This is a genomic window from Halorubrum alkaliphilum, assembly GCF_017873815.1.
Lineage (GTDB): Archaea > Halobacteriota > Halobacteria > Halobacteriales > Haloferacaceae > Halorubrum > Halorubrum alkaliphilum.
The window spans coordinates 1-57,671 of record NZ_JAGGKQ010000005.1 but is presented as its reverse complement, the minus strand read 5'-3'; the positions used below and the strand labels follow the sequence as shown (position 1 = coordinate 57,671).

Genomic DNA, 57,671 nt, shown 5'->3' with positions numbered 1-57,671 from the left:
GGTCGAAGGACGACCGACTCGATCGCCTGCGAGGAGACGGTGTTGATCCCACGACCCCCCTTCTCGTAGGGAACCCGCGACCGACCGCGTTCCATGTCGAGTCCGTCGGCGATCCGAATGACGCCGGCCTCCAGCGTCAGCGTCTCCTCCTCGGTGTGATGACAGAGGATCGCGTGGAGCACCTCGGCTTTCACCCGCACCTGCTCGGGCACGTCGTAGAACTCGGGGAGGATCCGATCAAGGATATCGGCGGCGAGCGGGATCGAGTAGTACGGATGGTCGTCACGGTGGACGACGTGGCCGATGTCGTGGAGAGTCGCCGCCAGCACGATGATCACCGGCTCGTCCGCTTCGTCGAGCCCCTGTTGTCGCGCGCCGTTGAACTCCACCCCGCCGTCTTTAAGCAGGTCGTAGAGCTGGAGCGCCCGGTCGCGAACGATCTCGACGTGTTTCTCGCCGTGGTCGTTGTAGCCCTTCCGGGCGACCGGATTGACGTTCTGTGCCTCCAGATACGTCGTGATCTCCGGATCGGTCAGGACCCGATCGAGCACCTCGTTGAGCCGCTCGTCGGGGAACGCGTGGTCGGCTTCGGGGTCGTACTCGCGATGTTCGACGTGTTCGTCGTCCGCTGGCTTGCTCATCAGATGTCAGCAGTGGCGTTCGTCTCGTAAAAACGTGTGGCGTCCGGAGACGACGTTCACCCGTCCTGTCCCGTCCCGTCCCGTCCCGTCCCGTCCCGTTTCGCCCGTTTCGTCGGCAGAACTTGGATCGAGACACAACGTATAAGAATGAAACCGCCGTACCTCCGGCCGTGACCGCCACTGCGTCGAAACGCCGTTCGCGGACGCCGGCAGCGACGCGGCTCTTCTCGAAGAAACGCGCGTGACGCGTCCACAGGCGGGAGTGGCGACCCCGTCCCGGACGACCTCGGACTCACGTGCGACCGTTGACCATCCACCGATACCGAACCCGACACGACCCAGCCATGACGACCCCAACGACGACCACCACACCGTATACGACCGACGACGAATCGACGGGAGGAGACCGAACGTCCGAACCCTTCGAGGGGGTGTACCCAGCGATGACGACCCCCTTTACCGACTCGAACGAGATCGACCACGAACAGCTCGCCGACAACGCCCGGTTCCTCGAGCGCGCGGGCGTCGATGGCGTGGTGCCCGCCGGCTCGACCGGCGAGTCGGCGACGATGACACACGACGAGCACGTGGAGGTCATCGAGACCGTGCGTGACGCGCTAAACGACGTACCCGTCATCGCGGGCACCGGCTCGAACAACACCGCGGAGGCGCTCTCGTTGTCCCGCCGGGCCGCCGACGCGGGGGCGGACGGGCTGCTGCTCATCTCGCCGTACTACAACAAGCCCGAAGCCGCCGGCTTCCTCGAACACTACCGAACGATCGCGGACGCGGTCGACCTCCCGCAGATCGTCTACAACGTTCCCTCGCGAACGGGTCGGACGATCCCCGTCGACGTCGCCGTCGAACTCGCCGAACACCCCAACGTGCTGGGATACAAGGCGGCGTCCGGCGACCTGAACCGGATCAGCGAGATCGTCGAGCGCACCCGCGACGAGCGGTTCTCGGTGTTGTCGGGCGACGACGGGCTCACGCTCCCGACGCTTTCGGTCGGCGGAACCGGAACGATAAGCGTCGTCGCCAACGTCGAGCCGGAGCGGTCCTGTGCGATGGTCGGTGCGGCGCTCTCGGGCGACTACGACCGAGCGCGCGAGCTCCACCACGAGCTCGCGCCGCTCGTTCGCGAGCTGTTCGTCGAGACCAACCCGATCCCGGTGAAGGAGGCGATGTACGTTCGCGGTCGCGGCGGTCCGGCCGTTCGATCGCCACTCACTCGACTCTCCGAGGGGCGGCGCGAATCGCTCCGGGAACTGCTCGCCGAGTACGAGGGCGACGCGCCCGACCCCGTGGAGGCCGTCGAATGACGACCGACGGGAGAGACGCCGGCGATCTCCGTGTCCTCGTCACGGGTGCGGGCGGACGCATGGGTCGTGAAGTGATCGAGGCAGCGTCGGCCCGCGAGGACACGGCGGTCGTCGCCGCGGTCAACCGTACCGAGACGGAGCCTGTTGGGAGCGTCGAGGTCGCCGACGCGGCCCGACTCCCCGACCTGCTCTCGGAGACCGATCCGGACGTTCTGGTCGACTTCACGGGTCCGAAGTCGGCCGTGTCGTACGCGGAGGCGGCTGCGGGCGCCGGCGTCGCCGTCGTCACGGGAACGACCGGCTTCGACGACGATGGGATCGGTCGGCTCCACGCCGCGAGCTCGTCGGTTCCACTTTTAAAAGCGGCCAACTTCGCTCGGGGGGTCGCCGCACTCCGTCGGGCGGTCCGCGAGGCGGTCGCGGCGGTTCCCGGCTACGACATCGAACTCACCGAGACCCATCACAACGGGAAGCGTGACGCCCCCTCGGGCACCGCGAAGACGCTCCTCGGCGACGTCGAGAGCGTTCGCGACGGCCTCGACCGCCGCGTCCACGGACGCGAGGGCGACGCCCCACGCGAGGAGGGCGAGATCGGCGTCCATGCCCGGCGCGCGGGCGACGTGACCGGAGAACACGAGGTGTTGCTGGCGGGCAACCGCGAGACGCTCCAGTTGACTCACCGCGCGGGCGACCGCGGCGTGTTCGCGGAGGGGGCGCTCGACGCCGCGGCGTGGCTCTCCGGCCGCGACGCCGGCTGGTACGACTTCGACGACGTGCTCGACGAATGACGTTCACGTCGAACGACGCTCACGCGGAGTGATGTCCGACGAGCATACCGAGACCGACGGATAAATACCGACACTCATCCACAACACGACAAATGACGCTCGAATCCGACGTATCCGACCTCTGGCACCGCTATCAGGACGGCCTCACTGCCGACGAGACGACCGATAACGACGATGCGGTCCTCGAAGCCTTCTTGGAAGCACTCGAAGCCGGCGAGGTTCGGGCCGCGGAGAAGACCGGCGACGCGGTCACCTCGTGGGCGGCAAACGAGTGGGTCAAACGCGGAATCCTGCTCAACTTCGGCCTCCGGGAGACCAAAGCGCGCGAGTACGGCGGCGTCACCTACTACGACGTGTTACCGCTCCGTGAGACCGCCGACCTCGGCGAGCGCGGCACCCGGAACACGCCCGACGGGACCGCGATCCGCCGCGGCGCGTATCTCGGCGAGGACTGTATCATGATGAGCCCGTCGTTCGTCAACATGGGTGCGTACGTCGGCGACGGCGCGCTCGTCGACTCCTGTGACACCGTCGGCTCCTGTGCACAGATCGGCGCGGACGTAAAGCTGGGCGCGAACACCCTGATCGGCGGGGTGCTCGAACCGGTCGAGGACGCACCCGTCATCATCGAGGACGGCGTCTCGCTCGGTGCCGGCTGTCGCGTCACGAGTGGATTCCGCGTCGGGGAGAACTCGATCGTCGGCGAGAACACCCTTCTTACTCCCCGGATCCCCGTCTACGACCTCGTCGAGGAGGAGATACTCTACGGACACCTGCCCGCCGAGCGCCGCGCGTTCACGCGGATGGTCGAGTCGTCCGTCGGCGACCACGATCTGTTCGAGGGAGGCGCGTACAAACCCGCCGTCGTCGCGACGCACGTCGAGGAAGACACCCTCGAAGCGACGCGACGGGAGGACGCCCTCCGCGAATGAGCGACGACGACGCGGCGTCCTCGGCAGGTCCGCCCGTCCGCCGCGTGAGCGACTGGGAGGCCGGGGCGCTCCACGAAATCGCGGCCGAACACGGGACGCCCCTGTACGTACAGGACCTCGACCGGGTACGGGAGAACTGCGAGCGGCTCCGCAACGCCTTTCCGGACGCGGATGTCAGGTATGCGGTGAAGGCACACACCGGACGGTCGGTGCTGGAGACGGTCCGAGAGGCCGGCCTCGACGCCGAGTGCGCCTCCGCCGGGGAGGTCGACCGCGCGCTCGCCGCCGGCTTCGACGGGGAGCGACTCCACTACACCGCGGTCAACCCGCCCGCTCGCGACCTCGACTACGTCGTCGGCATCACGGCGGCAGAGCCGGCGGTCACGGTCACCGTCGGCGCGGTCGACACCCTCGATCGGCTGGCGGAGCGCGGCTACGACGGCCGGATCTGTCTCCGCGTGAACCCCGGTGTCGGCGCGGGTCACCACGAGAAGGTTCGGACAGGCGCAGCCGCGAAGTTCGGCGTTCCGTACGATCGCGCCGCGGAGGTCGCCCGATCGGCGGCCGACCGGTTCAACCTCGTCGGGATCCACGCACACGCGGGATCCGGCATCGACCCGGACCAACTGGACAGCCACCGCGAGCTGGTGACTCGAATGGGCGAGCTGGCCCGGGAGCTCGTGGAACCGCGAGCGGAGACGGGGTCGGCCGGCGGCGACGCTCGACCCCTCGATCTCGACTACGTCGACGTCGGCGGCGGGTTCGGCGTCCCGTACGAGGAGGACGCCCCGCCGCTCGATCTCCATGCGGTCGCGGATGCGACCCGTGAGGCCGTCGGACCGCTCCCGGCCGGCGTCGACCTCGCGATCGAGCCCGGCCGATACGTCGTCGCCGACGCGGGCGTCCTGTTGGCACGAGTGAACACCGTCAAGCCGACTCCGGACGGGACGGTCGTCGGCGTCGACGCCGGGATGACGGACCTACTCCGTCCGGCGATGTACGACGCATACCACCCGATCCGGAACCTCGGCGGGGCGGCGGGCGCGACCGCCCCCGACGAACGCCCGGCAACCCCTGTCACGGTCGCCGGACCTATCTGTGAGACCGGCGATACGCTCTGTAAGAACCGATCGCTCGCGGATCCGATCCGAGGAGACTTCCTCGCGGTCGGGATCACGGGCGCGTACGGATACGAGATGGCAAACCAATACAACTCACGACCGCGGCCGGCGGAAGTCACGCTCGATGACGGCATGGCTACGATCGCTCGCCGACGGGAGACCCTGACCGATCTGACGACGGTCGAACGGACCGAAAACGACTCCACGGGGGAGAGCCGATGAGCACTCACGCAGTTCCGGTCGAGAAGTACCACGGGACCGGAAACGACTTCCTCGTCGTCGACGCCGACGTCCGGAGCGTCCGTGATCGGGCAGCGTTCGCGCGCACCCACTGCGACCGCGAGACGGGCGTCGACCCCGAGTCGTTCGGCGGCGAATCCGGATCCCACCGTCGAGGCGCGGACGGCGTCCTGTTCGTAAGCGTCGAGGACCGATATCGGCCGACCCGCGTCGTGATGACGCTCGTCCAGCCCGACGGATCGACGGCCGCGATGTGCGGGAACGGCGCGCGCGTCGTCGCCCGCTGGGCACACGATCGAACCGGCGACCACGAGTTCATGATCGACACGCAGGCGGGGACCCGCCGGGCGACCGTGAGTACGGACGGGACCGAGGCGACCATCGAGATGGGAACGCCGGCGTTCGCGCCGCGTGCGGTTCCGGTCGCGCGCGACGACCCGCTGATCGAGGAGTCGATCGAGGGACTGACCGTCAGTGCCGTGAACACGGGCGTCCCTCACGCGGTTGCGTTCGTTAATGGGGGCCGCGACGCGGCAACGGGAGTCGGTTCGGCCGACGGGATCGACGCGGTCGACCTCGAAACGGTCGCACCGCCGGTTCGTCACGCCGACGTCTTCCCCGAGGGCGGGAACGTGAACCTCGCAGCGGTCGTCGACCGCGGATCGAGCGGCGATGAAGCGACCGGGAGGGAACTCCCGGTCATCGACCAGCGGACGTACGAGCGCGGCGTCGAAGGGGAGACCCGATCCTGTGGAACCGGTGCGGTCGCCATCGCGGCCGTCGCCGCCCGTCTCGGACTTATCGACGGCGACACCGTGGTGGTCAGACCGCCGGGCGGCGAGTTGACCATCACGGTCCCGGACGGGGAGCAGGCGACGCTGACCGGCCCGGTCGCCCACGAGTTCTCCGGGCGCGTCACGGCCGACCCGCGATGAGGAGGATCTCTGATGGCGACGAGGTCCGGATGACGACGAGGTCCGGATGACGACGAACCACGAACGATGACGACTCTCGAACCATGACGAGCACGGAGCCGGGTGGAGTCGGGCCGCCACGGCTCGATGCCGCTTCTTTCGACCCGATCGGATTCTTGGAGGACGCTGTCGCGACGCCCTCCCACGAGGACGTGGGCGAGATGCGGGAGCTACTCGTGTCGACCCTCGAACGATTCGACGTCGACGTCAGGACCGACGACGACGGCTGTGTCCTCGCCCGCTCGGTCTCGACGTCGCCGGACGAGGGGCCACACCTCGTGTTGAACACCCACATCGACACCGTCACTCCCAACGTCCCCTTCGAACGCGGCTCCGACGGGTCGAGTTCCGACGTCATCCGAGGTCGCGGATCCTGTGACGCCAAGGGGCCGCTCGCCGCGCTCCTGTACGGGTTCCTCGCCGCCGAGCCGACTCGTGGCCGAGTCACGTTGGCGGTGACGCCGGACGAGGAGGCACTCTCGCTCGGCGCGGCGTCGCTCACCGGTCGGCTTCCTGGGACGGCCGATCGGCTCGACGGCGATCTGTTTCTCGTCGGCGAGCCAACCGGCCTCGACGTCTGTACGGCCGCGAAGGGTCGGTTTCAGGGCCGCGTCAAACTCTCCGGAGTCGCGGCGCACGCGGCGGAGTTCGCGGGAGCCAACGCCGTCGCCGCCGCGGAGGGCGCGCTCGCCGCGATCCGAACGTTCGACGCCGACGCCGACGATCACCCACAGTTGGGGTCACCGAAGCTCACCCCAACCGTCATCGAAGGGGGATCGGCGACGAATCAGGTGCCAGCCGACTGTGCGATCACGGTCGACCGCCGAAGCGTTCCGCCCGAAACGGCCGAGGAGTTCAGGGCGAAACTCGCGGCCGCGGTACGGTCGGAGACTCCCGACGACGTCGACGTCCGGTTCGATCTCACGGAGCGGGCGTCCCCGTTCCTGGAGGCGTTCTCGACCGATCCGGACCACGCGTTCGTCGACGCGGTTACGGGTGCCGTTCGGCAGGCGACGGAAACGGCCGGGCTGCCCGAAGGTCGGGGCGGCGGCGTCCGCCCGTTCGGTGCGGCGACGGAGGCCTCGTACTTCGCGCCCGCCCCGACGGTCGTGTTCGGTCCTGGAGACCTCGCCGACGACGACGGCGCGGTGGCCCACGCCGAGCGGGAGTACGTTCGCGTTCGGGAGGTCGAGGTGGCGGCCGCGACGGTCGCAGACGTCATCGAGACGGTGTTGTGAGGGTAGTCGTCGACTACTTATAAGAGATATCGGTCCTCACGCTCCGAGAGGTCGACGAACTCGTCGGCCGCGTTGACGAGCTCGTCGGCAGTCGAGTTCGCGAAGCCCATCGCCTCGACGCGGACGCCCGCGTGACGGAGATGGGAGCAGAGACGTGCGAAGTCGCCGTCGCCGGTGACGAGCACCATCGTGTCGATGTGGTTCGCGAGCGTGACCGCGTCGAGGCTCATCCCGACGTCCCAGTCGGCTTTTTTCGAACCGTCCGCAAACGTCTTGATGTCCTTGATCTTGGTCTCGAAGCCGATGTCGCGGAGCGCCTCGAAGAAACTCTCCTCCTCGGGGGAGTCCGCACGGATCACGTACGCGATCGCGCGAACCAGCGAGCGATCACGGACCGCTTCCTCCAGAAGCGCGGAGTAGTCGATGTTCCGTGAATAGAGGCTCTGTGCAGTGTGATACAGGTTCTGGGAATCGGCGAGCACGCCGACCCGCTGGGCCGAATGAACGTCGGTCATACGGACAGGTTCACCGGCAACAAGTAGGGTTTTGGGATCCACGCCGACGACCGCCTCCCACGGAATCGCGACCGCTCCCGCCTCCGTGAACCGCAGCATGCCTGACGCTACTATCCGATCGACGATGTCGAGACCGTCTCACCGTGAGAAGGGCCGAACGAAGTCGATACACGACCCCATCCGTCCGGAGTAGCGGCGATCGATCAGTGTATCTGAACTTTTTTGTGTATGTGTTTACTGCGATTTGGTATGTCACAGCGACACAATGGCGGCGCTGATAACCCGCGCCACCTCGGTCGACGCGAATGGCTTTCCGCGCTCGGCATCGGCGGTATCGCAACGCTCTCCGGCTGTGTTGGTGGGGAAGACGAGGAAGACGAAGCGGGTGGAGACGAGGATCGGGACACGTACGACACCGCGGCCGCAGCGAGCTTCGAGACGCTCAACCCGATATACAACACCGAGAACGGTGCCGGTAACGCGATTGCGCGTGCTCTTGATCAGGGATACACCTTCAACGAGGACAACGAAGTCGTGCCGCTGCTCTACGACCTCTCGACCGAGGACGGAGCGGTGTGGACGTTCGAGGTGCGCGACAACCTGGAGTTCAGCGATCCCTACGGACAGGTGACCGCGGAGGACTTCGTCTACCTCATTCAGGAGGTCCACCAGAGCGACTGGGCAAACTCGGCGGCCACGATCAACTGGGGCGGCGTCGACGTCGAGCAGACGGGAGAACTCGAGTTCCAAGCGACCCTCGAGAGTCCCAATCTGCTCTGGCCGGAGACGTTCGACCCGCTACTGTATCCGATCCCCCGCGATCTGATCGAACCGTACGTCGAGGACGAGGACGTGGAGGGGATGCAACAGGACGAGGAGCTGCTCGAACTCACGTTCAGCGGCAATCTCGGCCCGTACGTGATGGACGAGTGGAACCGTGGGAGCGGAACCCAGTACAGTCGAAACGACGACTACTACCTACAGGAGGCGGACGATCTCCCGGACGAGTTCGACGACGCGCCGTACTTCGAGGGCGGATCGATCACGTACCTCGAGGAACAGTCCTCGCGGCTCGGCGCGCTCGAAACCGGCGAAGTCGACAGCGCCGCCATCCCGCCCGAACGATACGAGGAGTACGACAACCGCGACGACGTCTACGTCAATCAGGTCCCGACGCCGTACAACACGATCCTCTCGGTCAACATGCGTGACAACGGCTGGAACACGGGACCGGGGAACCTCTTCCGGTACAAGGAGTTCCGGCAGGCGGTCAACGCATCAATCAGCAAGCAGGAACTGATAGACGGAGTGTACCGTGGCCTCGCGCAGCCACACTACACGTGGCAGCCGCGTTTCACCGACTTCTACCCCGGCGACGACGACCTCCCGCAGTTCGGCATGGGTGACGAGTACGGCCGGGAGTTCGCCCGGGATCTGGCACAGGAAGCCATCGACCAGTCGGAGTACGACTACGAGTTCGACGGGGACGAGCTAGTCGATCCCGACGGCAACCAGGTCGAACTCGACATCTACCACAGCGCCGGCCAAGAGACCTCCCAGCTCACCGCGGAGTTCATCTCCGAGGAGATGGGAGAGAACCTCGGCATCGACGTGAACGTCGAGGCGATCGACGGTACCCGGTTCGGCGAGGAGTTCTGGACCGCGGACCCCGCGGAAGACGGTCTGACCGACGAGGTCAACGGCGAGGAGGTCTCGTGGGACACGGACGTCAGTCCGGGGCCCAACAATCCCGGTCCGCGCTCCGCGACGAGCAACGAGGACTGGGATATGTCCATCGTCTACGGGCTCAACACGTACCCACGCAACCCGCTTACCAATCAGGTGTTCTTCGACGGCGCGAACGCGCAGTACAACCCGGTCGGTTACTATCCTGAGTTCGACGCGGAATCGCTGTTCGCCGACATGCGGCAGGCGACGGACCGCGACGAACTCATCTCGATCCTCGAGGAGCTGTTCATCAACCTCGCGGAGGAGCAGCCGTACATCATGCTTCTGTTCAGCGATGACCTCATCGGCTACCGTGAGGGACTGGAAGGACCGATCGAGAACTTCTCGAACGGTTGGGACCTTCCGGTCTGGACCTACGAGTAACTCCCCGATATCCTAATCCGGTTTATACTTAGACACAACGATTCAAATGGGACTTGGAAGGTACATTACTGCTCGCGTCGCGTGGGCCGCAGTAGTTTCGCTTATCATCGTCACGATCACGTTCGTCCTGCTCGCAGCCGCACCGAACCCGTCGATCCGCGAGGCGGCGACGCAGGCGGCGCTACAGGGCGGTGACCCGGCGGCCGCGGCCGAACGCGAACGGGAGCTTCGAGGGCTAAACGAGCCGCTCCACGTTCGGTATCTGGACTTCCTCCAGAGCGTCTATACGCTCGACTGGGGCTGGTCACAGCACCGGAGTCAGCCGGTGACCGAGGCACTGTGGGAGGGTCTGTACTACACCGCACAGTACTCGATCCCGTGGACGATCCTGACCGTGATACTCGGTCCGATCGTCGGGGTCTACTCGGCGGCGAACATGTACAGTTGGAAGGACCACGCAGCGACCGGCTTCGCGTTCTTCGGCTACGCGATCCCGAACTTCTTTTTCGGGATCATTCTGCTGCTGATCTTCGGCGTGTGGCTCGACGTGATCCCCGTCGTCTACGACACGAGCGTTCCGCTGTTTAGCCTCGATAACGTGATCCAGCTGATCATCCCCGTGTTCGTGCTGGTCACGGGTTCGATCGGCGCGACGATGCGCGTCTCACGTAACGAGTCGGCGGAGTTCCAGAACTCCGACTTCATGAAGACCGCGAAGGCCAAGGGCGTCTCACCGCTTCGGGCGTACGCGTATCACGTGATGCGTCCGACGCTCGTGCCGCTCTCGACGACTCTCGTGGGACAGCTACTAGCGCTGTTCCTCGGGTCGTCGCTCCTCGTGGAGGTCGTGTTCGGCATCCCCGGGCTCGGTCGCTTGACGTTCGACGCATTGGTTGCACAGGACACGAACCTCGTGTTGGGCGCGACGCTGGTGTTCACGTTCATCGCCGTCGTCGGGAACCTCGTCGAGGACCTCGTATTCACAATACTCGACCCGCGGATCAGCTACGATGACAGATAATCGGAGGCAATAGATATGGCAACGAAGAAACCGGAACGCTTCGATCAGGTCGACTGGAGCGAGCTCTCGGAGTCCGGACGACTCGACCTGTCGATCAACTCGATCGGCATGGTGATCACGTCGCTCCCGGTCGTCCTGTTGGGGCTCTACGATTGGCGGTTCATCGGCGATAGAACGGACACCTTCGAGTTCATCGGCCTGAGCCGGAACCTTGAGTCGTTAGACTACTTCTTCATCTTCACGCTACTGCTGTTCTTCTTCTATTTGATCCTGCCGCTCGCCCAGAATCCGCGGATGACGAAATACTACTGGAAGGAGTTCAAACGGAACCGGCCCGCGGTCGTCAGTCTTGGCTGGCTCCTGATCGTGTTCGCGGGCGGACTGCTCGGTCCGCTCGTCATAAGTGCTCCCGAACAGGACATCCTCATCGGACACCAGCCGCCGGTGTTCCTCTCGGTCGACGCGGCAAACGTCGCCAACTGCGTCGGTGACATCGTTGGCGGGCAGTGTCAGGGAACTTGGGAATACCCGCTCGGGACGACTCGGGGTGGAAAGAGCGTCTTCACCAGCATCATCTACGGGATGACGATCAGCATGCAGATCGCGTTTATTACGACGACGATCGTTGCGGCCATCGGGATCTCCTTCGGAACGGTGAGCGCGTACGCCGGCGGGTGGGTCGACGAGGTCCTCATGCGGTTCGTCGACATCATCCTCTCGTTCCCGACGCTCCTGATGTTCCTGCTCATCCTGTACATCTACGGTGCGGGACTGGGAATGTTCATCCTCGTGTTCTCGCTGTTCGCATGGGGTGGGACGGCGAGATACGTTCGCAGTAAGTCGCTGTCCGTCTCCGAGGAAGAGTACATCAAGGCGAGTCGGATAAGCGGTGCGAGCACGTACCGGGTCGTCCGTAAACACGTCGTCCCGAACACGGCAAGCAGTATCATCACCCAACTCACCCTGCTGATTCCCGGGTTCCTGCTGGCGGAGGCCCAGCTGGCGTTCCTCGGGCTCGGGGACTCCAACATCCCCTCGTGGGGGCAGTTGATCTCCGCGGGACGCAGCGACCTCGCGTTCGCCCCGTGGATCGTGTTGGCACCCGGGATCGTCCTGTTCCTGACCATCCTCGCGTTCAACTTCCTCGGTGACGCGCTATTGGACGCGTTGAACCCCGAAGCGGAGGCCGAGAGCGAATAATGTCCACCGCAGAACCACTACTCGAGGTCGAAGACCTCACGACGACGTTCAGCACAGACGACGGAGAGCTCATGGCGGTCGACGGGATCGACTTCAGCGTCGACAGCGGCGAGACCGTGTGTATCGTCGGCGAGTCCGGGTCCGGAAAGACGGTCGCAACGGAGTCGATCACTCGGATCGTCAAATCTCCCCCGGGTCACGTCGAGGGGTCGGTCCGGTTCAAGGGGCAGGACCTGCTCGAAATGAGCGAACCGGAACTTCGCGACATCCGGGGATACGAGATCGCACACATCTTCCAGAACCCCCAAGAGGCGATGAACCACTGTTACACCGTCGGCTGGCAGATCATGGAGGCGCTCCAGATCCACCGTGACGTCTCCAACGAGGAGGCGAGAGCGAAGGCGGTCGATCTGCTCGACAAGGTGGGGATCGCGAACGCGAGCTCGCGTTTCGACGATCACCCACACGAGTTCTCGGGAGGGCAGAAACAGCGAGTGATGATCGCGATGGCACTCGTCGGCGACCCGGATCTGTTGATCGCCGACGAGCCGACGACCGCGCTCGACGTCACGGTACAGGCACAGATCCTCCGCCTACTCGACGACCTACAGGAGGAGTTCGACATGGGGATCCTGTTCGTTACCCACGATCTCGGCGTCGTTGCCGAGATCGCGGACCGGATAATCGTGATGTACGCGGGCAAGGTAATGGAGCGTGGTGGCGTGTTGGACATCTTCGATCACCCGGCACACCCGTACACACAACAGCTGTTGAACTGTCTCCCGGATATCGGCGGTAACACGGGTGGAATACCGGGGAAACTCCCTGATCCACATGATCCTCCGGACGGGTGCCGGTTCGCCGCGAGGTGTGACCACACGATCGACGCGTGTCGGACCGGGCAACAGCCGGAGGAGGTCGAGGTGAATCCGGGACAGAAGGCTTCCTGTGTCTACTATCGACCGGCCCATGACGACTCCGTGATCCGTGACGGCATTCAGAACACGGAGCCGGACACGACGGAGGTCGGTTCGGCCGATGACTGAGGAGCCGTTGTTGTCCGTTCGCGACCTGAAAAAACACTATCCGATCAAGAAAGGGCTGTTCAACCGACAGGTCGGTGCGGCCAAGGCCGTCGACGGCATCAGCTTCGACATCGGCCGGGGAGAAACGCTCGGACTCGTCGGCGAGTCGGGGTGTGGGAAGTCAACGGCTGCGACCTCGATCATTCGTTTGGAGGAACCGACCTCCGGTGAAGTGATCTTCAACGGCCGTGATCGATCCAAGGGGAGTACGAATGCCGACGGAGTCCACTCGAACGATATCACGAACTTCAGCGACAGAGAATTGAAGGCGTTCCGTCGGGACGCACAGATGATCTTCCAAGACCCCTCATCGAGTTTCGATCCGCGAGTGAAAGTCGGTAGCTCGGTCGCCGAGATGCTACAAGTACACGGCATGTCAGATCGGCGTCGTCGACGGAAGATAGTCGAAAACCTGCTCGAACGAGTCGGCCTCTCGGCATCGGATTACGATCGGTATCCACACGAGTTCTCCGGCGGACAGAAACAACGGATCGCGCTGGCCAGAGCCCTCGTGTTGAACCCGGATCTCATCGTCGCGGACGAGCCGGTGTCGGCACTCGATGTCTCGATCCAGGCGGAGATCCTAACGCTCATCAAGGACTTACAGGCGGAGTTCGACCTCTCGTTGCTGTTCATCAGCCACGATATGTCGGTTATAAAAAAGGTGTGTGACCGGGTCGCCGTCATGTACCTCGGCGAGATCGTCGAAATAGGGCCGACGGATCGAGTGTTCGCCGATCCACAGCATCCCTACACCGAGGCGTTGCTCTCGGCGATACCGACCCCGGATCCTCGCTCGACCGCCAAGGGGATAGAGCTGAAGGGAACCGTTCCGAGCCCGACGGATCCGCCGAGCGGCTGCCGGTTCCACACGCGCTGTCACCGGGTTATCCAGCCTGAAGGACTCGATATCGATCAATCGAACTGGCGCGGGCTTCTCACCCTTCGTGATCGACTCGTTGCCGGAGCGATAGACGTCGAATCGATGCGGGAAAACCTCGGAGTCGCCGAGGATTCCGACGGGACCGGGATCAGGTCACAGCTCCGGACGGAGTTCGATCTGGAGGACCAGTTATCGGACGCGAAAGCGGAAACGGCGCTGAAGAACGCGCTCGACCGCGTGGTCGACGGCGATAGTGAGGGCGCAGGAGAGGTGCTCACGAGCGAGTTCACTACCCCCTGTGAGGAAACGGTGCCCGATCGGACTCGCCACGCCGACGACCACGAATCAGCGTGTCTGCTTCACGATCGCGAGGGCGTCGTCACGCCGGCCGCCGCGGACGACTGATCCTTACGTAAGTCAAGGAGAAAGCCCCGTGCTTTAGCGCGGGGATGAATCCGACAAACCCTACACAACCGACATTATCAAGAATCTCGGCATAGAACATAGTAGCAAGCCAATCGCGTAAAGTATCAATCGGAAGATCCGGGGTCGCTTCCCGCCGACACGGACGGTTCCACGCCCACCATCTCGGTTCACAACGAGGTGGGGAGTACGTGGTTGAGATTCGTTCGCCGTCCTCACAGAACCCATAACCCCGCTGGGACGGGTGGTAACGCTCGTGTACGGGAGGGGGTGACGGCTTAACCAAAGCACACCCTGTTCGCGGTTGCACTTCGCCACGAAGCGGTGTGGCGGAGTATGGTCGATGGCACGACCCGTGTCAGGCTCCTCGAAACGAGGTGCGTGAATCCTCGCGTTCGCACAGTCCGTTTGGGACTGGGCGCAGGGAGCGCCACAAGCGGGGGAACTCGCAACGAGTCAGCGTCACCATGCGCTCATCGCCCTGACGTGGAGCGCACGAACCCGGTACTCCCTTCGTGGGAGGAAAGTTGCCCTCGGGGGCTTGGGAACGGCCCGATGCCCCACGCGGGAATCCTCGCCCTTCACAGTAGTTGCCGAACCTAACTGAGATTCATTTTGATTCGCTCCTGAGTTTGAGTATGGTTGAGACAGCCGAGGCAAAACAGGTTTGTAACGCTGCTTCGACGTTGCTGTTCCCCAAGCTGGATTTTGGGGTCAAACAGTGCGGCAAGTACACGAGAGAGGATTTTCTCGAAATCCTCTCTCGGATCGCATTCGATCAGGAGTTTGCAAACACGGGTGGGAAGACGCTCCAACTGGATCGGGAACAACAGGTCGACATCACATCCACTGCTCGGAATTCCCTCGCCAAATCGCTGCTGTACCACCTGCGAAACCTCTCGACGGACGCCATCGACGACCAGTTCGATGGCGTCCGGGATCGACTATTCGAAGTCCTCCGAGCACAGCGGCGACTTCCCGCGTTCGTCGATGTCGCCATCGATCTCCATGAGTGGCGGTTCTACGGCTCAGCCGACACTGACCACGTGATAACGACCTATCCTGATCTGGGAACGAACAGAGCGTTTTGCTTCGCAACGCTCTGTATCGTTGCTCCCCGTACTCGGTTTACACTTGCTGTGCTCCCGATGGATGCGAACGGCTTTCGCGCCAAGCGCGAAGCCGTTCGTTCCCTCGTCGAAACGGCTCGTGAATACGTCTCGATTCGACAGGTCTACCTTGACCGTGGATTCTATCAAGTTCACGTCGTCTCGGAGCTGGAACAACTAGGCGTGGATTACATCGTTCGTGCACGCCCGAGCAGTGGGATGAAAGGCCGTCTCAGCGCCGGCGCTGAGACGGTCGTCGATGACTACACGATGCAGCGAAAGCGTCCACCGACAGCGTCGGTCGATGTGACGGTTTTCGCGGTTCCGCACCGTTCGGACGATGACGAACACGTTTGGTTTGTCACGAGCTTGGACGTAGATTCTTCAACAGCGAAAGCGTACGCGGCGGCGTTCCGCCGCCGCTGGGGAATAGAAACGTCCTATCGACAGATCGGTGACTTCCTCCCGAGAACGTCGTCGCCGACGTTCTCGGTTCGGTTATTCTACTTTCTGTTCGCTGTCGCGCTGTACAACCTGTGGGTGCTCGCAAACATCCTTGTTGCTGGGAAGATCCAACCGGAGAAACCGCCGATTTCGACGCGGATCTTTCGGCGACTCATCTTGACAGACTACGGCTAAGCTAGCCTTTCATTCCGACCGGGAAACCGGTTAGTGAGCGGTTTCTTGAGAGGTATTGCTCGGGAACGCCGCCTGACGGCGTTCCCTCGCATCCTTCGATCATCCAGCACTGGGAGAAAAGTTACACTCGCTGTGATCCCGGAGCCAACTCCGTCGTAGCTGCCTCGACGAAAGTCTGGTTCGGCAACTACTGTTCAGGGCGGGGAGGATGTCAACACCCGTTTCGAGTGGCGAGCGTTCTCAAAGCGTCGCGAGATCGACCCGCCGAGGTTCCGGAACGTTTCGATTCGAGTCCCGTACGACGCCGATATCGCCGTTCTCGCGACCTGACGATCGGTCGAGAACGACCGTTGCCCCACAGGAGAGCGGGGCGATGACGCCGGCGGCGACCGCGTGTGGCTCCGCGAACGACACACGGAGAACCACTCCAGTTCCCTCTGTCATCCCGTAGTCATCCGCGATTCCCGTCGCGAGCGCGAGAAGCGTTCGATGCGATACGTCGCCGTCGCCGCCCCGGATGACGATGTCGGCGGGATCGACCTCGCTCGGAGGGGTACCGGGGTTCTCGCTCCAGAGTTCGCCTTCCCAGTGGGTCGTCTCCGGACGGTCCGGTGCGCCGCCGAAGACGGTCAGGTTCGTGCCCGGATCGGGGTCGAAGTCCGATTCGTCGGCAACCGGTGCCACCACGACGCGGTCGCCGGCAGCGATCCCCGCGTGAGGGTCGAACCGGACGGCTGCGCCGAGTCGCGCCGCTCCGAGAAACGCGACCGTCGTGTGAAATCCGGGTTGCGGGTCGACCGCAACGGTCGATCCTTCGCGCGCCCCGAGATACCGCAACACGTTCGCAGCCTTGTACGCGTTCGTGATCAGGTCGTGATACGTCCGCTCGCTTCCGTTCGGCGTGACGAGCGCGGTAGTCCGTGTCCGGCGGTCGCGGCCGAGCAGGTCGCCGACGACCGCCATCTCAGGGCGCGCCGGCGATCACCATTCGGGAGTCGTCCGCGCCGAACGTGAGCGTCCGGGTCGACCCCGGATCCACGCGTACGGCGTCGCCGCCGTCCATCTCGACCGTCTCGCCGTCAACCGTGATCGACGCGGTTCCCGCCAACAGGAGATACACCTCCTCGTGATCACCGTCCGCGTGATCGTGTTCCATACCCTCCCAGCCGTCGTCGGCCTCGACGACGGTCACACCCAGTGCCTCCGAATCGAGCGCGTCACGAAGGAAGTACATTCCCGGTGCGCGCGGCTCGACATCCGTGTAACTCGCTCGGTCGTAGCCCATACTCGCGATACGTGATGAAGCACCGAAAACCTGCCGTCGATGCCCATGCGGTGACGCGGCGTCCCGATGGGTCAGAACGAACCCTTGAGCTTCTCGAAGAAGCCGCGGTCGACGTCGATGTCCTCGCCGCCCGCCTCGGCGAACGCCTCCAGCGCCTCCCGCTGCTCCTCGTTGATCGAATCGGGGACGACGACGCCGACCTGTACGTACAGGTCTCCTCGCCCCCGCCGTCGGAGGTGTGGCATTCCTTTCCCCTTCAGTCGGAACGTCTCCCCGCTCTGTGTTCCGGCGGGGACGTCCATCTCCACGGTGCCGTCGACCGTCTCGACGTCGACGGTGTCGCCGAACACGGCCTGCGGGAACGAGATCGCCTCCTCGACGCGGAGGTCGTCGCCGTCGCGTTCGAACCGCTCGCCGACGTCCACGTCGATCTCGATCAAGAGGTCACCGCTCGGTCCGCCGTTCTCACCGGGAGCCCCCTCGCGCTCCATCCGGAGGCTCTGCCCCGACTGAATGCCCGCAGGGATCTCGACGGAGAGCGTCGCCTCCTCACGGACGACGCCGTCGCCGCCACAGTCCGCACAGTCCTCGCTGTACGTCTCGCCGGTGCCCTCACACCGTGGACACGTCGACGTCTGTTGGACCCGGCCGAGCGGCGTCTGCTGGACCTGTCGGACCTGTCCCTGCCCGTTACACTGCCGGCACGTGCTCACGTCGGCGTCGGGCGGATGTCCCGCGCCGTCACAGGTGTCACAGGTCGTCGGTCGTTCAAGCGTGAACTCCTTCGTCGTTCCCTCGAACGCCTCGTCGAGGTCGATCGTGAGCCCGGTCCGAAGGTCGCTCCCCTGTCGAGGCCGGTCGTCCCGACGACCGCGGCCGCCTCCGCCCCCGCCGAAGAACTGATTGAAGATGTCCTCGAAGCCGCCGGCACCGCCGGCACCGCCGCCGAAGGGCCCGCGGCCACCGCCGGGCCCCCCGCCACCGGTCGCGCCCCGCTTGTCGGCTTCGGTGAACCGATCGTGGCCGAGTTGGTCGTACTGCTGGCGCTTCTCGTCGTCGGTGAGCACCTCCTTGGCCTTCTGTATCTTCTTGAACCGCTCCTCGGCGTCGTCGTCGTCGCTGACGTCCGGGTGGTGTTCGGCGGCCTTCTTGCGGTACGCCCGTTTGATCTCGTCTTCGTCGGCGTCCCGCGACACGCCCAAGACGTCGTAGAAGTTCTCGCTCATGCGTTACGTTCGTTGTTGAGTCGTTCGTGGCTGCGTCGTGTTAAGCGGCGCGTCCGAAGGCCGAGCGGTCGGCGCGACGGTTCGTGGTCTTGGCGCTACTCCTCGTCGTCTTCGTCGTCCACGTCCTCGAAGTCGGCATCGACGTACTCCTCGTCGTCGGCGTCCGCGTCGCCGGGTCCGGCTCCGCCCATGCCGCCGGGGCCCGCACCGCCGCCCATGCCACCCATGCCGCCGGGACCGCCCGGTCCCGCAGCGCCGCCGGCACCGCCGGGACCGGCCTGTGCGGCCTGTCCCTCGTACATCTGCTTGCCGATCTCCTGAAGCGCCTCGGAGAGCGCCTCGGTGACGGACTCGATCTCCTCGGTCTCGGCGTCCTCGTTCTCCAAGGTCTCCTCGACGTCCTCGACGGCCGCCTCGATGTCGTCGATGAGCTCCTGATCGAGTTCCTCCTCGTTCTCCTCTAAGAGCGTCTCCGCGCGCTGGATCGACGTTTCGGCCTCGTTACGGGCCTCGATCCGTTCGCGGCGGGCCTCGTCCTCCTCCTTGTGTTTCTCCGCTTCCTCCTGCATCTCCTCGATCTCCTCGTCGGAGAGGCCGACGCCGCCCTCGATGGTGATCGACTCGGCGTTGCCCGAGCCCTGGTCCTCGGCTTCCACGTTGACGATGCCGTTCTCGTCGATATTGAAGGAGACCTCGATCTGCGGGGTTCCCGCGGGAGCCGGCGGAATGCCAGAGAGCTGGAACGCGCCGAGCAGCTCGTTCTCATCGGCGATCTCGCGTTCGCCCTGGAAGACGCGGACGTTGACGGACGTCTGGTTGTCCGCGGCCGTGGTGAACACCTTCGACTCCTCGGTCGGAATGGTTGTGTTCTTCTCGATGAGCCGCTCGAACAGTCCACCCTTCACCTCGATGCCGAGCGAGAGGGGCGTCACGTCGAGCAGCACGATGTCGTCGACGTCGCCGGAGAGCACGCCACCCTGGACCGCCGCGCCGAGCGCGACCGCCTCGTCCGGATTGACGTTCTTTTTCGGTTCCTGACCGACGAGCTCCTCGACTTCGTCGACCACCTGCGGCATCCGTGTCGAGCCGCCGACGAGAATGACCTCGTCGATGTCGGACTTCGCGTAGTCGGCGTCGGAAAGCGCCTGTTCGGTCGGCGCAATGGTGCGCTCGATCAGGTCGGACGTGAGGTTCTCGAACGTCGCTCGCGTGATCGACTGTTCGAGGTGGACCGGACCGCTGTCGGTCGCGGTGATGAAGGGGAGGTTGACGGTCGTCTCCTTCTTGTTCGACAGCTCGATCTTCGCCTCCTCGGCGGCGTCCTTCAGCCGCTGGAGCGCCTGCCGGTCCTCGCGGAGGTCGATCCCGTGATTGTTCTTGAACTCGTCGGCGAGGTGGTCGATGAGCGCCTCGTCCCAGTCGTCACCGCCGAGGTCGTTGTCCCCATTCGTGGCGACGACCTCGTAGACGCCGCCGCCCAGATCGAGGACGCTCACGTCGAACGTGCCGCCGCCCAAGTCGTACACGAGAACGGTCTGGTCGGACTCGTCGTCGAGGCCGTACGCCATGGAGGCCGCGGTCGGCTCGTTGACGATGCGCTCGACATCGAAGCCGGCTATCTCGCCGGCGTCCTTGGTTGCTTGACGCTGTTTGTCGTTGAAGTACGCCGGGACCGTGATCACGGCCTTCTCGACGTCGTCGCCGAGGTACTCCTCGGCGTCGCGTTTGATCTTCTGGAGGATCATCGCCGAGATCTGCTCGGGCGTGTACTCCTCGTCCCCGACCTCGACGGTGTAGCCGTCCTCGCCCATGTGACGCTTGATCGACTGTATCGTGCGATCGGGGTTCTGAACCGCCTGGTTCTTCGCCGGCTTCCCGACGAGCCGCTCGTCGTCGTCCGAAAAGGCGACGACGGACGGGGTCGTCCGGTCTCCCTCGGCGTTCGAGATGATCTCGGGCTCGTCACCCTCCATCACCGCGAACGCGGAGTTGGTGGTACCGAGGTCGATACCGAGGATCTTGTTGGTCGCCATCTTGTCCGAATATACCGGCTTGTGTCGGTTAAAGGTTACTAGACGAGCCGATATCGTCGATCGAGTGATACCGCCTACGTCCTGCGGTTTTCCCGATCATGGTAGCCACTAACATCGATGTCTTTATACTGACCCGCAAGCGCAGTTGCCGACTCATCGGGTGGTTCCGAGTCGGCGGAAACCGTCGAGTTATATTTCGGAGACGAGGTCCTCAAGAACAGCTGCGGGGTCGTCCGCCTTGGCGACACCGGACGCGAGAAGGACGCCCGACGCGCCGAGGTCCGCGGCCGCCGCGACGTCCTCGCCGGTGGAGACGCCCGCGCCACAGAACACGTCGACGGCGTCGTCGACCGCGGCCGCGGCCGCGACCGCGTCCTCGACGATACCAGGGTCGGCCGTCGCAACGGAGACATCGCCACCGATGAGCTCCGGCGGCTCGACCGCGACCGCGTCCGGGGAGAGTGCGGTGGCCGCGCCGATCTGTGCCGGGTTGTTCGCGCAGACGACGGTTTCGAGGTCGGCCCGTTCCGCCGCGCCGACCGACCCGTCGATATCGGCGAGTTTGAGGCGGTTCTCCGAGTGATTGATGAGGGTTCCCTCGGCACCGTTGTCTGCGACGGCCTCCGCGAGTGTCGACCCCGTATGCGAGCCGTGTGCGTTCGGCGACACGTGTTGAGCCCACGTCTCGACGCCCGTCTCGGCGACGCGAGCGAGATCCGCTGCCTGTGGCGATACGGCGATCCGAACGCCGGAAGAGTCGGCCACGTCGCGGGCGGCGGTCGCGACCTCGATCGGATCACACGGATACGCCTTGAGGTTCACCAGAATGAACATGATCGGTATACGTGACTGCGGGCGCAAATAGCTTCATACTGCGGCGTCGCTCGCCGAACGGACCCCAATGCCGTGTATCGCCCTACCTTATATATACCCGGGCGGATAACGCGACGAACGACCCCGTTCGGGGCCGAAACTGGACATGTCCCTCATCGAACTCATCGCCGGCGTGGAGGCACGTGAGGCCACACTGACCGTGTTCGATCCGCGCGCCGACACCGCGGACACCCTCGCGGGACACTTCGCCGACCGGAACGTCCGAGTCGTCGACGGGTCCGCGGACGAAGGACCGGAGGGGTACGCGGTGCTCTCACGTGACGGGGAGTTCGTGACGGCAGTAGCAGTCGAAGACCTGCTACCGGGCTATGACGGGGGGACCACTGATGGCGATTCGGAGCCCGATATCTCGGGAGACCCGGGTCCGAGCCGTGTCGGCGAACCCGTCCTCGACCACCTCGACGAAACGATGTTCACCTCGTACTCGCGGGCGGACATGGTCGCGGCCTCCCGCGAGATCGAGGATCGCGCATGGCGCGTCGGGACCGGCGAGCTTCACGCCGGATTCCAGACGCTCGAAGTACTGACCGGGGAGGCGAACACGTACGACAGGCTGGGCGAGAAGGATGATCTCGACGTTCACGCGTACGCGACCGCCGAGGGGGACTCGCCCGACGCGGACCACTACACCGTACATATCGGCCGGACCGCGGAGATCCGCGAGACGTGGTTCGTCGCGTACGACGGCGGCGGATACGACGACGCGAAGTGTGCGCTGCTCGCCGAGGAGCGGGCTCCCGGAGAGTTCTACGGCTTCTGGAGCTACGATCCGGAGACGGTCGACACCATCATCGAGTACCTCAGGGAACGATACCAGTCGTCGGAAGCAACGGACGGCGACGACGGTGCGACGGCGTGAGCGCCTCTCACGGCCGGTTCGCTAGTCCTTCCGTTTGACGACGTCGCCGAGCGTCATGCTTCCGGCGTCGGTCGTCTCCCACTCCTCGTCGACGTCCTTTCCTTCGACGAGCGAGACGTCGAGCGCGCGCTCCAGTTTCCGCTGGACATCGTCGGTCGGGAGAGTGTCGCCGCGCTCCAGCTTTCGGATCAGACTCGCCTTTTCGTTGAGATCGTCCGCGAGCTCCTCCTGGCTCAGTCCTCTGGACTCCCGGGCACTACGGATCCGGTCGTCGTAGTCCGTCGCGATCTCGTCCATGTCGTCGAACATGTCGCGTGGACGCTGCGAACTCCCGGACGAGCCGCCGGATCCGGACGAAGAGGAGGATGACGACGACGACGAGGTCCCGGAGCTGGAACTCGTCGAGTACTTGCTCCCGGCGGAGCTGCTGGACTCCTCGCGGACCTCGGTGCCGAAGTCCGTACAGGAGCTACACAGCTCCAACTCGGCGCCTTCGACCTTCGTCGTCGTCAGCGAGGCCTGCTCGGCACCACACATTTCACACTGGGGCATACGCGACGCTAACATAGCCTGCTGTATAAAGGGTGCGCTGGGACCGGCCGTCACCGATCGTGGTACGCCGTAACAGCCTTAAGAACCCGTGCGCTAAGGATCGGTAGTGGCATCCCGACAGGGCGGACCGGGACCCGACGAGGGGTCCGGTACCGGATCGACGGAGCGCCGGACCGCACCGCACGCGGCGACACCCGACGCCGGGTCCCGTCGCGAGCCGACCACGCCGCCGAGCCGGTTCGGACCGGACGACTCCAGAGCACGGTCAGCCCATCGCCCCGATGCCGGCGGTTCCGAGCCGACCGCGAGACGACGGACCCCGGAGGACCCGCCGGTCCGCGACCCGAGCCTGTACGCGCTCACCGACCACTTCCGCGAACGCCTCGAACAGCCCGGTAGATACGTCTCGACACGGGCCGTGAGCGACGCCATCCGACGCGGACAGCTCCGCTGGAACCGTACCGACGGCTGGCGGTTCGCACTCGTCGAGGACGGGATCCGGTTCGTCGTCGTCGTGGGCGACACCGAGACGAACTCCCCCGTGGTCGTCACCGGCTGGACGGAGATCGCGGACCGCGACCGCGCGCTCGAAGCAGGCCGGTTTGACCCCGTCGACATCGACACCATCGACGTGCGAACCGGACTAAGCGAGGCGTCCGCCGAGCCGATCCCGGACCGGATCCGCCCGCGGGCGATCACCCGCCCCTTCGTTGTGGGCGAGCACCGCCTCGAAACCGAGCCCGGTCAGCCCTACGTTTGCTGTGCCGACTGCGGCTGCCGGTTCCGGTCGAAAGACGCGATCACCGGCCGCGGCTGTCACGGCCCGTCCGGGCGGTAGCGTCGCTATCGAGGGGTCATTTAAACCACGATCGTCGTTTCCGGTAGCAGTATATAAGCGGTCGAGTCCCCGGCGGAACCATCGGTTAGAGGACTCACGGAAACGTCCGTAGTATGAGACGTTCTCATCGATCATACGGGGAGTAGATCGCTCAGATCGATAGCAACGAGATCGTATATAAAAGGTATTTGAGCGGCAGCGACGACCCTTTATAAATGAACGATGCGGTGGCGTCACCGGCGGCTTTGCCGCCGGTTGCTAGCGAGAGCTCCGCTCTCGCCCCGCGCCCCGGTGAGCGGCTCGGAGAGCCGCGAACCGCGAGGGACCGAAGGTCCCTCTGGCAGCCGGCGGCTCCGCCGCCTGCCAGAGAATCTCCGATTCTCGCTGAGTCAGGGACGGTCGCCGAGCGGTTCCGGCGACCGTCCCTGACGAGGCTGGGGAGGCGTGAGGTGCGGGGCGGTTGCGGGGCGGGACTCAAAGAGGCAGGGAGCGGGGCCGACCGGAGGGAGGCCCCGACAGCGAACGGGCCGGAGGCCCGTGAGCCACGAGGGCTCACACGCTGTAGCAAGCACCGCAGGAACGAGCAGTGAGGGACCGAAGGTCCCTCTGGCAGCCGGCGGCAGAGCCGCCGGCGACAACGCGAGTGACGAGGAGCGCAGCAAAGCGCGCGAGTCCTCGCGACTGGAGGTTTGGAGGTGTTCACCGCCGATCCGCCAGCAACCACTTATAAACGAACAGCTGGAGAAGTAGAGCCGCTCACCACAGCACCATCTAGTTATAACCAGCCGCCAGCAACACCACTATCTCACTTATAAACAACTACTCCACCGTATTGCGAGACCCACTCCCGACATCGGTCACTGACGTGAGTCGGGAAGCAATCGGCAGTGTATCTGCGCGCCATAGTCACCACGACGTCCGTATCAACCACTGAGAATTTGAGATCAGTCGAGCGTTTTCAGAGGTGGCTGTTTATAAGTGGTCGACCATCGTCGTCAGTATCTGTATATAAGTGAGTACGTGGATCTCCCTATCTCCACGTCGGTCGGGGACGCTACTCATTTCCGCCTCCCGACCGAAGCCGAGCCAATGACCGACGACCCCGGCGGCCCGGAAGCCGGCGACGCGTCCGATCCCGACACGGAGGCTACGGCGAGCGACGTCGATACCGATGACGGCGGCATTGACGCCGATGACGGCGGCATTGACGCCGATGACGACGGCGAGGAGATCGATGTCGACGACTCCCTCTCGCTCGACCGGTTTCACGACGCGCTCGAAGCCGAGGAACGACCCGTCGCGACCGCCAGCGAGGTTGCGAGGCGGCTGGGGACGACGCAGGCGGCCGCCCGCGACGCGCTCGCCACGCTCGTCGACCGCGGGGACGTGGATCGGCTCGACGTCGAGAGCGACCCCGTCGTCTTCTACCCGACCGAGTGGGGTCGGCTGGCGAGCCGCGAGCGGGTCGTAACCTTCCCGAAACGCCGGGAGATCGTCGTCGACCGACCGACACAGTTCACGCGGGCGCGACTCTCGCAGTTCGCGAACCTCGTCGACACGACCGGGACCGATCCCGGAACGCGCGGATATCTTTACCGGATCCGCCAGGAGGACGTCTGGGCCGCGCCGTTCGAGGACGCGGACGCGTTGATCGCCAGCCTCCGGTCGGTGCTTCCTCGTCGGTTCGAGCACTTGGAGGAGTGGATCCGGGACCAGTGGCGGCGCGCACACCGGTTCCGGCTGTACACCCACGAGGACGACTACGTCGTGTTGGAGGCGGCCTCCGAGAGCCTCATGGGAAACGTGGCGGACCAACATCTGGCGGACGAACACGTCCGCGCGCCCATCTCCGAGACGGAGGCATGGGTGAACGAGACGGAGGTTGCAGCGGTCAAGCGCGCGCTGTACGACGCCGGCTATCCCGTCGAGGACGACCGCGACCTCGACACGGGCGACCCGGTGGACATCGATCTCACGACTGATCTCCGACCGTATCAGGAGACGTGGGTCGAGACGTTCCTCGAATCACGTTCGGGCGTGTACGTCGGTCCACCCGGGTCGGGAAAGACGGTCGCCGCCATCGCGACGATGGCTGCCGTCGGCGGAGAGACGCTGATCTTGGTTCCCTCCCGCGAATTGGCTGGGCAGTGGCGCGAGGAGCTGCTCGACCACACCACGGTCGACCCCGCGGATATCGGCCTGTATCACGGCGGTGCCAAGGAGATCCGGCCGGTAACGATCGCCACCTACCAGATCGCCGGGATGGACCGCCACCGCTCTCTGTTCGACTCGCGGAAGTGGGGGTTGATCTGTTTCGACGAGTGCCACCACGTCACGGCCCCGGTGTACTCCAGAACGGCGGAGCTCCAGAGCAAACACCGGCTCGGCCTCTCCGCGACGCCGGTCCGCGAGACGGGAAGCGAGGAGGAGATATACACCCTGATCGGGGGGCCGATCGGCGCGGACTGGGACGCGCTGTTCGAGGCCGGGTTCGTTCAGGAGCCCGAAGTCGAGATCCGATACGTCCCGTGGCGCGACGAGTTGGCACGCAACGAGTACGCCAGCGCGGACGGCCGGGAGCGACGGCGGGTGGCGGCCGAGAACCCCGCGAAGATCGAGGAGATCCGCTATCTACTCGCCGCCCATCGCGAGCAGAAGGCGCTCGTCTTCATCGAGTACCTCGATCACGGCGATGCCATCGCCGACGCGCTCGGCGTCCCCTTCATCAGCGGCGAGACGCCACACCGCGACCGAACGGAGCTGTTCCGACAGTTCCGGGGGGAGGACGGCGACCTCGACACGCTCGTCGTCTCTCGGGTCGGCGACGAGGGGATCGACCTCCCGAACGCCGAACTCGCGATCGTTGCGAGCGGGCTCGGCGGCAGTCGACGACAGGGCTCCCAGCGCGCGGGTCGAACCATGCGTCCCGAGGGGTCCGCGCTCGTGTACGTGCTCGCAACCCGCGGATCGAGCGAGGAGGAGTTCGCTCAACGGCAGATGCGACATCTCGCGCGCAAGGGAGTCAGGGTCAGGGAGACCAACGTCGCGGAGTGAACGCCAGACACTTGTCGGTCACGGCGGAACCGTGAGACATGAACAAACGACGACTCGGGTCCATCGGTCCCGTCTCGGAGGTCGGGTACGGAAGCTGGCAGATCGGGAGCGACTGGGGAGAGGTGACGGAGTCGGAAGCGGTCCGCGCGGTCGAAACCGCCCGTGACGCCGGGATCGACTTCTTCGACACGGCCGACGTGTACGGTGACGGTCGGTCGGAACGGATCCTCGGAGAGGTTTTCGGAGACGACATCGAGAACGACGACGTCACCGTCGCGACGAAGGCGGGCCGGCGGCTCGATCCCCACGAGGCCGACGGGTACACCGCGGCGAACCTCGAACGGTTCGCCGAGCGTTCCCGGAAGAACCTCGGCGTCGACTCGCTTGACCTGCTCCAGCTACACTGTCCGCCGACCGACGTGTACTACAATCCCGAGACGTTCACCGCGCTTCAGGGGCTCGTCGACGACGGACTGATCGACGCCTACGGCGTCAGCGTCGAGCGCGTCGAGGAGGGGATGAAGGCGATTGGCTACCCGGGCGTGGAGACGGTCCAGCTGATATTCAACCCGTTCCGGCAGCGGCCCGCGGAGTACTTCCTCGATGCGGCCGCGGAGGCGGACGTCGGCGTGATAGTCCGGGTTCCGCTCGCGTCAGGACTGCTAACCGGATCGCTGTCGGCGTCGACGTCGTTCCCCGAGTCGGACCACCGCAACTACAACCGCGAGGGCGAGGCGTTCGACGTCGGCGAGACGTTCGCCGGAGTGCCCTACGAGGTCGGACTCCGGGCGGTCGACGAACTGGATCCACACGTTCCGGACCGGCTGTCCATGGCGTCGTTCGCCCTTCGGTGGATCCTCGATCACGACGCCGTGACGACGGTGATCCCGGGGTCCACCACGCCGGAACACGTCCGGAGCAACGCCGCCGTCAGCGATGCGTCACCCCTGTCCGAGGACGCACACGCCGCGGTCAAGCGAGTGTACGAGGATCACGTCCGCAAGCACGTCCACCATCGCTGGTAACCGCGACTTCGGGTCGGTCGTGGCCGATGGACCTTTGAGGCGTTCCGTCGTCGTCCCCGATCATGGACCCCGATACCGGGAACACGGACGAGGGAAACACGGACGACGCGGTCGCGGACGAGGGAAACACGGACGACGCGGTCGCGGACGAGGGAAACACGGACGACGCGGTCGCGGACGAGGGAAACACGGACGACGGGGCCACGGTCCCGACGGTCGGGGAGGCCGTCGTGGACCGTTTGCTCGACTGTGGGATCGACACGGCGTTCGGGATCCCCGGGAAACAGACGCTCCCGCTCAACCGGGCGTTCGCCGACCGCGACGCACGGTTCGTCGTCGCTCGCCACGAGACCGCGGTGACGCATCAGGCGTGGGGATACGCCGAGTCGAGCGATCCGGGAACGATGGCGGCGACGGTGGTCGTCCCCGGACCGGGTGACATGAACGCGATGAACGGGCTGAAGAACGCGAGAAACGACTGCGTCCCGTTGCTCCACCTCGCCGTGGAGACTGAACGCGACGTGCGCGGCGGGGACGGGATCCACGAGACGCCGCCGGAGACGTACGACACGGTCGTCAAGGAGAACGTCCTCGTACAGTCGCCCGCGGGCGCGGTCGCCGCGGTCGACGACGCGATCCGCGTCGCCCGCGAGGCTCCACAGGGACCTGTCAGAGTCGGGATCCCGAAGGACGCCCTCGCGAGCCGGACGCCGCAGGCGACGCCGCCGGATCGGGATCCGGAACCCCCGACGGAGCCGTCCGACCCCGCGGTCGACCGGGCCGTCGCGCTGCTTCGCGAGGCGTCGGATCCCGTCCTGCTCGCGGGCGGCGGGGTTAGACGCTCCGGTGCGAGCGACGGGCTCCGCGTGGTCGCCGAACTGTTGGACGCGCCGGTCGTGACGACGTATAAGGGTAAGGGAACGATCCCGGAGACGCATCCGCTGTCGGCGGGCGTGCTTTGCGGGGGCGCGAGCACGGAGCTTCGCGAGCTGCTCGCGGGGGCCGACGCCGGGCTGGTCGTCGGCTCGGATCTCGACGCGGTCGCGACGGCGGAATGGTCGGTCGAGCTCCCGGACACGCTCGTCCACGTCACGCTCGGTGTCGACGACATCGGGTTCGGTTACGAGACCGACGTGGGCGTCATCGCCGACGCGGACCGATTCCTTTCGGCCCTCGCCGAACGGATCGAGGCGGATACCGGAGCAGGAGATGAACCCGCCGGTGTCGGTTCCTCGTCGACGCCGGGCGCGAAACGGACCACATCGGTGCGCGAGGCGGACCGGGATCGGTTCGTAGCGGTCGCCGCCGAACGCGATCCGGAGGATCCGCTCCGCTCAGTCGAGGTCCTCCGGGAGGTCCGCGAGGTCGTCCCGGATGACGCGGTCGTCACTGCCGACGCGGGCGGGTTTCGGCTCTGGACGCTCGTCTCGTTTCCCGCGTTGGGGCCGTCCTCGTACGTAAACCCGGGGTCGTGGGCGACCATGGGGACCGGACTCCCGTCCGCGATTGGCGCGAAGCTCGCGAACCCCGAGCGCGAGGTCGTCGCGCTGACCGGGGACGGCGGCCTCATGATGTGTGTCCACGAGCTTCACACCTTGGCGAGCGAGGGAGTCGACGTGACGGTCGTCGCGCTCAACAACGATGACTACGCGATCATCAGCGAGGAGGCCGAACGCTCCTACGACTTCGAGCCCGGCGCGTACGGGTGGGACGGCGCGGGGTTGGACCTCGTCGCGATCGCGGAGGGCATGGGCGTGGCGGCGGAGCGCGTCGACACGCGGGAGGCGGTCGGCGAGGCGGTCGCGAACGCGATCGACCACGACGGACCGTCGCTCGTCGAGGTCATGACGGATCCGGCCGAGCCGCAGGCGAGCGAGTGGATGACGCGTTCACTTACGGACGAGTCAGACTCCTCCCACGGCTGAAGCCGTGGACTTTCTGTGTTCCTCCGTACGTTCACCGGACGCGCCGGGCGAAGCAGTCGGACCGGTCGAGACGGGTGGACTGCCCCTCACCACGGATCCCGAAGGCCGTTCGATCGGTCCCGTGTCCTCGATTACGTCTCGCTCGTATCTGATTGATAAAACGACATATATCCGTCTACGTCGTGGAGGTCCGCCATGCGGAACCCATGGGTCCATGAGGAGGTACCGGATAACCGGTCGATATACGAGAGTCGTGCGAAACTCCTCGGCACGGCGCTGTGGGGAGTCTCGCTTCTCGTCGTCGGACTCTTCGTTACGCTGTCGGGGTCCGGAGGCATGGACCTCGGCGGGACGGGAACGGGCTCAACACTGCTGACGACTCTCGTCGCGGCGCTCGCGCTGGTTCTGGTGTTTCCGGTCCTCCTCAAACTCCTCGCCGTGTCGCGGTTGCTTGCTTCGGTCGCGTTCCTCGGGGCAGCGTGGACCGTCGGTCGGTTCGTGATGGAACGAGAGGCCGACCGGATCGGCGAGATAGCGGAGCTAGCTGCCGCACGTGAACTACTCCACGGTGCGAGCGAGGCGGTCGGCGAGCTGTCGGAGTTGCTTGACGTCGTTTCCGTACTGGTTTGATCGTCTCTCCGAACGAGGAATTTAATTACGATGATAGTGAGTGTTTGAGCATGACTCATGCGAACGACGTCGCCGTCGGGATCGTCGGACTCGGCGGGATCGGAGGACATCACGCCACGCGACTCGCCGAACGCGGGGCGAACCTCGTCGGCGGGATGGACATCGACGCCGACGCAAGACGCGAGTTCCACGAGGAGTTCGGTGTCCATGCCTACGAGGACGAAACGGAGCTCTACGACGCCTGTGACGCCGTACTGATCACGACACCGAACCGGTTCCACGAGGAGTACGCCACCTCCGCGCTCGAAGCGGGACTCGACGTTCTCCTCGAGAAACCCCTCGCACACTCGCTGGAGAGCGCGGAACGGATCGCGGACGCAAGCGCCGAGGCCGACGGGTTCTGTATGGTCGGATTCAACAATCGGTTCGCGGATCCGGTTCGAGTGATCAAGGAGGAGCAGGCTGCGGGGCGGTTCGGGGAAACGACTCACGTCGAGGCCAACTACGTCCGCCGTCGGGGGATCCCCGGACGAGGTTCCTGGTTCACCTCGAAGGATGTCGCCGGCGGCGGGGCGCTCATCGACATCGGCGTTCACGCGATCGATCTGGCGCTCTACTTCCTCGACCACCCGGAGATCGTCGAAGTGTCCGGAGAGACGCGCTCGGAGTTCGGCGGGCGGGACGACTACGCCTACGTCCACATGTGGGGCGAGGACACGGGACCGGAGGGGTTCGACGTCGACGACTCCGCTTCCGCGTTCATCCGCGACACCGACGGCAACACGATATCGCTGGAGGTCGCGTGGGCGACGAATCGACCGACGAACGACGAGTTCGTCGTTCGTGGGACCGAGGCCGGCGCGACGTTCGACCGCGGCGCGGACGAACTCACGATCCACGAGGCGGGCAACGGCGGCAGCCACCACCTCTCTGACGCCGAGATCGAGACGCGCGGCGGCGACACCCACGCGACGGAGATCGGCGTCTTCCTCGAAGCGAGCGCCGACGAGGAGGCACCCGCGATCAACACGGTCGAGGAGGCGCTCTCCGTACAGCGCGTCATCGACGCCATCTACCGGTCCTCGGAAGAAGGCCGCGCGATCCGACTTGACTGACCCGACGCCGCGCCGCGTGTCTGGCCCCTTTCGTCTCGGTGAGTTCGCCCCTTTCGTCTCGGTGAGTTCGCCCCTTTCCTCGCGGTTGTCTCGTCCTCTCTGGCGGCGTTTCGTTCGAGCCGGATCGGACAGGTATTTATCGGATCGCTCGAACGGGCGAACATGCCCTCCGAGGAGACGAACGCGACTGCGGACGACGAGCCTAGCGAACGCTTCCTCACGCTGATCGGAGTCGGCGCGGGACTCGTCCAGTTCGTCGCGTTCACCGCGGTCGGTGTACTGGCACTGGAAAACGTCGTTTACAGCGGTATCATCGGGCTGTTCGCCGGGGTGGGGAGCTTCCTGTTTATCCCGTGGTTCGTGGGTCTCTCGGCGGTCCAGGAGGCGGCCGACGGAGACGTTTCGCTGTCGGCCGCGACGGAACGGGTCTCACGGAGCACGCAGCGAGGACTGATCGGGTTCGGTCTCGAAGCCGGAGCGATCGTGATGATCGCCGTCGCCTTCGCGCTCGACGGCGCGGACTTCCTCGTCGGCGTCCCCGCGGCACTGGCGGTCGCGCTCGCGATCTACTTCGTCGGATCGGTCGTGATCGGACGCTGATACAGTACCGTTCTCCGGCGGAGTAGTCGATCCGGATCACGAACTTATTCGTCGATACGGTTCCTGTACCGAATCAACTCGTGAGCGACTCCCCCGGCCCGACGCCGCCCTCCGAACGGATCGTTAGCCTCGACGTCCTCCGCGGCGTCGCGGTTCTCGGGATCCTCGTCATCAACGTGTGGGTGTTCTCAATGCCCGAGCAGACACTTTTGAACCCGACCATATACGCCGATTCGACTGTTTACGGCGATCTGGCCGGAGCCAACTACTACGCTTGGCTCGTCGCTCACGTGTTCGCTCAAGGAACGTTCATCACGCTGTTCTCCGCGCTGTTCGGCGCAGGGATCGTCCTCTTCATCGAGAGCAAGGAGCGGAAGGGTCAGTCCGCAATGGCCCTCCATTACCGGCGAACTGCGTGGCTGATAGCGATCGGGATGGCCCACGCATATCTGCTGTGGTACGGCGACATCCTCGTCGCGTACGGCTTCTGTGCGCTCGGGTTGGTGTTCTGTCGCGACTGGGATCCGTCAGCGCAGGCCATGCTCGGACTACTGCTCCTGCTCGTGCCCTCGTCGCTGGAGGTGCTCGCCGGATTCGCCGGCGGGGGCGAGGCGATCGCGGGGCAGTGGACCCCCGCGGCGTCGGCCATCGCCGCCGAGGTGTCGACGTATCAGGGCGGCTGGGTCGGCCAGCTGGAGCACCGCGTGCCGGCGGCGTTCGAGCGACAGACCACCGGGTTCATCGGTGGGTCGTTCTGGCAGGTCGGCGGCGTGATCCTGCTCGGCATGGCGCTGTACAAGTGGGGCGTGCTGACCGGCGAACGCTCGACCCGAATATATAAATTCCTCGTCGCCGGCGGCGTCGCGGGCCTCGGGATCGTGCTCGCCGGCGTCTGCTACATCGAGGCCAACGACTGGTCGGCCGACGCAGCGCTGTTCTGGCGGCAGTTCAACTACTGGGGCGCGCTGCTCGTCGCGGGCGGCTACGTCGGCGCTATCGTTCTGTACACGCGCTGGCGACCCGACGGTCCGATCACCCGTACGTTCGCGGCGGTCGGCCGGACCGCGTTCACGAACTACCTCCTCCAGACGGTTGTCGCGACGAGCGTCTTCTACGGTCACGGACTCGGCTACTTCGGAACCGTGAGCCGCGTCGAGATGCTCGGATTCGTCGTCGTCGTCTGGATCGGTCAGCTGGTGTTGTCGGTCCTGTGGCTCCGAGTCTTCCGGTTCGGCCCCGTCGAGTGGCTCTGGCGGACGCTCACCTACGGGGAGAAACAGCCGATTCGAAAGGAGGAATGATGATTGGTCGTCACTCGGGGACGGGAGCCGTCGACACCCGATTCGACAGGGTTCCGACGCCTTCATACGTAATTTCGACGCTTTCGCCCGGCTCGACCAACCCGGGGTTCGCCGGGCTTCCGAACGCGATACAGTCGCCGGGGCGGAGCGTGAACCGCCGTGAGAGATACGAGACCACCTCGTGGGGGCCGAATAACATCAGCTCGGTGTTCGCCTCCTGACGGGTCTCTCCGCCGACCGTCGTGGACATCTCGATATCGAACGGATCGACGTCGGTCTCGATCCACGGGCCGAGCGGGGCAGACCCGTCGAACGCCTTGCGCGCGGTCCGGCCCTGCTGGTCGAGCGCGTCCACGTCGTTGAGGACCGTGTATCCACGGACGACATCGGACACGTCGGCGGGATCGAGCTCTCGACACCGTTCGTCGATCACGGCGACGAGCTCCCCCGCGTACGTTAACTCCTCGGTCCAGTCGGGGTAGCGGATGGGTTGTCCGTGAGCGAGGAGGCTCGCCGGGGGTTTGATGAAGAAGTCCGGCTCCTCGGGACGCTCGTACGCCATCTGGTCGAGCGTTTCGGCGTAGTTGCGGCCGACACAGTAGAGCGCGCTGGGCTTACACGGCGGAAGCAGGCGTCCGTCGCGACCGACCTCGTATCGACCCTCATCGGTGGTGATGACGCCGTCCTCGTACCGTCCCGAGATCGGTCCGCTCGACGTCAGCAGGCGGGCGAGTCGCATGGGAGTCCGTTTGATCCGAACGACAAAGGTTCCTCGGTGTGGGGCGTGAGTACCGGTTTCGGAGGGGCAAAACCCGATCAGTGACGGGACGGAACGCCGATCACGACTGCCGACCGGATCTCCAGTGCCGTCTCGAACTCGTCGCGCCGGTTCGTTTTCGATCCCCACTGCTCGACGGCGGTCTCGTGGGCTCGGGCGGCCGCGTCGCGCTCGCGGTCGGCGAGCCCGAGCCGGTCTCCGATCGCCTCCCAATGATCAGACTCGACGAGGAACGCCTCGCGGTCGGGGTCGCACGCCACCCGCTCGTATCGGCGCCGGTACTCGTCGACCCGGGGAGAGAGACCCGATTGGACCCGGACCAGCAGCGCCGGCAGACGATCGCTCGGGACGCTCGCGAGCGCCGCCGACTTCAACAGCGCCGTTCCGTCGATGGGGTGGGAGCCGACGAGGGTATCGTTCCCTCCCGCACCGCTTTCGGCCTCGTGGTCGCGCATCAACCCCCCGCGCGCATCGCCTTCTGCTTGAATTTCGGCAGGAGCGTGTCGAGAACCGACTCCTCGCCCGCGAACGACACCGACACCTCGGTGAGTCGTATCGACGCCGCCGCCGTCACCGTCTCCGCGCTCAGCGCTGCCCGCCACCCCTCGCCATCAACGCGGGTCGCCTCCGCCGGGTCGTCGGCGTCGACGAGTTCTCCCCCGAGGTTCACGAGGTAGTGTGCCGCGAGCCGTCTGGAGATACCGCGGTACGCGACCTCGCGACGGACCCACCCCTCCTCGGATGGGGGATCGGTCCGCTCCTCCGTTTCCCCGGGATTGGTCGTTCCGCCCGCAACGGGCGGAAACACCGACAGGCGGTCGCCGTCCTCCAGCGGGGTTTCGAGCCCTTGAAGATGGAGGACCTCGCGCCCGTTCTTCAGGATGTTGATCTGGGGTGCGAGGTCGCCATCGACGATCAGTCGTCCCGTCATCCCCTCGTACTCCGCCTCCAACTCGCGAAGCACGTCACCTGTCGTCGCTCCGTCCTCGAACTCGCGGTGGACGGTCTTTCCGCCGGCGGCCTCCCGAAACGTCGCGAAGAACCGCAACTCCAGTTCCATACACGTGATCTGGAGGTGGGAGGGGTTAAAAGCGGGCGTCCGTCGACGGGTTCGCAGCCATCACAGATCCGAGAGCCGGATCCCGTCGTCGACGAGCCGGAAGTTGCGCTCGCGGTCGAGTTCGTCGACGAGCCACTCGTGTTCGTACAGCTGGCCGATAAGCTCGACGTAGAGGTTCCGCCAGGCGATAGCGTAGATGGGCGACTGTCCCCACGCACGGAGTTCGGGAACGAACTCGTGGTAGGTGCTGGCCTGCGTTTCCATGCGTTCGATCGCGTCGGCAACGACTTCGGCGGCTGCGGCCGGATCGCCGCCGTCGATCTCCTCGTTCAGCCGCGACTGGATTCCGGTGATCGCGTGCCGCATATCCCGTTCCGCGGTTCCATCCTCTTCCGGCAACGACTCGATGACTCCTCGCGGAACGCCTAACTCGATCTCGGGCATGGTTCCAACTCCGGGTCCGATGACCAAAAAGACACGTCACCCGGCGACGATCGATCCCGTCAAGCGCGGCTCTCCGACGCTAGGGCGTTGGAGCGGACTTCTGGAGTGCGGTCTCCGCGATGTTCCCGCCGTAGTCGGCAGAGCGGAGCACAGAGTCGACGACCAACCCGACCAGCTGGGCGCGTGCGGGGTCGAGATCGCGGAGTAGTTCGTCGATCGCTCGGACGCGCTCATCGATCTCGCGGACGCCGGCGCGGGCGTCGTTGGCCATCCGACTGGCGTCGTCGTTGTCCTCGGCGAACAGGGCGTCCATGGCAGAGTCAACCACCTCGACCGCGTCCTCGTAGAGATCGTCGATCGCGTCGAGTACCTCGTCCGGGAGCGGTTCCTCGATGTTGAGCGTCAGGTGGGCGATCTTCGTCGCGTGGTCGCCGATCCGCTCCAGTTGACGCGCGCTGGAGTGGTAGTCGAAACACTCCTCGCGCGGGAGCCCCAGCTCCTCGGCCGCCTTCGGCGTCCGAAGCGTTGCTCGGAAGATCCGCGAGACGACGAGCCACAGCCGGTCGAGATCGTCGTCGCGACCGATCACGTCGCGGGCGCGATTGTGGTCGAGATCGTGAAGAGCGGCCAAGGCGTCCTCGAGCATCGACAGCGAGATGAGTCGCATTCGGGTGACGGCGTTGTGGATCGAGAGCTCCGAGGAGTCGAGGAGATCCCGGATAACGACCTTCTCGCGGGTCTCCTCTAAGACTTCAAGGCCGACGAGGCTCTGAACCGCCTCACGAACCGTCGATCGCTGCTCGGCGGTGATCCCCGATCCCTGAAGCTCGATGACGTCGAACCCGCTGACGTACATCGTCGTCACCGCCCTCGTGAGTTCCTGACCGGTCAGATCCGTGACGTCGAGAGTCCCGCGAGTCCGCTCGGTCTCGGTTCGCGGCGTGAGAAACAGTGAGTCACCGTCCGGGTGGAACTCGATCTCGCTACCGGCCCCGACGTCGTTCTCGGTCGCCCATGACTTCGGGATCGAAACGGTGTACGTCGAGCCGCCGGTCACTTGCACCTTCCGCGTTTCCATATCGGCCGTACGTCCTCACCCGTGTTAAGTTTGTGTACTCTATATACCTCGTTATTCTCCGTTACACACGCACTTTCTATCATTTTAGCGCTTTTAAGACGTGTTTTGCTACTATGTGGATAGCATCTCGCCGAAGCAACGTATCTATATATAGCACTATATATCTATTATAGTAGCATATTTAGGTGCCTGTACCGCTCTATCGAACGATGGAGAGCGACACCACCGGTGGGGTCGACGGTCGGCTCGGCCGGCGGGCGTATCTGGCTGCCGTCGGAGGAAGCGCTGTCGGACTCTCGGGATGTCTCGTTCGTGGAGCGGACGGTCGAGGGTTGGACGGACGGATCGTCGTCGACGGGAGCAATACCCTCCTTCCGCACGGTGCCGCCGTCGCCGAGGAGTTTCAGTGGCGGAACAACCGCGTTCGGATCCCTGTTCGAGGCTCCGGAACCGGTGCGGGGTTCCAGCGCTTCTGTTCCGGGAACACGGATGTCCAGAACGCCAGCCGTGCGATCCTTGACGACGAGGAAGCGATCTGTGGCTCCAACGGCATCGACTTCCTCGAACTGGAGGCCGCACTCGACGGCATCGCGGTCTGGGCACATCCGGACAACCACTGGTGTGACACGCTCACCGTCGAGGAGCTCAATCGGCTCTGGCGCTCCGGCTCGGATGTCGACACGTGGGGTGACCTCCGCGAGGAGTGGGCCGACGAACCGTTCGGCGACGAGGAGATCGACCTGTACGGTCGCGACTCAGCCTCCGGAACCTTCGACTACTTCACACAGGCGATAAACGGCGAGTACGGGAACATCCGGTCGGACTACGCCGGAAGCGCGGACACGAACGTCATCGTCCGGGGCGTCCGCGGGAATCGCCACGCCCTCGGATTCGGCGGAGCGGGCTACTACTACGAGAACGAGGACGACCTGCGACTCGTCGCCGTCGACGACGGAAACGGCGGGGTCAGACCGACACGGGAGACGATCGAGAGCGGCGAATACACGCCGCTTTCCCGGCCCATGTACGTGTACTTCGATGCGACGCAGTTGACACGCCCCGAGTTCCGGGCGTACGCGGAGTTCTTCTTCGAGCCGATCGACGGCGACGCCGACGAGTCGGTGGTCGATCCGGGCGAGACGTTGACGTGGACCCAGTGGGCCGCACGGAAAGTCGGGTACTACGCCATCCCCGACGAGACGGTCGAAGAGAGCCGTGAGCGACTGAGTGACGCGCTCGCGAGGGTCGGGGTCGACGAATGAGCGACGCGACGGAGGGTGCGGACCTCTCGCGAGCGGGGTCGGACATTCCGGCGGGCAAGAACCTCGCCGTTCGTGGCGTGTTTTTCGCGTGCGCGCTCGTCACCGTCCTCACCACGTTCGGGATTGTCGTAGTCCTTGTCGACGGCGCGTTGGGGTTCTTCCGCGAGGAGACGCTGTTCGAACTGCTCGCGAGCGTCGGTGCCGGGATCCTCGCTGGCAGTCCGACCGAGGCGCTCGAAGCCCTTCGGTCCGGACTCGCCGCCCGGGTGACCGTGACCGAGTTCCTGTTCGGCACGGAGTGGTCGCCGATCATCCGTCCCCGGTCGTACGGGATCCTTCCGCTGGTGTGGGGGACGATGATAATCGTGGTCGGCTCGGCACTGATCGCGCTTCCGGTCGGTACCGCGACGGCCATCTACCTCTCGGAGTACGCCGATCGGCGGGTGCGGAAGGTCATCAAGCCGACTCTTGAGATACTCGCCGGGATTCCGACGATCGTGTACGGCTTCTTCGCCCTCTCGTTCATTACGCCGCTCATCCAGCGCTTCTTTCCGGAGACCGGGACGTTCAACGCCGCCGCCGGCGCGATCGTCGTCGGTATCATGATCATCCCGATGGTGTCGTCGCTGTCGGAGGACGCGATGTCGGCAGTGCCAGACGACCTCCGGAACGCGGCCTACGGGCTCGGTGCGACCAAGTTCGAGGTGTCGACTGACGTGGTGTTTCCCGCGTCTCTCTCGGGCGTGATCGCCTCGTACATCCTCGCCATCTCCCGCGCGATCGGTGAGACGATGGCAGTGACGCTCGCGGTCGGGATGCAGCCGAACGTGACGCTGAATCCACTCGAACCCGCACAGACGATGACCGCGTACATGGTTCAGATCGGCATCAGCGACGTGTCCGTCGGCTCCATCGGGTATCAGAGTCTGTTCGCGGTCGGTCTCCTGCTGTTCGCGATGACGCTCGCGATGAACCTGTTGAGTCTTCAAATCAAGGGTCGCTACCAGGAGGAGTACCAATGACCGGTTCGTCGTCCAGCTCCGACGACGCCCGAACCGACGGCGACGAACTCGCCCGGCCGGAGGGCGGAGACCACGTCCGAACCGATGGAGGCGAACACGCCAACCCCTTCGCGACCGTCGGCGACGACATCGAGCGAAAACAGCGGATCGGACGCGTCTTCGTCGCCGTGTGTGCCGCCTCGACGCTCGTCGGGATCGTCGCGCTCGTCGTCCTGCTGGCGGACGTGCTCCTCGAAGCGTGGGGCTGGGTGACACTGGAGTTCCTCACGTATCCGCCTTCGCGGTTCATCGAGAACTACTATCCCGGCGGTCGCGGCGCGGGCATCTTCCCCGCGCTCGTCGGGTCGATCCTCCTGATCGCGCTCACCGCCGTCTTCACTATGGTCCTCGGCGTCGGTGCGGCGATCTACTTGGAGGAGTACGCCGCCGAAAGCCGGCTGAAAGGGTTCATCGAGGCGAACATCTCGAATCTCGCGGGGGTACCCTCGATCGTGTACGGGCTGTTGGGTCTCGCGGTGTTCGTCCGGTTCGCCGGATTCGGCGAGAGTCTCCTCGCTGGAGCGCTCACGCTCACGCTGCTGATCCTTCCGATCGTTATCGTCTCGTCACAGGAGGCGCTCCGGGCGGTCCCGGACTCACAGCGACACGCCGCCTACGGCGTCGGCGCGACCGACTGGGAAGTCGTCCGCGATGTCGTCCTCCCGTCAGCACTCCCCGGTATCATGACCGGGACGATCCTCTCGCTGTCCCGAGCCATCGGTGAGACCGCACCGCTCATCATGGTCGGGGCGGCGACCTCGATGTTCCGGGCGCCGATCGAGGACGTATCGGGGATCCCAGTACCGGACCTGTTCGGTCCCTTCGCGGCGATGCCGATGCAGATCTTCGACTGGGCGCGGCTGCCGGAGGGCGACTTCCAGCACGTCGCCGCTGCCGGGATCGTCGTCCTCCTCTCGATCCTGCTGTTGATGAACGCGACGGCCATCCTGATCCGTAACAAGTACGAGACACGATAACCCATGAGCGACAGTTACTCAACCACCGACGAGACGACGGACAGCGAGGCGGCGAACAGCACGGATACCGGAACCGAAGCACGGAGACCCGGAGAGACGCTCGATGAAACCACGCCGTCGATCCAAGAGATCCCCGAGCGCGAGACCGTCATCGAGGCCACGGATCTGACCGTCCACTATGGCGACGTCGAGGCGCTCAAGCCGGTGAACGTCCGGCTCCCCGAGCAGGAAGTAACGGCGATCATCGGCCCATCGGGCTGCGGAAAGTCGACGTTCCTCCGGTGTATCAACCGGATGAACGACATGGTCGACGCCGCGCGGGTCGGCGGCGAGCTCCGCTACCGCGGCACGAACGTATATGGCGACGAGGTGGACCCGGTCGCCCTTCGGCGACGCATTGGGATGGTGTTCCAGAAGCCGAATCCGTTCCCGAAGTCGATCTACGACAACGTCGCGTACGGGTTGAAGATACAGGGATACGACGGCGACATCGACGCACGCGTCGAGGAGTCGCTCCGGAACGCCGCGCTGTGGGACGAGGTGAAGAACCAACTCGACTCGTCGGGGCTCGACCTGTCGGGAGGGCAACAACAGCGGCTCTGCATCGCCCGCGCGATCGCCCCCGATCCCGAAGTGATCTTAATGGACGAGCCCGCGTCGGCGCTCGACCCGGTCGCGACTGCGAAAGTGGAGGACCTCATCGACGAACTCGCCGAGGAGTACACGGTGATCATCGTCACACACAACATGCAACAAGCGGCCCGCATCTCCGATAAGACCGCGGTCTTCCTCACCGGCGGGAAACTCGTCGAGTTCGGCGACACCAACCGTATCTTCGAGAACCCGGAGAACCAGCGGGTCGAGGACTACATCACGGGGAAGTTCGGGTAGTCACCGCCCAAGCCGGGCCAGATGAACACGGGAGCGAACCTGCGTGGATCAGTAGCGAGGCCGTGTGGATCAGTAGCGAGGCGGTGAGAGTTGAGAAGAGTTAAATCGGATGCGGCGTAAGCAGAAATCACGCTCGGTTGGTGTAGTCCGGCCAATCATGTTGGCCTTTCGACGAACGCGGGACGCGACGGTTCCGGTTCGGAAGACAGCCGACGACCAGGGTTCAAATCCCTGACCGAGCACTTCTCACGGACGTGTCGAAACACACAGCCGAACGGCCACGGTCACTCCGAGCGAAGCACGTGGACGCCGCTCGGGTCGAGCACCAACGACACGGTATCCCCGGTCCGTGCGTTCTCGGTCGACGGATCGAGCGCGACCGTGACGAGGTCACCGTTCGGTAGTTCGATCCGGGCGCGTACCCGGTCACCGAGATAGTATCGATCCCGGACGACGCCCTCGATGTCACCCTCCCCGACTCGGAAGTCACCGGGGCGGACGATCGCGGTCCCCTCGGCGGTTTCCGGGATATCATCGATATCGTACGTCGCGAACCCGAGGTCCATCCGCCCGTCCTCGATCGTCGCGGAGACGGCGTTCGAGGTGCCGACGAAGTCCGCGACGAAGGCGTTTGCTGGACGCTCGTAGATCTCTGCGGGCGTCCCGATCTGTTCGATCCGGCCGTCGTTCAACACGGCGATGCGGTCGCACATCACCATCGCCTCCTCTTGGTCGTGGGTGACGTACAACGTGGTCACGTTGAGCTCGTCGAGCAGTGAGCCGATCTCCTCCTCAAGTCGCTTCTTGAGCTTGGCGTCGAGCCCCGTCATCGGCTCGTCGAGGAGGAGTATCCGCGGTTCGATCGCCAACGCCCGCGCCAGTCCGACCCGCTGTTGCTGGCCGCCGGAGAGCTGTCGTGGATCCTTTTCGGCGTGCTCGCCGATCCCGACGAGTTCCAGAAGCTCGTTTGCTCTGTCACGACGCTCCTCCTTGTCGACGCCCTGCATCTTCAGTCCGAAGGCGACGTTGTCAAGCACGCTCATGTTGTTGAACAGCGCGTACGACTGGAATACGAGCCCGACGTTCCGGTCCTCCGGCGGGACGTGTGTCACGTCGTCGTCGTCGAAGAGGACCCGTCCCTCGGTCGGCGTCTCGAAGCCGGCGATCGTTCGCAGTGTCGTCGTCTTCCCGCAACCCGAGGGGCCGATGACGCCGAGCACTTCGCCGTCCCTGACGGTGAGGTCGATGCCGTCGACGGCCACCTCCTCGTCGTACCGTTTCGTGAGTGAATCGAGTGTGACTTCGGACATGTGTATCAGTTCGTTCGATCCGCACCGTGTCCCCCGACCCGTCCCGAGTCTTCGACGGCCCGACCGGCGTGGTCGATCGCGGTGACCGATCCATCGAGCGCGTCCCGCGTGGTCGCTCGTTTCACGGCCATCACCGTTCCACCGTTGTAAACCCCGCCTTCCCTACTCGTTGTAGGAGGACGATCACGGCCGTGACGATGAGGAAGTAGACGGAGACCGCCGCCGCGCCCTGTAACACGGGAGACCGCGTGATGTTCTCGAAGAGGAACAGCGAGAACGGTCGCGGCCCTGCCGAGTGGACGATGTACGTGAAATTGAACTCCGCCGCCGCTAGCGTCCACGTGATGATCGAGCCGGCGATGATCCCGTCCTTCGCGTTCGGCACGATCACGGTCAGGAACGTCCGGATCCACGACGCGCCGAGCGACCGCGCACTCTCCTCGATCTGCTGGAGGTTCATCGACTGTAAGGAGCTCTGGACGGTCAGCACCATGAACGGGGATTTCAACAGCGCGTAGCCGATTATTAGCCCGAAGGTGGAGCCACCCCGTTCGGGGTACATCCGCAGGAACGCGATCGCGAGGATGACGCCCGGGACAATCGGAAGGATCGCGAGCGTGTTGATCCAGTCCTTCGCGAAGAAGTCGTACCGAACCAGCGAGTACGCGATGGGGACGCCGACGACGATGTTGATAACCATGCCCGCGGTCGCCAGCCCCGCGCTATACGCGAGTCCCCGGATGACGCCCTGTCGCACCCCAATCCCCTCCGCGAGCCCGAGCACGGTGCGCCAGTTGTCCAGATTGACGTACCCGGTGGGTATCACGCCCGTCCACGACGTGCCGAAGGAAGCGACGACGGTCACGAGGATCGGGAGCGTCAGGAACGTCAGCGTCGCCGCGAGCACGAGCGTGACCGCCTGCCGGCCAAACGCCGAACTCACGTCGAACCGGTGGAGGCCACCCCGCTTCTCGCGGCTCGTCCGGTGGGTGTCGGTCGTCTCGCTGCGACCCGTTTGCGTCCCGCCGTCCGTTGCCGTCTCGTCGTCGGTCCGGCGGTTCTCTCCAGTCATATCTTGAGACTCTCGTTGTCGATCAGTTTGACGCCGCCGAACGTGAACACGAAGATGAACACGAAGTAGATGAGCCCGATGGCGGAGGCAGTCGCGAGGTTGAACCCGAGCGACTGGATCTCGAGGTTGATCCGCAGCGTCGCCACGTTGAGTGCCGGCAACACCAGTACGGTTCCGAAGATCGCCAACGCAGTACGGAACGTGAGCACGAACGCCGCGACGATCCCCGGCCAGACCTGCGGGAGCGTCACGTATCGAAACGTCAACAGCGGACTCGCGCCGAGCGACTTGGCGGCCTCCTCGGCATCCTCGTTGATCTCCGCAAAGGTCCCGCGAAGGACCATCGTCGCGCGCGGGATCAAGGAGAAGGAATACCCCAAAAAGAGGCCACCGACGGTGAGAGCCACGGCGAGGTCGATCGGGTTCTCACCGGTAAAGAAGGCGACCGCGTTCGTGAGAAGCCCGGTTCTACCGAACAGGACGACGATCATGAAGCCGACGACGATCCCCGGCAAGGCGATAGGAAACGAAACCATCGCGACGATCCACCGCCGAAACGGCAGTTGATACTTCGCGAGCGCGTGAGAGATCGCGACGGCGACGGCGACGCTGAAAAGGGTGGTCGCCGTCGCGAACCACAGCGTGTTCCACGCGATCTCGCGGTAGACGGGCTCGGTGAGGAGTAGCTCCCACGCCGAGAGGCTGAATCCCTCGTTGCTGAACTGACTCTCCGAGACGCTCATCCGGGCCAACATGCCGAGCGGGAGAAACGCACCGAACGTCGCGAGGACGAAGTACGGAAGACACATGACGGCGATCCGACGTCGCTCTCGATCCGCCTCGGTCCGCGGGGACACGAACGATCGGATGGTATTCATTAGGGACCGCACGCGCGCGGGAAGCCGTCGACCCTCACCGGACTCAGAGGGATGATTCGACATCGATGTGACGTGTCGGTTTACGCCTCGACGCCCGGGAGCGGACTCCGGTCGATGATCTCCGAGACGATCTCCTCCTGTTTTTCCAGGAGCTCGACTTGGTCGATCTCGAACGTCGCCGCCTCGTACTGTGAGGCCGGCGGGAACTCGTCGGGTGCCTCCAGCTCGTCCGCGCGGATCGGGCGGACGAACCCGTCGAAGAATAGCTGTTGGACGTCGAGCGAGAGCACGAAGTCCATGAACAACTTTCCGGCCTCGGGGTTCGGAGCGTTATCGAGCAGTGCGAATCCGTACGGCGCTGCGACGGCACCCTCCCCGCCGCCGGGCCCCTGTGGAATGACGACGCCGACGTCCTCATCGGGAATATCGTCGCTGTTGTACTTCGTCGACAGGCCGCCGAAGTCGAACTCGGCGTAGGTCGATATCTCACCGGCCGTGAACTGCCGATCGAGGTTGCGCTGGTGGCGCGCGCCGTGTTCGCCGATCTCCTCCAGATAGTCGAACAGCGGATCGAGATCGTCCAAGTCGCCGCCGTACGCGTGATTGATCGACAGCATCGCGTTCAGCCCCGCACCCGCACCCGGGACGTTGATCGCGAGATCCTGAGCGATCTCCGGCTGTTTGAGGTCCTCCCACGTCTCCGGTGCGTCAAGGCCGCGATCCTCGTAGACGTCCGCCCGGTAGTTGATCGCGATGGTCATCTGTCTCGTCGCCGTGACGTGGCCATCGTCCGTTTTGAAATCGTCCGGCACCCGGTCCCAGCCGTCCGGCTTGTAGTCCGTGGTGAACCCGTCGTCCCACGCCTGAAGACCGGTGGGATAAAAACCGTTGTACGCGGAGTAGTCCTGGTTTCCGGCGTTCGTCCGAATGTCCGAGAGCGCCTCGCCGGAGGTGCGCTGGTCGTCGTGGAGGGGAACCCCGTACTCGTCCTCGAACGCCGCCATGACAGCGTCCCAGTTCGACCATCCGGTCTGGACGGCGTAGATGAACAGTTCCTCGGGGAGGTCGGCCTCGGTCACCGTGGTTCGGTACTCCTCGTGTCCCACTTCCCACGAGCGTCCGCTGCCGTTCCCGTCCCCGGCGTCGTCTCCGTTTTCGGTTCCGTCGCCGGCGGTTCCGTTCTCGTCTCCGTTGCCGAGACATCCCGCGATCCCGGCAGTCGCTGCCCCACTACCAGCGAGGAGGAAGTTACGCCGTGAGAATGGCCCGCTCGGAGTGTCTTCCGTCATTCGTGAAATGATCCGTGTCCGACCATTTAATATTTTTATAATAGTTAGCATATCGATCCGGTCCGATATATACTGATACGGATCCGACCGACAGCCGTCTCGTCGCCACCGAGTCAACCCGAAGGACAAGAGTGACGGACTCGGCGGACGACGGGTAGGTATGAGCAACGACCCGACGGACGGGCGGGAGTTCGAGACCCGCGCGATCCACGCCGGACAGGAGCCCGACGCAGAGACCGGCGCGCTGATGACGCCGATCCATGCCAACTCGACGTACGAACAGGACGGTCCCGGAGAACATCGTGGCTACGAGTACTCCCGGACGGGGAACCCGACCCGGACCGATCTGGAGACGAACCTCGCCGATCTCGAGTCGGGGAGCCACGCCCGCTGTTTCTCCTCGGGAATGGGCGCTATCAACACCGTTCTCAACCTGCTATCCGCGGGCGACCACGTCGTCGCCGGCGACGACGTGTACGGCGGCACCCACCGGATCCTCACGCAGGTGTACGACGAGTACGACGTGGAGACGACGTTCGTCGACACGACGGATCACGACGCGGTCCGTGACGCGATGGAGTCGAACACCGAGTTGGTGTGGGTCGAAACCCCAACGAATCCCCTGATGAACGTAAACGACATCGACGCGCTCGCGGACGTCGCTCACGAGCACGGCGCGCTCTGTGCGGTTGATAACACGTTCGCGACGCCGTACCTCCAGCGACCACTCGAACACGGCGCGGACATCGTTTGCCAGTCACTCACAAAGTACCTCGGCGGTCACTCCGATACCATCGGCGGCGCACTGATCGTCGACGACGCGGATCTCGACGAACGGCTCGGCTTCTATCAGAACTCAGTAGGCGCGACGCCCGGCCCGTTCGACGCCTTCCTCGTTCTCCGGGGGATCAAGACGCTCTCGGTGCGGATGGACCGTCACTGCGAGAACGCGATGGAGCTCGCCGAGTGGCTGGAGAGTCATGACGATATCGAGCGAGTGTACTACCCCGGACTGGAGAGCCACCCCGATCACGACCTCGCCGCCGAGCAGATGGACGACTTCGGCGGGATGCTCTCCTTCGAGTTCGACGGGACGCTGGAGGAGGCGTCGACGGTCGTGAGCGAGACGGAGGTGTTCACGCTCGCGGAGTCGCTGGGCGGCGTCGAGAGCCTCATCGAACAGCCGGCCGCGATGACTCACGCCGCCATTCCGCGAGAGGAGCGGGTCGACGCCGGCCTCACGGACGGGTTGATCCGCGTTTCCGTCGGGATCGAACACGTCAACGACATGAAAAGCGACCTACAGCAGGCGTTCGACGCTGCGCGGGAGGGGGCGACGGACTCGTAGCGATCGAGGAGTTCACGGGATACGGACCGTTCGATCCGCCGAACCGCCGGGGCACCGGTATTTTTGAGCCACGACGAGAATTCGAACGCATGGCTGATCCTGACATTGCCGTGTTGCGACAGACGATCCACGGCGCCGGCGCACCCGAGTTGGCGACGATACTGCGTAAACGACTCCCCGACCACGAGATCGCCCTCGCGCGAACGCCCGGAGAAGAGCGAACGCTTCTCGAAACCGCTCGCGTCGCGGTCGGACCACGACTTCCGGACGGCTCCCTTCAGTCCGCCGGGAACTTGGAACTGTTCGCCTGCGTGTACGCGGGGACGAACCACCTCCCGATGGACGCACTCGCCGACCGCGGCATCGCCGTGACGAACGCTTCGGGCGTTCACGGACCGAACATCGCCGAGTACGTCATCGGCGCGATGATCGGGCACGCCCGCGAGTTCCATCGGGCACACCGCCAGCAGTCGCGCCGAGAGTGGCGGAGCTATCCCACGACGGAGGTGTTCGGGTCGACCGTTGCGGTCGTCGGTCTTGGTGCCATCGGGCGGACGGTGGTCGACCGGCTGTCGGCGTTCGATGTCGAGACGGTCGGCGTCAGGTACTCCCCGGAGAAGGGCGGGCCGACCGACGAGGTGTACGGGTTCGATCGGATCCACGAGGCCGTCGTCAACGCGGAGTACGTCGTGCTCGCATGCCCGCTCACCGAGGAGACTCGGACGCTCGTCGACGCAGATCTACTCAGAACCATGCGACCGGACGCGGTTCTCGTGAACATCGCTCGGGGCGGCGTCGTCGACACCGACGCGCTCGTGAGTGCGCTCCGGAGCAACCGGATCCGCGGGGCCGCACTCGACGTGACCGATCCGGAGCCGCTGCCCGAGGACCACCCGCTGTGGGGACTGGGAAACGTCACGATCACGCCACACAACGCGGGTCACACTCCCGAGTACTTCGAGCGCGTCGCGGACGTCCTCGTGGACAACGTGGATCGACTTGAGGGGAAAAGAGAGGGCGATAACGAACTCAGAAATCGGGTCGCCTGAACGGTAGGCTCAGCGGAGAGTCGGTCGATCCGTTACAGGTCGAGCGTGTCTCGGCTCCCGGCCGTTCCGGGCGATGCTGACTCTTCCGTCCGGCCGCCGAGCGTTTCGAAGTCGAAGTTATCGAACTCGGCCGGTCGGTGCCCCTCGACCGCGTAGACGTATAAGGCGGTCTTCGCGACTCCCCAGATCGTCTGACTGAGCAGGTACGCGAACGCGATCACGCCGCCGAGCAGGAGGAGTGCGAGTAATATTCCGGGTCCAGGGAACACCGCCGCGACGGGGACCGATACGGCGATCGCGCCGATCGCGAGGACGATGCCGACGAGCGTAACGACGAGCGTGATCCCGAATCCGGCCCCGAGGGTCTCACCCCACGTGTCGCGGAACGCGCTCGCGCTCTTCGAGAACATCGAGGTCACGGAGACGTCCTCGAAGACGATCACGGGGACGATGAAGAACGTCATGATCGACCAGCCGACGGCGAACAGCGATCGGAGGATACCGGCGATCGGGTTGTCAGAGTCCTCCATCGTCTTGAGCACGACGCTGATCGTTGCGGAGATCAGCGACCAGACGACGATCGGTCCGAGCCGACTGCGGACAGTTTTGAGGCTCGCGATAACGTTCGGTTCGCGGCCGTGGAACGCCTCGTTGGTCGCGTGAACCAACGCGGCCGCCGCGTATGTGCTCACGAACGTCGTCGCGAAGTAGACGACGAACAGCGCGACGTACTCCAAGCCGCTCCCGATCAGGTTCGCGATCAGCATCGGGACGAAGAGCACGACGAGAAAGGCCGCGCTTGCGACCCCCGCGATCAGCGGGAAAACGAGGAGGTTCGGATGGTCGCGTATGACGCCCGCGCTGTCCTTCGTGAGGGCCCATCCGGTCTTGGCCCGGTCGAAGAACCCCGGCCTACCGGAACGTGTACCGAACGACATGGGTTCTCCTGTGCCGGCTTGGGATATAAGAATACGTATGGACGGGACGTCGGACGGATGCGTTTCAAACGGTGACGCGACGGGGATTCTCGCTCGTGAGTCGACGGACGGTGAGCACCGGAACCGGACATGTCCGAACGACGCGTTCGGCGACCGACCCGATCAGGAAGCGGTTCTCACCGTGTCGACCGCGCGTTCCGGTCACGACGACGCCGGCATCGATCGAGCGGGCGTATTCGATGATCTCGTCGGCGGGGCGACCCTCCCGAACCTCGGCCGTGACATCGAGTTCGTCGTCCCGCTCCTCGGCCAGATCGACGATGTCTTCGAGCGCCTGGGTGCCGCGTTCGTCGAGCACGTCCCGGAGGTCCTCACGCACCGCTTCCGGTGACGACCCGACCTCGTCGTCGTCGATGACGTATAAGGCGTGGACCGCCGCGTCGAAGCGGGCCGCGAGATCGATCGCGATCTGGACCGCCCTACCCACGCTGTCGGAGCCGTCCGTCGCGACCACGACCGTGTCGAACATACACTACCGTTCGTCGACGCCGAAGTTAAAAGGGGGCGGTCGATGGTCTCGGGTTCGGTCCCGGTGAGTTCCAGTCGACGGGTTCGTTTCGATACCGCGTTGACCCCGGCGGATCGAGTTCAAACGCCGTCGTTTTCCAGATCCCTACCGCATTTATAAGTAGTCCCACGAGAACTCGTGGGGTATGAGTTGGCACGCTGTCGACGCCGTCGACGATGCGGTCGAGGCCACTCGCCGGTTTCTGTTCCCGTTCAGCTTGGTTCGCTGGACGGTACTGGCCCTCCTCGTCCTCCTGATGGGCACCGTTAATACGAACGTCTCGATACCGTTCGTCCCCGAGGTGGAGTTCACGCCGTTCCCGGAAGGCGCGTTACCGAACGAGGTCCTTTCCGGGCTCGATACCGGGCTCCTCGTCACCGTCGGCGTGGCGTTCGCCGCGTTCAGCGTGCTCGTTTCGGTTGCGACCCTCTCGCTCCGATTAGTGTTCTACGACGCGCTCCGGACGAACGAGGTCCGCGTCTGGGCTCCGTTCGTCGCTCGGTTCCGTCAGGCATTCGGCCTGTTCGTCTTCTCGTTCGTTGCCGGGCTCGTGTTGGTCCTCCCGCTTCTCGTCGCGGTCGCCGCGTCAACGACGATCGGGTGGGGCCCCGCGGACGCCGTCGGCGACGTCTTCGTTGGTCTCTCCGGGTGGGGGATCGGTCTAGCGCTTCTCGTCGGTGGTCTCCTTACAATGCTTATGCTTCTGATCATCCGGTTCACCTACGAGTTCGTCGTTCCCGTGATGGTCCACCGGAACGAAGGAGTACTGACTGCTTGGAGTCGATTCTGGGTAACGCTCCGGAAGTCGTGGACGGAGTTCCTGTTGTATCTGGTCGTTCATTTCTTCCTCGGGGTTGGAGTTTCGATCGCTGAGGGCGTCGTGTTCCTGTTCGCTGGGGGTGCCGTTTTCGTGCTCGGTGCGGTCACGCTTCTGATCGTGGCAGGGCTCCTCGGCGGGTTCTCCGCAATGACCGGAACCACCGCTGGCGTTGTGACGATCGCTCTCGTCGTCATCATCGGGATCATCGCCCTCCTGCTCGTGTTTCTCCCGGTCAGACTCGTTACTCGTACGTACCTGATCGCGTATGAAGTCTCGATGCTCGGTAGCGTCGACCCCGAGCTCGCGATGCTTGACCCGGATGTCGACCCGAACGCCACAGTACGTACCGGACAGCCCGAAGTGTCTACCGAACGGTCTGAAACGTCCGCCGAGTCATACGAAAAAAAGTAGTTCGGCCCGGGTCACGAAATGATCACCGCCTCGTCATGGAAGTACCGTTCGCTACGGAGGCACCGCTTCGTCATAGAGACGCTGAAACACCTCCGTATCGGCGATTTGTACGACCGTCTCGTATTAGACGACTGTCGAAATCATCATTCGACGGTACGGATAGTTTTTTACTCCGTTCACGAAAGGGGTAACCCATGGGACTGGATGACGACGCACGCGAGTACCATCGAGTAGATCCGCCCGGAAAGATCGAGATATCGACGACGAAGCCGACGAACACGCAGCGTGACCTCTCGTTGGCATACTCGCCGGGGGTCGCTGCCCCCTGCCGGGACATCGACGCCGATCCGGAGTCGGTGTTCGAGTACACGGCGAAGGGAAACTTAGTGGCAGTCGTCTCGAACGGGTCCGCGGTTCTCGGACTCGGCGACATCGGGGCCTCGGCATCGAAACCGGTCATGGAGGGGAAAGGCGTCCTCTTCAAGCGGTTCGCCGACATCGACGTCTTCGATATTGAACTGGACATCGACGCGGTCGATCCGTTCTGTGAGGCCGTGTCGGCGATGGAGCCGACGTTCGGTGGCGTGAATCTGGAGGACATCAAGGCTCCGGAGTGTTTCGAGATCGAAGAGCGGCTCCGTGAGGAAATGGACGTCCCCGTGTTCCATGACGACCAACACGGCACCGCGATCATCTCCGGAGCAGCACTAATGAACGCGGCCGATATCTCGGATAAGGAGCTTTCGGAGCTCGACATCGTCTTTTCCGGCGCGGGCGCGTCGGCCATCGCAACCGCGCGGTTTTACGTCTCGCTCGGTGCGAGACGCGAGAACATCACGATGTGTGACTCCTCCGGGATCATCACGACCGATCGAGCCGATTCCGGGGACATCAACGAGTACAAACGGGAGTTCGCCAGCGACGTTTCCGGCGGCGATCTCGCTGACGCTATGCAGGACGCGGACGTGTTCGTCGGGCTCTCGGTCGGTGGAATCGTGTCTCCCGAGATGGTTCGGTCGATGGCGTCCGACCCGATCATCTTCGCGATGGCAAACCCCGACCCGGAGATCACGTATGAAGATGCGAAGGCCGCCCGCGACGACACCGTGATCATGGCCACGGGACGGTCCGACTACCCGAACATGGTGAACAACGTCCTCGGATTCCCGTTCCTGTTCCGTGGGGCGTTGGACGTTCGAGCGACAGAGATCAACGAGGAAATGAAGCGCGCGGCCGCCGAGGCGCTCGCGGAGTTGGCGCGAAAGGACGTTCCGGACGCGGTGGTGAGGGCGTACGGAGACGATCCGCTCCAGTTCGGGGCCGACTACGTCATCCCGAAACCGCTCGATCCGCGAGTCCTCTTCGAGATCGCGCCCGCGGTCGCACAGGCGGCAATGGACGCTGGCTGTGCCCGAACGGAGATCGACATCGAACAGTACCGTGAACGGTTGGAGGCCCGGCTCGGGAAGTCCAGAGAGATGATGCGAGTGGTGTTGAACAAGGCGAAAAGCGATCCGAAGCGGATCGCGCTCGCGGAGGGGACCGACGAGAAGATGATACGCGCAGCCTATCAGCTCTCCGAGCAGGGGATCGCCGAGCCGGTCCTGTTGGGTAACGCCGACGAGATCAGACGAACCGCAACCGACCTCGGGCTCTCGTTCCAGCCGGAGATTGTCGACCCCGCACAACGTGACGTCTCCGACTACGGTGACCGGTTACACGAACTCCGGAAGCGAAAGGGAATCACACACCGCGAAGCACACGACCTAGTGCGTCGTGACACGAACTACCTCGGAAGTGTCATGGTGAAATCGGGGGACGCGGACGCGATGTTGACGGGACTAACACACCACTATCCGTCGGCATTACGGCCGCCGCTACAGGTCATCGGCTCGGCAGCCGACACCGACACCGTCGCCGGCGTGTACATGCTGACGTTCAAGAATCGGGTCGTGTTCTGTGCGGACACGACAGTTAATCAGGACCCTGACGCGGAGACGCTTGCAGAAATAACCCGGCACACGGCGGACCTCGCCCGACGGTTCAACGTCGAACCGCGCGCCGCGGTCCTATCGTACTCCAACTTCGGGAGCGTCGACAACGAAGGGACCCGAAAGCCGCGTGACGCAGTCGGGATCCTCCACGACGACGAGGGAGTTGATTTCCCGGTTGACGGGGAGATGCAGGCCGACACGGCGGTCGTTGACGATATCCTCAACGGAACTTACGAGTTTTCCGAGTTGGACGAGGCAGCGAACGTCCTCGTGTTCCCGAACTTGGAAGCCGGCAATATCGGGTACAAACTGCTCCAGCGGTTGGGCGGCGCAGAGGCCATCGGTCCGATGCTCGTCGGAATGGATCAGCCCGTCCACGTGCTCCAGCGTGGAGACGAGGTGAAAGACATCGTCAATCTCGGCGGCGTCGCAGTCGTCGACGCTCAGGAATAGACCTCTGTAGGGTGCGGCTAGTCGGTCAGTCCTCCGGTCCGCCAACTCGTCGGGCCGTTCGCTTGTTTATTCATCGAGTCGTTCGGCGGCTGGTTCATCGGGTCGTCAATTGGTCGTCAGTTAGACCGGTTGATGGACACCAAACATACTTGCTTCCAACATCAACATAATTGATATGGACGACGAGACAGTGGCACCACGGGTGCTCGACAACAAGCGCGACGCGAGCAAGTATCGGGTGCTCGTCGAGATCGCAGCTCGACAGCCGGCAGTCAGTCAGGGAGAGGTCGCAGAGGTGTTGGGCGTCACTTCGCAAGCCGTCAGTGACTACGTTCGCGAACTCGTTGAGAGGGGGTACGTCGAAAAGGAGGGTCGCGGGAGATACGAAGTGACGAAGGAGGGCGTTGATTGGCTGATCACACGTACCGATGCCCTTTCGGAGTTCGTGTCACACGTTTCCGACGACGTGCTCGGGAGCGTCGATGTCGATGCGGCGATCACTACCGGTGACGTATCGGAGGGAGACGAAGTGGGCTTAGCGATGCGGGATGGGGTTCTCCACGCTCTCCCTGAGGGAGGCTCGGCGACCGCAGTCGTCGTTACCGGTGGGGCAGCGGGCGAAGTGGTCGGAGTGACAGAGTTCGAAGGTGTCGTCGAGTACGATCCCGGTGTCGTGACGGTGATTCCGGTCCCTGCAATAACCGAGGGTGAACCCCCCAGTGCCGAGGTGATCACCTCCCGATTAGATGAGAACGACCTCCTCGCGGTTGCCGGTACGGAAGCATACGCGTGCTCCGTTACGGCCGGTCTCGAACCCGATATCCAGTTCGGTACCGTAGATGGAGTCCCACAGGCCGCGCTCCGTGGTCTGGATGTAGTACTTCTCGTCTCAACCGACGAACTCTCACGACATACCACACAGCTCCGAGAAAAAGGCGTTCGATACGAGGTTCCGGATCCGCTTACTGTTCCCGACCCCATGGCGGATACGACCTGATCTCCGGTCCCTGCTCTCGCGCGATCCGCTTCCGTGTTGTGGGACGTGTTGTGGGTACCGACACACCGGGTTTCCGGTGAAATGGGTCTGTGGGTGGTGTTATGTGTAGTACTTTGAGTGGTGTTGGTTGGGGCTCAGTTGGGATGGATACATCTCCTCTGATGTGTTTCCTCGTTCACCCTTCAAAACAATACACAAAGAATAAATACTGGTCTTGTTTACAGACCACTAAGTAGATAGTAGTTCATTGAATCTGCGGTAGCAGTTCTTGACTGCTTCACCGGAAGCAGAGATCGGATCACCTTCGTGTCCTCCTATGTACCCGTTTGCGTGAAGAGAGAATATTGTGTAGAACCGGTGGAAGTGTATTCTGTGTGGTAGACGAAGCTACTTTAGCGGCGATTTGGGGCACGTTCCGAACTAGAATGGAGCAGCTGATCGATGGAGGATCGATGACTAATAAGGGAAACCCACTTGACCATTTTCCATTTTCGTGTCACCAGTTGGCCACTCCACTCCCTCCGGCTTTCCGTTCCATCCGTCCGCTTCGTCCGATCGCCTGCTCTGCTTGGCTGCCTGTTTTATTTGTTTTTCTTTGTTCTGTTTTTCTTCGTCGATCCTCCCTGCTCATCCCTCTCACCTACTCATCCCTCTCACCTACTCATCCCTCTCACCTACTCATCCCTCTCACCTACTCATCCCTCTCACCTACTCATCCCTCATGTCCTCTATCCATCTTTTCTTCCGGTCGTTGAACCCTCATCGACATCGGACACGGAGCACACCTCGTTTCCGATGAATCCACACCCCCACCCACACACCCATTTCACCGGAAACCCGGTGTGTGTCTCAAGCGATCCGACCGTTCCGTTTCGACGACGGAAACAGAACGTATTTCACCGGAAACCCGGTGTCTCATCTATGGACGCAGCGGACGACCTCTTCACGAGGGAGGACCCGATATTCGCCAACAAGGAACTCCTCGAGATCAGTCACCTTCCCGGCGAGGGCCGGATAGTCGGCCGCGACGACGAGATATCCGATCTCGCTACCGCGGTGAATCCCGCAATATTCGGTCAGAGCCCAAGTAACGTACTCCTCTACGGGAAGACTGGTACGGGAAAGTCCCTCTGTGCGAAGTACGTCTCCAAGCGTCTCGTCTCGACGGCGGGCGAGGAGGGAGTCAACGCGACGTTCGCGTACGTTGACTGTGCTCAGGACACGACCGAAACGCAGGCGGTTCAAACCATTGCGGAGGGGGTCAACGATCCCGATCTAACTGGGATCAACGTCCCTGATAAGGGACTCTCGACGTCGACGTATTACAAACGACTGTGGCGGATACTCGATCAGCGCTACGATGTGGTGTTGATCATCCTCGATGAGATCGACAAACTCGATGACGATGCGATCCTAATGCAACTTTCCCGGGCCGGTGAGGCCGGCAAGATTACGGACTGTAAACTCGGCGTGATCGGGATCAGTAACAAGATCCAATACAAGGATCGGATGGATGAACGCGTCAAGTCGAGTCTCTGTGAGCGCGAGTTCGTCTTCCCTCCGTACGACGCGAACCAGCTCAGAGAGATCATGCAGGCCCGATCAGACGCGTTCCACGAGGACGTTCTCGAACCGTCCACCATCCCACGCGCGGCCGCGCTCGCTGCCCGCGAACACGGAGATGCCCGTAAGGCGATCGACATTCTCCGGTATGCCGGCGAGATCGCACAGGCGAACGGGGAACCGACCGTCCGAGAAGGATTCGTCACGCAGGCGCGTGAACGTGCGGAAACCGATCGGTTCCGTGAGCTGATCCGCGGCTCGACACCCCATTCGCGATACGTCCTTCAGGCACTCGCGTTACTCTCGCTGTCACACGATGGCCAGGACGGGTTCCGGACGAGCCGCGTATACGATATTTACGAGAACATCTGTCGACAGGAGGGATCGGACAGCCTCTCACTACGTCGAGTTCGTGACCTTCTCAAGGAACACGCGTTCCTCGACATTATCGAACAGTCGAAACACAGCGGTGGTAGCGCGGAGGGAAGCTATACGAAACACCAGTTGCTTGAGGATCCCAGCGTAGTCAAGGAAGTTCTCGTCGGTGATGCGTCGGATACGTAGCTACTACCCCCGAAATACAGTCCGACCAACGACGAAGTCTGCCACGAACGCTTCCCGTTCGATGTCGATTCGTCTCGATCGACTGAAAGATCAACCCAGCAGACCGAGACCCTCGATCCGCTCGACGATCTCCTCGACGGCACCTTCCGCGTCATCAGTCCGCTTTCCGCCCGTAATGACGATCTTACCGCTCCCGAAGAGGAGAATGACGACCTCTGGTTCGTCCATGCGGTAGACGAGGCCGGGGAACTGCTCCGGTTCGTATTCGACATCCTCCAGCCCGAGCCCGATCGCGAGCGCGTTCAGGTTCAGGTTGTGTCCGAGGTCAGCACTCGAAACGATGTTTTGAACCGTTATTTCCGGGTCCTCCTCGACTGGGATCTGTAGTCCACGAAGCTTCTCGAATATGATGCCCAACGCCTCGTGAACGTCGTCGATACTCTTTGCGCCTGTACAGACGATCTTTCCCGACCGGAAAATGAGCGCTGCCGCCTTCGGTTCCTGCGTGCGGTAGACGAGTCCGGGGAAGTTGTCCGGGTTGAAGTCCGCACCGGGAAGGTCCTCTGCAAGGGCTTCTAGGTCGAGCTCCTGTCCGATCCCCGTCGATGCAACTACGTTCTGAATCTCGATCGAGTCTGCAGGGTTCGTCATCGTTCGCTTTTATATGTGTCCCCCTCCCTTATAAACGCCCGTGGTATAAACGGCCCCGAAAGCAGTGGCACTTTCGACCACAACGTGTACCTCGGTGACTGCGAAGCGTGAAACTGTCCCGCTGTCGATGCCATCTGAGCCTTACCCCGACCGGTCGGTCCTCGTCGATGACACTCGATCCACTACTTTTCGAGGTCATCATCCCGTTCGGTCGATCTCGACTGACCGTGCCTTTCGTTGCTATCGTCCGCGTTGCGTGTTGAACGCGAGTAGTACGAACTCCCTTGATCATCTAACCCATGAAATCGCATGACGTAGTGGCTCCAGTTCGATGGGGTTAAATGTGTACTGACCATTCGTACGAATGCGAAGAGCCCCCCGACGTGGGAGGCGCGGCCGGCCGTGAACTCGGCCGGTCGAAGCGTTCCGACGTGCTTAAGTGTATAAGCGCGTTCGAATGTAATGCGAAGAACGCACCGCGAACTCGGGCCGTTCAACTCGGCCCGGTTTCGCTGAGTCGGGACATCCCGACTCGAGTCAATGAGGATCTCGCCCGCTGCGCTCCGGCGTAAGAGGAGATCTGATGTGAGCCTTGGTAGTTCGGTGTCATCCGGGTCGCCGGTGACACTGGACAC

Annotated in this window: 53 protein-coding genes, 1 tRNA gene and 1 pseudogene (1 of these 55 running past the window's edge); 33 read left to right on the top strand and 22 right to left on the bottom strand. The window is 64.0% G+C overall.

Going from position 1 to position 57,671, the window contains the following annotated elements:
- Positions 1–641, bottom strand: partial view of an HD domain-containing protein gene (locus J2751_RS04980; protein WP_209483768.1) — the 5' portion only. 181 nt of this gene lie to the left of the window's left edge; the window shows 641 of its 822 coding nt (coding positions 1–641); its start codon is at positions 639–641; the stop codon falls past the left edge of the window.
- 344 nt (positions 642–985) lie between these two features.
- Between J2751_RS04980 and dapA the strand changes: the two genes are divergently transcribed.
- The 6 genes from dapA to J2751_RS04950 all read left to right on the top strand — a co-directional run bounded on the left by dapA (position 986) and on the right by J2751_RS04950 (position 7,256).
- On the top strand, positions 986–1,963 hold the full coding sequence (dapA, locus tag J2751_RS04975) for a 4-hydroxy-tetrahydrodipicolinate synthase (RefSeq protein WP_209483766.1): 978 nt from the start codon (positions 986–988) through the stop codon (positions 1,961–1,963).
- Positions 1,960–2,751, top strand: coding sequence for a 4-hydroxy-tetrahydrodipicolinate reductase (dapB, locus tag J2751_RS04970; RefSeq protein WP_209483764.1), 792 nt, complete (start codon positions 1,960–1,962; stop codon positions 2,749–2,751). The genes dapA and dapB overlap by 4 nt, the downstream gene beginning before the upstream one ends.
- A 92-nt stretch (positions 2,752–2,843) precedes the next feature.
- Entirely contained in the window at positions 2,844–3,683 is an 840-nt protein-coding gene (locus J2751_RS04965) for a 2,3,4,5-tetrahydropyridine-2,6-dicarboxylate N-succinyltransferase (protein ID WP_209483762.1), read from the top strand.
- On the top strand, positions 3,680–5,026 hold the full coding sequence (gene lysA, locus J2751_RS04960) for a diaminopimelate decarboxylase (RefSeq protein WP_209483760.1): 1,347 nt from the start codon (positions 3,680–3,682) through the stop codon (positions 5,024–5,026). Before J2751_RS04965 ends, lysA begins: the two co-directional genes overlap by 4 nt.
- Positions 5,023–5,979: a diaminopimelate epimerase gene (dapF, locus tag J2751_RS04955; protein ID WP_209483758.1), complete on the top strand. Its 957-nt coding sequence runs from the start codon at positions 5,023–5,025 to the stop codon at positions 5,977–5,979. Before lysA ends, dapF begins: the two co-directional genes overlap by 4 nt.
- A gap of 83 nt (positions 5,980–6,062) precedes the next feature.
- Positions 6,063–7,256 (top strand): M20/M25/M40 family metallo-hydrolase, encoded by a 1,194-nt coding sequence (locus J2751_RS04950; protein ID WP_209483756.1) that lies wholly within the window; start codon positions 6,063–6,065, stop codon positions 7,254–7,256.
- A 17-nt stretch (positions 7,257–7,273) separates the two neighbouring features.
- Here the strand turns inward: J2751_RS04950 and J2751_RS04945 are convergent, their stop codons facing one another.
- Positions 7,274–7,771 (bottom strand): LabA-like NYN domain-containing protein, encoded by a 498-nt coding sequence (locus J2751_RS04945; RefSeq protein ID WP_209483754.1) that lies wholly within the window; start codon positions 7,769–7,771, stop codon positions 7,274–7,276.
- 249 nt (positions 7,772–8,020) lie between these two features.
- On the opposite strand from J2751_RS04945, the gene J2751_RS04940 reads away from it, so the two are divergent.
- The 6 genes from J2751_RS04940 to J2751_RS04915 all read left to right on the top strand — a co-directional run bounded on the left by J2751_RS04940 (position 8,021) and on the right by J2751_RS04915 (position 16,243).
- A complete protein-coding gene (locus J2751_RS04940; RefSeq protein ID WP_209483752.1) occupies positions 8,021–9,883 on the top strand; it encodes an ABC transporter substrate-binding protein in 1,863 nt (620 codons plus the stop codon).
- Between the two features lie 46 nt (positions 9,884–9,929).
- Complete coding sequence (locus J2751_RS04935) at positions 9,930–10,904, top strand: ABC transporter permease (protein WP_209483751.1); 975 nt, start codon at positions 9,930–9,932, stop codon at positions 10,902–10,904.
- Between the two features lie 15 nt (positions 10,905–10,919).
- Positions 10,920–12,104, top strand: a complete 1,185-nt coding sequence (locus J2751_RS04930) for an ABC transporter permease (protein WP_209483749.1) — start codon at positions 10,920–10,922, stop codon at positions 12,102–12,104.
- Positions 12,104–13,150: an ABC transporter ATP-binding protein gene (locus J2751_RS04925; protein ID WP_209483747.1), complete on the top strand. Its 1,047-nt coding sequence runs from the start codon at positions 12,104–12,106 to the stop codon at positions 13,148–13,150. Before J2751_RS04930 ends, J2751_RS04925 begins: the two co-directional genes overlap by 1 nt.
- Positions 13,143–14,477: an ABC transporter ATP-binding protein gene (locus tag J2751_RS04920; protein ID WP_209483745.1), complete on the top strand. Its 1,335-nt coding sequence runs from the start codon at positions 13,143–13,145 to the stop codon at positions 14,475–14,477. Before J2751_RS04925 ends, J2751_RS04920 begins: the two co-directional genes overlap by 8 nt.
- A 656-nt stretch (positions 14,478–15,133) precedes the next feature.
- On the top strand, positions 15,134–16,243 hold the full coding sequence (locus J2751_RS04915) for a transposase (protein ID WP_209483743.1): 1,110 nt from the start codon (positions 15,134–15,136) through the stop codon (positions 16,241–16,243).
- Between the two features lie 240 nt (positions 16,244–16,483).
- On the opposite strand, the gene J2751_RS04910 is transcribed toward J2751_RS04915, so the two are convergent.
- From J2751_RS04910 to tpiA, 5 genes are all read right to left on the bottom strand, one after another.
- Positions 16,484–17,206 carry an acyl-CoA synthetase family protein gene (locus tag J2751_RS04910; RefSeq protein WP_209483740.1) on the bottom strand — a complete coding sequence of 241 codons (723 nt, stop codon included), beginning with the start codon at positions 17,204–17,206 and terminating at the stop codon, positions 16,484–16,486.
- Between the two features lies 1 nt (position 17,207).
- Positions 17,208–17,528: a cupin domain-containing protein gene (locus tag J2751_RS04905; RefSeq protein WP_209483738.1), complete on the bottom strand. Its 321-nt coding sequence runs from the start codon at positions 17,526–17,528 to the stop codon at positions 17,208–17,210.
- A 71-nt stretch (positions 17,529–17,599) separates the two neighbouring features.
- The gene (gene dnaJ, locus J2751_RS04900; RefSeq protein ID WP_209483736.1) at positions 17,600–18,754 is read right to left on the bottom strand and encodes a molecular chaperone DnaJ; all 1,155 of its coding nucleotides are present in this window, start codon (positions 18,752–18,754) and stop codon (positions 17,600–17,602) included.
- Positions 18,755–18,849: 95 nt separating this feature from the next.
- Complete coding sequence (gene dnaK / locus J2751_RS04895) at positions 18,850–20,787, bottom strand: molecular chaperone DnaK (protein WP_209483734.1); 1,938 nt, start codon at positions 20,785–20,787, stop codon at positions 18,850–18,852.
- A 189-nt stretch (positions 20,788–20,976) separates the two neighbouring features.
- Complete coding sequence (gene tpiA / locus J2751_RS04890; protein ID WP_209483732.1) at positions 20,977–21,621, bottom strand: triose-phosphate isomerase; 645 nt, start codon at positions 21,619–21,621, stop codon at positions 20,977–20,979.
- Positions 21,622–21,766: 145 nt separating this feature from the next.
- Between tpiA and J2751_RS04885 the strand changes: the two genes are divergently transcribed.
- Positions 21,767–22,540, top strand: coding sequence for a DICT sensory domain-containing protein (locus tag J2751_RS04885; RefSeq protein WP_209483730.1), 774 nt, complete (start codon positions 21,767–21,769; stop codon positions 22,538–22,540).
- Between the two features lie 21 nt (positions 22,541–22,561).
- Here the strand turns inward: J2751_RS04885 and J2751_RS04880 are convergent, their stop codons facing one another.
- Positions 22,562–23,092: a multiprotein bridging factor aMBF1 gene (locus tag J2751_RS04880; protein ID WP_209483728.1), complete on the bottom strand. Its 531-nt coding sequence runs from the start codon at positions 23,090–23,092 to the stop codon at positions 22,562–22,564.
- A gap of 106 nt (positions 23,093–23,198) precedes the next feature.
- On the opposite strand from J2751_RS04880, the gene J2751_RS04875 reads away from it, so the two are divergent.
- The 9 genes from J2751_RS04875 (at position 23,199) to J2751_RS04835 (ending at position 33,580) form a co-directional block, all read left to right on the top strand.
- On the top strand, positions 23,199–23,930 hold the full coding sequence (locus J2751_RS04875) for a hypothetical protein (RefSeq protein ID WP_209483726.1): 732 nt from the start codon (positions 23,199–23,201) through the stop codon (positions 23,928–23,930).
- A 537-nt stretch (positions 23,931–24,467) separates the two neighbouring features.
- The gene (locus J2751_RS04870) at positions 24,468–24,680 is read left to right on the top strand and encodes a hypothetical protein (protein WP_209483724.1); all 213 of its coding nucleotides are present in this window, start codon (positions 24,468–24,470) and stop codon (positions 24,678–24,680) included.
- A gap of 339 nt (positions 24,681–25,019) precedes the next feature.
- Complete coding sequence (locus tag J2751_RS04865) at positions 25,020–26,984, top strand: DEAD/DEAH box helicase family protein (RefSeq protein ID WP_209483722.1); 1,965 nt, start codon at positions 25,020–25,022, stop codon at positions 26,982–26,984.
- A 38-nt stretch (positions 26,985–27,022) separates the two neighbouring features.
- Entirely contained in the window at positions 27,023–28,009 is a 987-nt protein-coding gene (locus J2751_RS04860; protein WP_209483720.1) for an aldo/keto reductase, read from the top strand.
- Positions 28,010–28,071: 62 nt separating this feature from the next.
- On the top strand, positions 28,072–29,934 hold the full coding sequence (locus J2751_RS04855) for a thiamine pyrophosphate-binding protein (RefSeq protein ID WP_209483718.1): 1,863 nt from the start codon (positions 28,072–28,074) through the stop codon (positions 29,932–29,934).
- A 195-nt stretch (positions 29,935–30,129) separates the two neighbouring features.
- On the top strand, positions 30,130–30,564 hold the full coding sequence (locus J2751_RS04850; RefSeq protein WP_209483716.1) for a hypothetical protein: 435 nt from the start codon (positions 30,130–30,132) through the stop codon (positions 30,562–30,564).
- A 50-nt stretch (positions 30,565–30,614) separates the two neighbouring features.
- Positions 30,615–31,679, top strand: coding sequence for a Gfo/Idh/MocA family protein (locus J2751_RS04845; RefSeq protein WP_209483715.1), 1,065 nt, complete (start codon positions 30,615–30,617; stop codon positions 31,677–31,679).
- A gap of 162 nt (positions 31,680–31,841) precedes the next feature.
- Positions 31,842–32,279 (top strand): hypothetical protein, encoded by a 438-nt coding sequence (locus J2751_RS04840; protein WP_209483713.1) that lies wholly within the window; start codon positions 31,842–31,844, stop codon positions 32,277–32,279.
- An 80-nt stretch (positions 32,280–32,359) separates the two neighbouring features.
- Positions 32,360–33,580 (top strand): DUF418 domain-containing protein, encoded by a 1,221-nt coding sequence (locus tag J2751_RS04835; protein WP_209483711.1) that lies wholly within the window; start codon positions 32,360–32,362, stop codon positions 33,578–33,580.
- A gap of 10 nt (positions 33,581–33,590) precedes the next feature.
- On the opposite strand, the gene J2751_RS04830 is transcribed toward J2751_RS04835, so the two are convergent.
- The 6 genes and pseudogenes from J2751_RS04830 to J2751_RS04805 all read right to left on the bottom strand — a co-directional run bounded on the left by J2751_RS04830 (position 33,591) and on the right by J2751_RS04805 (position 36,940).
- Positions 33,591–34,319, bottom strand: a complete 729-nt coding sequence (locus J2751_RS04830; RefSeq protein ID WP_209483709.1) for a fumarylacetoacetate hydrolase family protein — start codon at positions 34,317–34,319, stop codon at positions 33,591–33,593.
- A gap of 77 nt (positions 34,320–34,396) precedes the next feature.
- Positions 34,397–34,813, bottom strand: coding sequence for a hypothetical protein (locus tag J2751_RS04825; protein ID WP_209483707.1), 417 nt, complete (start codon positions 34,811–34,813; stop codon positions 34,397–34,399).
- On the bottom strand, positions 34,813–35,166 hold the full coding sequence (locus tag J2751_RS04820; protein WP_209484022.1) for a rhodanese-like domain-containing protein: 354 nt from the start codon (positions 35,164–35,166) through the stop codon (positions 34,813–34,815). Before J2751_RS04820 ends, J2751_RS04825 begins: the two co-directional genes overlap by 1 nt.
- Positions 35,143–35,418 (bottom strand): annotated as a pseudogene (locus J2751_RS04815) (ubiquitin-like small modifier protein 1); the annotation flags it as partial. The gene J2751_RS04820 and the pseudogene J2751_RS04815, both read right to left, overlap by 24 nt.
- 60 nt (positions 35,419–35,478) lie before the next feature.
- Positions 35,479–35,862: a hypothetical protein gene (locus J2751_RS04810; RefSeq protein WP_209483705.1), complete on the bottom strand. Its 384-nt coding sequence runs from the start codon at positions 35,860–35,862 to the stop codon at positions 35,479–35,481.
- Between the two features lie 79 nt (positions 35,863–35,941).
- On the bottom strand, positions 35,942–36,940 hold the full coding sequence (locus tag J2751_RS04805) for a phosphate signaling complex PhoU family protein (protein WP_209483703.1): 999 nt from the start codon (positions 36,938–36,940) through the stop codon (positions 35,942–35,944).
- A gap of 209 nt (positions 36,941–37,149) precedes the next feature.
- Between J2751_RS04805 and J2751_RS04800 the strand changes: the two genes are divergently transcribed.
- The 5 genes from J2751_RS04800 to J2751_RS04780 all read left to right on the top strand — a co-directional run bounded on the left by J2751_RS04800 (position 37,150) and on the right by J2751_RS04780 (position 41,373).
- Positions 37,150–38,202 (top strand): PstS family phosphate ABC transporter substrate-binding protein, encoded by a 1,053-nt coding sequence (locus tag J2751_RS04800; RefSeq protein WP_209483701.1) that lies wholly within the window; start codon positions 37,150–37,152, stop codon positions 38,200–38,202.
- On the top strand, positions 38,199–39,224 hold the full coding sequence (gene pstC / locus J2751_RS04795; protein ID WP_209483699.1) for a phosphate ABC transporter permease subunit PstC: 1,026 nt from the start codon (positions 38,199–38,201) through the stop codon (positions 39,222–39,224). Before J2751_RS04800 ends, pstC begins: the two co-directional genes overlap by 4 nt.
- Positions 39,221–40,240, top strand: a complete 1,020-nt coding sequence (pstA, locus tag J2751_RS04790) for a phosphate ABC transporter permease PstA (protein ID WP_209483697.1) — start codon at positions 39,221–39,223, stop codon at positions 40,238–40,240. The genes pstC and pstA overlap by 4 nt, the downstream gene beginning before the upstream one ends.
- 3 nt (positions 40,241–40,243) lie before the next feature.
- Entirely contained in the window at positions 40,244–41,131 is an 888-nt protein-coding gene (gene pstB, locus J2751_RS04785; RefSeq protein ID WP_209483695.1) for a phosphate ABC transporter ATP-binding protein PstB, read from the top strand.
- Positions 41,132–41,262: 131 nt separating this feature from the next.
- Positions 41,263–41,373: transfer RNA gene (locus tag J2751_RS04780), tRNA-Glu, on the top strand.
- Positions 41,374–41,415: 42 nt separating this feature from the next.
- Here J2751_RS04780 and J2751_RS04775 read toward each other — a convergent pair.
- From J2751_RS04775 to J2751_RS04760, 5 genes are all read right to left on the bottom strand, one after another.
- Positions 41,416–42,441, bottom strand: a complete 1,026-nt coding sequence (locus J2751_RS04775) for an ABC transporter ATP-binding protein (protein ID WP_209483693.1) — start codon at positions 42,439–42,441, stop codon at positions 41,416–41,418.
- Between the two features lie 5 nt (positions 42,442–42,446).
- A complete protein-coding gene (locus J2751_RS15695; RefSeq protein ID WP_280900825.1) occupies positions 42,447–42,572 on the bottom strand; it encodes a hypothetical protein in 126 nt (41 codons plus the stop codon).
- The gene (locus J2751_RS04770; RefSeq protein WP_209483691.1) at positions 42,572–43,513 is read right to left on the bottom strand and encodes an ABC transporter permease; all 942 of its coding nucleotides are present in this window, start codon (positions 43,511–43,513) and stop codon (positions 42,572–42,574) included. Before J2751_RS04770 ends, J2751_RS15695 begins: the two co-directional genes overlap by 1 nt.
- Positions 43,510–44,322, bottom strand: a complete 813-nt coding sequence (locus tag J2751_RS04765) for an ABC transporter permease (RefSeq protein ID WP_245202629.1) — start codon at positions 44,320–44,322, stop codon at positions 43,510–43,512. Before J2751_RS04765 ends, J2751_RS04770 begins: the two co-directional genes overlap by 4 nt.
- Positions 44,323–44,471: 149 nt before the next feature.
- Positions 44,472–45,680: an extracellular solute-binding protein gene (locus J2751_RS04760; RefSeq protein ID WP_209483689.1), complete on the bottom strand. Its 1,209-nt coding sequence runs from the start codon at positions 45,678–45,680 to the stop codon at positions 44,472–44,474.
- Between the two features lie 160 nt (positions 45,681–45,840).
- Here J2751_RS04760 and J2751_RS04755 point away from each other — a divergent pair, with 160 nt between their 5' ends.
- Positions 45,841–47,028 (top strand): cystathionine gamma-synthase, encoded by a 1,188-nt coding sequence (locus J2751_RS04755; RefSeq protein WP_209483687.1) that lies wholly within the window; start codon positions 45,841–45,843, stop codon positions 47,026–47,028.
- Positions 47,029–47,117: 89 nt separating this feature from the next.
- Positions 47,118–48,077: a D-2-hydroxyacid dehydrogenase gene (locus J2751_RS04750; RefSeq protein WP_209483685.1), complete on the top strand. Its 960-nt coding sequence runs from the start codon at positions 47,118–47,120 to the stop codon at positions 48,075–48,077.
- Between the two features lie 32 nt (positions 48,078–48,109).
- Here J2751_RS04750 and J2751_RS04745 read toward each other — a convergent pair whose 3' ends face one another.
- Both J2751_RS04745 and J2751_RS04740 read right to left on the bottom strand, forming a co-directional pair.
- A complete protein-coding gene (locus J2751_RS04745; protein ID WP_209483683.1) occupies positions 48,110–49,015 on the bottom strand; it encodes a DUF6159 family protein in 906 nt (301 codons plus the stop codon).
- A gap of 64 nt (positions 49,016–49,079) precedes the next feature.
- Entirely contained in the window at positions 49,080–49,544 is a 465-nt protein-coding gene (locus J2751_RS04740; RefSeq protein WP_209483681.1) for a universal stress protein, read from the bottom strand.
- Between the two features lie 184 nt (positions 49,545–49,728).
- On the opposite strand from J2751_RS04740, the gene J2751_RS04735 reads away from it, so the two are divergent.
- The 4 genes from J2751_RS04735 to J2751_RS04720 all read left to right on the top strand — a co-directional run bounded on the left by J2751_RS04735 (position 49,729) and on the right by J2751_RS04720 (position 56,385).
- Positions 49,729–50,814 carry a DUF7544 domain-containing protein gene (locus J2751_RS04735; protein ID WP_209483679.1) on the top strand — a complete coding sequence of 362 codons (1,086 nt, stop codon included), beginning with the start codon at positions 49,729–49,731 and terminating at the stop codon, positions 50,812–50,814.
- A gap of 194 nt (positions 50,815–51,008) precedes the next feature.
- Entirely contained in the window at positions 51,009–53,261 is a 2,253-nt protein-coding gene (locus J2751_RS04730) for an NADP-dependent malic enzyme (RefSeq protein ID WP_209483677.1), read from the top strand.
- Between the two features lie 175 nt (positions 53,262–53,436).
- Positions 53,437–54,258 (top strand): DUF7839 domain-containing protein, encoded by an 822-nt coding sequence (locus J2751_RS04725; protein WP_209483675.1) that lies wholly within the window; start codon positions 53,437–53,439, stop codon positions 54,256–54,258.
- Between the two features lie 921 nt (positions 54,259–55,179).
- Positions 55,180–56,385 (top strand): Cdc6/Cdc18 family protein, encoded by a 1,206-nt coding sequence (locus tag J2751_RS04720; protein ID WP_209483673.1) that lies wholly within the window; start codon positions 55,180–55,182, stop codon positions 56,383–56,385.
- A 90-nt stretch (positions 56,386–56,475) separates the two neighbouring features.
- Here J2751_RS04720 and J2751_RS04715 read toward each other — a convergent pair whose 3' ends face one another.
- Positions 56,476–57,036, bottom strand: coding sequence for a TATA-box-binding protein (locus tag J2751_RS04715; RefSeq protein WP_066417002.1), 561 nt, complete (start codon positions 57,034–57,036; stop codon positions 56,476–56,478).
- Positions 57,037–57,671: the final 635 nt, after the last annotated feature.

Coding starts and splice junctions, on each gene's coding strand:
- dapF (WP_209483758.1), top strand. CDS start 5,023: ATGAGCACTCACGCAGTTCCGGTCGAGAAGTACCACGGGACCGGAAAC.
- tpiA (WP_209483732.1), bottom strand. CDS start 21,621: ATGTTCATTCTGGTGAACCTCAAGGCGTATCCGTGTGATCCGATCGAG.
- dapA (WP_209483766.1), top strand. CDS start 986: ATGACGACCCCAACGACGACCACCACACCGTATACGACCGACGACGAA.
- J2751_RS04850 (WP_209483716.1), top strand. CDS start 30,130: ATGCGGAACCCATGGGTCCATGAGGAGGTACCGGATAACCGGTCGATA.
- J2751_RS04735 (WP_209483679.1), top strand. CDS start 49,729: ATGAGTTGGCACGCTGTCGACGCCGTCGACGATGCGGTCGAGGCCACT.
- pstB (WP_209483695.1), top strand. CDS start 40,244: ATGAGCGACAGTTACTCAACCACCGACGAGACGACGGACAGCGAGGCG.
- J2751_RS04840 (WP_209483713.1), top strand. CDS start 31,842: ATGCCCTCCGAGGAGACGAACGCGACTGCGGACGACGAGCCTAGCGAA.
- J2751_RS04965 (WP_209483762.1), top strand. CDS start 2,844: ATGACGCTCGAATCCGACGTATCCGACCTCTGGCACCGCTATCAGGAC.
- J2751_RS04770 (WP_209483691.1), bottom strand. CDS start 43,513: ATGACTGGAGAGAACCGCCGGACCGACGACGAGACGGCAACGGACGGC.
- J2751_RS04720 (WP_209483673.1), top strand. CDS start 55,180: ATGGACGCAGCGGACGACCTCTTCACGAGGGAGGACCCGATATTCGCC.
- J2751_RS04910 (WP_209483740.1), bottom strand. CDS start 17,206: ATGGCGGTCGTCGGCGACCTGCTCGGCCGCGACCGCCGGACACGGACT.
- J2751_RS04920 (WP_209483745.1), top strand. CDS start 13,143: ATGACTGAGGAGCCGTTGTTGTCCGTTCGCGACCTGAAAAAACACTAT.
- J2751_RS04775 (WP_209483693.1), bottom strand. CDS start 42,441: ATGTCCGAAGTCACACTCGATTCACTCACGAAACGGTACGACGAGGAG.
- lysA (WP_209483760.1), top strand. CDS start 3,680: ATGAGCGACGACGACGCGGCGTCCTCGGCAGGTCCGCCCGTCCGCCGC.
- J2751_RS04940 (WP_209483752.1), top strand. CDS start 8,021: ATGTCACAGCGACACAATGGCGGCGCTGATAACCCGCGCCACCTCGGT.
- J2751_RS04855 (WP_209483718.1), top strand. CDS start 28,072: ATGGACCCCGATACCGGGAACACGGACGAGGGAAACACGGACGACGCG.
- pstA (WP_209483697.1), top strand. CDS start 39,221: ATGACCGGTTCGTCGTCCAGCTCCGACGACGCCCGAACCGACGGCGAC.
- J2751_RS04755 (WP_209483687.1), top strand. CDS start 45,841: ATGAGCAACGACCCGACGGACGGGCGGGAGTTCGAGACCCGCGCGATC.
- J2751_RS04930 (WP_209483749.1), top strand. CDS start 10,920: ATGGCAACGAAGAAACCGGAACGCTTCGATCAGGTCGACTGGAGCGAG.
- J2751_RS04950 (WP_209483756.1), top strand. CDS start 6,063: ATGACGAGCACGGAGCCGGGTGGAGTCGGGCCGCCACGGCTCGATGCC.
- J2751_RS04805 (WP_209483703.1), bottom strand. CDS start 36,940: ATGGAAACGCGGAAGGTGCAAGTGACCGGCGGCTCGACGTACACCGTT.
- J2751_RS04845 (WP_209483715.1), top strand. CDS start 30,615: ATGACTCATGCGAACGACGTCGCCGTCGGGATCGTCGGACTCGGCGGG.
- J2751_RS04905 (WP_209483738.1), bottom strand. CDS start 17,528: ATGGGCTACGACCGAGCGAGTTACACGGATGTCGAGCCGCGCGCACCG.
- J2751_RS04765 (WP_245202629.1), bottom strand. CDS start 44,322: ATGTGTCTTCCGTACTTCGTCCTCGCGACGTTCGGTGCGTTTCTCCCG.
- J2751_RS04750 (WP_209483685.1), top strand. CDS start 47,118: ATGGCTGATCCTGACATTGCCGTGTTGCGACAGACGATCCACGGCGCC.
- J2751_RS04865 (WP_209483722.1), top strand. CDS start 25,020: ATGACCGACGACCCCGGCGGCCCGGAAGCCGGCGACGCGTCCGATCCC.
- J2751_RS04830 (WP_209483709.1), bottom strand. CDS start 34,319: ATGCGACTCGCCCGCCTGCTGACGTCGAGCGGACCGATCTCGGGACGG.
- J2751_RS04760 (WP_209483689.1), bottom strand. CDS start 45,680: ATGACGGAAGACACTCCGAGCGGGCCATTCTCACGGCGTAACTTCCTC.
- dapB (WP_209483764.1), top strand. CDS start 1,960: ATGACGACCGACGGGAGAGACGCCGGCGATCTCCGTGTCCTCGTCACG.
- J2751_RS04925 (WP_209483747.1), top strand. CDS start 12,104: ATGTCCACCGCAGAACCACTACTCGAGGTCGAAGACCTCACGACGACG.
- J2751_RS04715 (WP_066417002.1), bottom strand. CDS start 57,036: ATGACGAACCCTGCAGACTCGATCGAGATTCAGAACGTAGTTGCATCG.
- J2751_RS04825 (WP_209483707.1), bottom strand. CDS start 34,813: ATGCGCGACCACGAGGCCGAAAGCGGTGCGGGAGGGAACGATACCCTC.
- dnaJ (WP_209483736.1), bottom strand. CDS start 18,754: ATGAGCGAGAACTTCTACGACGTCTTGGGCGTGTCGCGGGACGCCGAC.
- J2751_RS04935 (WP_209483751.1), top strand. CDS start 9,930: ATGGGACTTGGAAGGTACATTACTGCTCGCGTCGCGTGGGCCGCAGTA.
- J2751_RS04810 (WP_209483705.1), bottom strand. CDS start 35,862: ATGCCCGAGATCGAGTTAGGCGTTCCGCGAGGAGTCATCGAGTCGTTG.
- J2751_RS04740 (WP_209483681.1), bottom strand. CDS start 49,544: ATGTTCGACACGGTCGTGGTCGCGACGGACGGCTCCGACAGCGTGGGT.
- J2751_RS04915 (WP_209483743.1), top strand. CDS start 15,134: ATGGTTGAGACAGCCGAGGCAAAACAGGTTTGTAACGCTGCTTCGACG.
- J2751_RS04745 (WP_209483683.1), bottom strand. CDS start 49,015: ATGTCGTTCGGTACACGTTCCGGTAGGCCGGGGTTCTTCGACCGGGCC.
- pstC (WP_209483699.1), top strand. CDS start 38,199: ATGAGCGACGCGACGGAGGGTGCGGACCTCTCGCGAGCGGGGTCGGAC.
- J2751_RS04880 (WP_209483728.1), bottom strand. CDS start 23,092: ATGCCCCAGTGTGAAATGTGTGGTGCCGAGCAGGCCTCGCTGACGACG.
- J2751_RS04860 (WP_209483720.1), top strand. CDS start 27,023: ATGAACAAACGACGACTCGGGTCCATCGGTCCCGTCTCGGAGGTCGGG.
- J2751_RS04730 (WP_209483677.1), top strand. CDS start 51,009: ATGGGACTGGATGACGACGCACGCGAGTACCATCGAGTAGATCCGCCC.
- J2751_RS04945 (WP_209483754.1), bottom strand. CDS start 7,771: ATGACCGACGTTCATTCGGCCCAGCGGGTCGGCGTGCTCGCCGATTCC.
- J2751_RS04800 (WP_209483701.1), top strand. CDS start 37,150: ATGGAGAGCGACACCACCGGTGGGGTCGACGGTCGGCTCGGCCGGCGG.
- J2751_RS04885 (WP_209483730.1), top strand. CDS start 21,767: ATGTCCCTCATCGAACTCATCGCCGGCGTGGAGGCACGTGAGGCCACA.
- J2751_RS04725 (WP_209483675.1), top strand. CDS start 53,437: ATGGACGACGAGACAGTGGCACCACGGGTGCTCGACAACAAGCGCGAC.
- dnaK (WP_209483734.1), bottom strand. CDS start 20,787: ATGGCGACCAACAAGATCCTCGGTATCGACCTCGGTACCACCAACTCC.
- J2751_RS15695 (WP_280900825.1), bottom strand. CDS start 42,572: ATGGCCGTGAAACGAGCGACCACGCGGGACGCGCTCGATGGATCGGTC.